This is a genomic window from Inquilinus sp. OTU3971, from assembly GCF_038440215.1.
The window spans coordinates 1-40,591 of record NZ_JASATH010000055.1; the positions used below are offsets into that span (position 1 = coordinate 1).

Here is a 40,591-nt window from a genome sequence, read left to right on the forward strand (position 1 = left end):
GGGCCGGCGCGCCGCCCCCACGCGGCCCCGGGTGAGGGGATTTCGTCGAGGCCGGGACCCGCCCTCACCCGGTCTCGCTGCGCGAGCCCGACCTCTCCCGCGTCCAGCGGGAGAGGCAATGCGAAGATGCTCAGCATCCAGGCCTCGGCGCCCGGCCGTCCCGGCGGCGCATCTGTTCCCAAGGGAACAGCCGGGGGCGCCGGATTTCATCTGTAACGATTTCGACCGGTTCTGAAATCCGCAATTAACGCGGCTGACGACACTTGGCTCCTGCAGCCGGTGGTTCACACCGGCCCGGATCGGGGGCCACCCGGTCCGGCGACATCAGCACGAGCCGACCGGCGGGCCACTGCCGGACAGGCATCACCACGACCCGTCTGTTCCGTCACAGGAGCGCCCGTCCCCACGGGCCTCTCCTGCGAGAGGGGAGAACCATGTCCGAACTCGCTTTCACCCGGAAGACCTCGATGGAGCGGCCGCACCCGGCCCTGATCGTCGGCAGCCGCCAGGCCGCACCGCAACGGCCGATGCCGAACCTCGCCTCGGTCGACCTGAACCTCCTGGTGGCGCTGGAAGCGCTGCTGCAATTCCGCAACGTCACCCATGCCGCCCAGCATGTCGGCCAGAGCCAGCCGGCGATGAGCCGGGCGCTGGCCAGGCTGCGCGGCATGTTCAACGACGAGATCCTGGTCCGCACCTCGACCGGCCTGGCGCCGACGCCGCGCGGCGAGCGCCTCGCCGCAGCGCTGCCGTCGGTGCTGGACTCGATCCGCGAGATGGTGACGACCCGCAGCTTCGCCCCAGGCGAATGGCGGTCGAAGGCGACGATGGCGATGCCCGACCACCAGGCGCTGGTGCTGCTGCCGCGCCTGCTGCCGCGGCTGCGCGAGCGTGCACCCCTGCTCGACGTCGTCACCGATCCGCTCCTGGCCGGCGCGCTGCGGCGGCTGGAGCTGGGCGAGATCGACCTCGCCGTCGGGCAGATCGGCGACACCCCGCCCGGCTATTTCCGGCGCAGCCTGTACTCCGACCGGTTCGCCTGCCTGCTGCGACAGGACCACCCGGCGCTGGCGCAGGAGTGGACGATCGAGCGCTTCTCGACCCTGCGCCATGCCGTGATCGCCTCGGGCTCCGAGGACGGCTTCGGCCAGGTCTATGACGGGCTGGCCAAGCTGGACCTGCCGGACCGCGACCCGATGCTGGTGCCCAACATGCTGACGGCGCCGGCGATGATCGCGGAAACCGACCTGGTGCTGACCGTGCCGCACCGCGTCGCCACCCGCATCGCCGCCATGATGCCGCTGGCAGTGGTCGAGCCGCCGCTGGAGTTGCCGCCCTACGAGGTCGCGCTGATCTGGCACGAGCGGCGCCACCGCGATCCGGACCACAGCTGGCTGCGCGGCGAGATCGCCGCGGCGGCGCTGGCGGCGGTCCAGGGCAGCCACCAGCCCGCCGAGGCATCCTGACTCGCTCTGCAGATCATGCCGGGCCGGGACGACCGGCCCGGCCGCCTCAGACGTGCTCGCTGTCCGCGGGCGCCAGGCACGAGGACAGGCTTTCCGCCAGCAGCCGCGACCGCAGCGGCTTGCGGAGGACCTTGAGGATCCCGGCCGCCTCGATCTCGGCGGCATCGAGGCCGCCGAAATGGCCGGTCATCATCAGGATCGGCAGGCCGGGGCGAAGGCGATGCAGCTCGGCGGCCAGCTCGATCCCGGTCACCTCCGGCATCAGCGCGTCGGTCAGGACCAGGTCGAAGCGGTCGGGATCGGCGCGGAAGGCGGCCAGGGCGGCGGCGCTGCTGTCGAAGCCGACCGGCTCGTAGCGCAGGGCGGCCAGCATCTCCTCCAGCAGCAGCACCAGCGGCGTCTCGTCGTCGACCACGAGGATGGTCTCGCCGCGCCCCCACAAGGCCGAGGCCTCGGCGATCTCCTCCTCATCCACCACCGGCTCCTCGGTCAGGGGCAGGTAGGCCTCGAAGGTGCTGCCGGCGCCGGGCCTGCTCTCGACATTCATGGCGCCGCCCTGCCCGGTGACGATGCCGTACACCGTCGGCAGGCCGAGGCCGGTGCCACTGCCCACCGCCTTGGTGGTGAAGAAGGGCTCGAAGATCCGCTTCATCACGGCCGCGTCGATGCCGTGGCCGGAATCGGTCACGCTGAGGCGCACATAGTCGCCGGCCCCCAGGGGCCCGTGCGACAGCACCGCGTCCGATGGCATGCGGGCCAGGTCGAGGCCGATCTCGATCCGGCCTTGCCCGGCCATGGCGTGCGACGCGTTGGTGCACAGATTCATGACGATCTGCTGCAGCTCGGTGACGTCGCCGAGGATCGCTGCGTCCCCGGCCGAGAACCTTCGATGGAGGGCGATCGACGGCGGCAGGGAGGCGCGCAGCAGCTCCAGCGCCTCGGCGACCACGGGCTCTGGGTGGATGGCGCGATAGCGGCGTTCGCGGCGGCGGCTGAAGGCCAGGATCTGGTCGATCACCGACTGCGCCCGCGTCCCTGCGGTCATGATCTGCTTGACATATTGCTGGGTCGAGCCGGTGCGCGTCAGCGTCGACAAGGCCAGCTCGCCATAGCCGAGGATCGCGCCCAGGATGTTGTTGAACTCATGGGCGATGCCGCCGGCCAGGGCGCCGAGCGATTCGAGCCGCTGCGACTGGGCCAGCTGGGTCTGCAGCGCCTCGCGCTGGACCTCGCTGCGCTCGCGCTCGATCGCGTTGGCGAAGCTTTCGGCAGCGGTGCGCAGCAGGGCGACATCGCCGATGGACCAGCGCTTCTCGGCCGTCACGCCCTCGAACATCAGCACGCCCGAGCGGTGGCCGGCCTTGCCCAGGGGGATGGACAGCCAGGAGCGCAGGCCCAGCAGCGCCAGGCGGTCCTTGATCGGACCGTCCGGCAGCGCGACGACGGACGGGACATGGATCGTCCCGTCATCGGTCCCGGCCGAGATCGGCCAGTCATTCGCCAGGTCGAGCAGCATCCGGCCGGTGTCGGCCGTGTTCGGCACCTGGGCCTGCGACCACGAGTACTCGCGAGGCGCGGTGTCCAAGCCCCAGACGAAGATATGGGCCCGGTCGAACAGCATCTGCTCGGCCAGCCGCGCCAGACCCTGTTCGATGCCGTCGTCGAGGCTGGTCCGGGGCAGGTTGATGAAGTCGGTCGAGATCGTGGCGATCAGGTTTTCCAGGGCGAGGCGCTTCTCCAGCGCCCTCGCATTGGCCCGCAGCCGCAGGAACAGGTAGCAGACATAGGCCCCCAGGCCGACCGCCACGGCATAGAGCAGGAGGCGGAAATACAGGGCCCGCGTCGCGGCCCGGCCATAGGCGGAGAAATAGGCCTGCTTGATCTCCTGAGCCTGCGCCACGATCGGCGCGGCCTGCAGGCGGAGGACGAGACCATCCACGATCGGCAGGGTGGCGAGGATCAGATGCCCATGCGTGACCAGGGCGTCGACACCCGGGGCCGCGGCGGCCGGGACGTCCAGGCTGCGCAGCCGGTCGAGCGCGGCCGACAGCTCGGCCGCCATCTCGCTCCTGGGGTCGGCGGCGAACAGCAGCATGGCGCTGGCCAGGCTGCCGATCTCGGACCCCAGGGCGGTCTGCCGCAGACCCTCCGCCTGATCGAGCTGCCGGGCCGTGTGGTTGAAGAAGCTGAGCGAGTTCTGCAGCATCGCGTTGCTGGATTTGAAGTCGTCGACCAGCCCCTCCTGGCCGTCGACCCCCGCGGTCAGCTGCGCCACGTCCTGGTCGATGGCGGTGCGCGCGTCGCCGTCGGCGATGTCCCCGGCGGTCTTCAGGCTGGTCGCCGCCTGCCGCAGCGCCGCCACGGACTGCACCAGGGGGTCGTAGGTGCGCAGCAGCCCGGTGCGGGACCGCAGCACGTCGCGCTGCAGCGCCGCGTTGTTGAGGTCGATCGAACGCAGCGCGTCCAGCGTGCGTTCATGCTGCGCCGAATCGGGCGTGGCGCCGTGGACCAGCAGATAGGTCAGCGCCAGCAGCAGGGCCAGCAGCGCGGCGCCCAGCGTTCTCATCGGGCCTCGGCGGCGGTGATCTGCGACAGCGGCCTGCCCTCGTATTCGCCGGTCAGCGTGCCCAGGAACTGGATGATCAGGTCGCGGTCCTCCTGCGGCATGGTGCGGCCGAGCTGGGCCTGGGCCATGATCGCCACGGCCGCATCGAGCGTGTCAGCGCTGCCGTCGTGGAAATAGGGCGCCGTCAGCGCGACGTTGCGCAGGCTGGGCACGCGGAACACCCGGCGGTCCGCCTCGCGGCCGGTGATGGCGAAGCGGCCCTGATCCGCGATGTCGTCATCCGACCGGCCCGAAAACGGGTCGGAGAAGATGCCGAATTTCTGGAACAGGTTGCCGCCGACGTTCCGGCCCTGGTGGCAGGCGATGCAGCCATAGGCCTTGAACAGCTCGTAGCCGCGCTTCTCGTCCGCCGTGATCGCCGTGGCGTCGCCGCGCAGGTAGCGGTCGAACCGGGCGTTGGGCGTCGACAGCGACCGCTGGAAGGTGGCGAGCGCATCGAGCACGGAGTCGCGGTTGGGACCGTCGCCATAGGCCGATTCGAAGGCGCTGCGATAGCCGGAATCCTTGTTCAGCTTCGCCAGCACGTCGGGCCAGCGGGCATTCATCAGCCGGGGTTCCAGCAGCACCGCCTCGTTATGCGCCTCCAGCACCCGGTGGTTGCCGCGCCAGTTCAGGCGGAAATCGCCGGAGACGTTGAACACGGTCGGCGTGTTGAACGGCTCCAGCTCCCCGTTGGCGCCCGTGGAATGGGCGAGGCCGTCGGCCCCGCCGCGATTGAATTCGTGACAGGAGGCGCAGGAACGGACATCGCCGCCGGACAGCCGGACGTCCGAGAACAGCGCCTTGCCCAGCGCGACCTTCGCCGGGTCCAGGGTCCGGTCCGGTTCGATCGGCGAGATCGGCTCCTCCCGGGCGGGGTCGACGCCCTGCCCCAACGCCGCGCCGAACACCAGGACCGCGAGCCCGGCGGCCATACCCCAGGCCAACGCCCGCGAGACGGCGCGCATCACAGCGACTCCACGGCGGGGGCGAAGACGTAGCCGATGCCACGCTCGGTCTTGATCAGGGCCGGGTCGCTGGGATTGGCCTCGAGCTTGCGGCGCAGGCGCAGGACCAGCACGTCGACGCTGCGGTCGAACACCTCGGCGTCGTGCACCCGGCTGGTGACCAGCAGCTGCTCCCGGGTCATCACCCGCTGCGGCGACCGGACGAAGGCGGTCAGTAGATTGAACTCGCCGGAGGTGAGGCTGATCTCGGCGCCGGCCGGGGACGTCAGGCGCCGCCGGGCGACATCGAGCTCCCACCCGTCGAAGCGGTAGCGCGCCCGGCTCTCCCGCCGGCGCGCCCGCTCCCCCGCCGATTCCAGGCGCCGGAGGACGGTGCGGACCCGGGCCACCAGCTCGCGCAGGGCCAGCGGCTTGGTCAGATAGTCGTCGGCACCCAGTTCGAGCCCGATGACCCGATCCATCTCCTCCAGCCGATGGCCGGTGATCAGGATCACGGGCGCGTCCGAGCTGGTGCGCAGGCCCCGCATCAGATCCATCCCGTCCTCCTGCCCCAGCTTCAGGTCGAGGATGATCAGGTCGATCTCCTCGGTGGCCAGGATTCGCGTCATCGCCGCGCCGGATGCGGCGGGCCGGACCTCGAAATCATGGCGTTCGAGGTATTCACAGATCACGTCGCGCATCGCCGGATCGTCATCGACCACGAGAATACGTTTCACCGCGTAACCTCGCCCGCGAGTTCGGTCAGATCTGTCTCCACGCGATTGAGCATGACTGTGAGCGGCAAAAGCATTGTAAATACTGCCTCATCCGCCGGAGGTGCCATGCCGCCCGGAGACATACCACCATACCACTTTCGTATGAAGAGATTCCGCCTGGTGGCCGCCTAGGATGAGTCCATGGCGCGCACACAGGCGGAACGGGAGGAACGGTTGCGGAGAGACAGCAAGGCCCCTCCGGCCCGGTAGCCGCATGGTCGAGCATCGATACGACTGGGCGGCGAAAACCGATGCCGGGGCCGTCCGCCGGCACAATGAGGACGCGTTCCTCCTGCGGCCCGAGCAGGGGCTCTGGGCCGTCGCCGACGGCATGGGCGGCCATCTGCGGGGCGACCACGCCAGCCGCACGGTGATGGACGCCCTGGCGCAGGGCCACACCCCGATCGAGGAAATCCGCGCGCGGCTCACCGCGGCCCACCGGGCGCTGCTGGCCGAGGCCGCCAGCCTCGGCGATGGCGCGGTGATCGGCGCGACGGTCGTCGTGCTGGTCGTCCGGGATGGCCGCTACACCTGCCTGTGGGCGGGGGACAGCCGGCTGTACCGGCTGCGCGACGGGATGCTGCGGCAGCTCACCCGCGATCATTCCTATGTCCAGCGCCTGATCGACAGTGGCAGCCTGACGCCCGAGCAGGGCCGCCGCCATCCCGGCGCCAATGTGATCACCCGCGCGGTCGGCGCCTCGGGGCCGCTCGAGCTCGACATGGTGCAGGGCGACAGCCGGCCCGGCGACGTCTATCTGCTGTGCAGCGACGGCCTGAGCAACGTCGTCGGCGACGCCGAGATCGCGGATCGCCTGGCCGCCCTGCCCTGCGCGGAGGCGTCGGCCGCGCTGCTGGAGCTGGCGCTGGCGCGCGGCGCCCCCGACAACGTCACCCTCGTCGTCCTCGCGCATCTCGCGGACGCCTGACAGCGGCTCGTTCGCGATCCGGCTCTCCCCTCCAAAAGAGCCGTCATTGCGAGGAGGCGAAGCCGACGAAGCAATCCAGGGCCACGCCAAACGGCCCTGGGTTGCTTCGCTGCGCTCGCAATGACGATTTTTTCCTGGGCTCGGTGGTACGAAGCATTTTCCGCTGCTTCCCCCGATCGATCCCGGGCCGGCCTCCGGGGCGCGGAGACCGGCCCGGCGAGGGTCTAGGCCGCGGCCGCGACGCTGGACGCCTCGATCCGCTTCAGGCCGTCGCTGACACCGGAGAGCCCTTCCCGCAGGGTCTCGCCGACGGCACCCTGGCCGACGTCGAACGGCGGGTCGTCGAGCAGATCGACGATGTTGTTGCCGTCGAGATAGCCGAGATTCGTCCGCACCGTGTCCGCTACGGCCTCGATCGCCTTCGACCTGGCCTCGCCCTCCTGCCCGATGATGGCGGCGAGTTGGTCGGAGATCTCGCCGTCGATCTGCAGGAAGATGTCGTCGACATGCCGCCAGGTGCCGCCGAGGGCCTCGACCTTGACGATCTGGTTGACCCTGCGCTTCACCTCGTCCTTCTGCTTGATGGCGGCGTTGCGGTGCGCCTCCCACACCTCCTTGATGCTTTCGACCAGGCTGGTGACGAGGTCGTCGCCCTTGGCCGTCTCCGTCTTCTTGAAGCCGAGCAGGCCGATGAGCGAGTCGTCCTTCAGGAACATCTGCTGGATGACGGCAACCAGGCGCTGCACGGCCTTGCGCTTGTCGGCCGCGACATCCTCCGCCTTGCGCTTGCCGGCCGCGTCATCCTCCGCCCTGGGCCAACCCGACACCACCATGCCCGCGATCCGGTCGGGGCTGGCCTGATTCAGCGGATAGGGCAGCTGGCGCTTCATGGCCTCGGCCTTGGCCAGCTTGAACAGGCTCTGCGTCACCTCCTCCTGGGTCAGGTCTTCGGTCGAGACGTTGTCGAGATCGACCCCGTTCACCAGGAGCTTCTCGCGGCCGGGCTTGTCTTGCTCGCCGTCCGCGGCCGCCGGGGTCGCGTCCACATACTGCAGGTTCCGCAGATTCTCGGGGTAGGCCAGCATCAGCAGCAGCCGGCTGGTGAAGTTGTGCAGGGCCATCTCCCGCTCTTCCGGCAGCAGGGCGGCCAGCATGTCCTCGAGCCAGGCCGTGATCTTGTCGGTCAGCGGCCCCAGCTCGGCCTTCTGCCCCGCGCCGATCTGCCGGCTCAGGCTGATGGCGTGGCCGGCGATCGTCGACGACGCGGTGGCGATACCCTGTTTCAACTCGTCCGAGAGGGGCTTGTCGTCCCCTTCCTTATCCTCGCTGTTCGAATCCTCCACGCCCTCCATCGGATCCTCTTCGGGGACGTCGTCATCCCCGGCCTCGCTGGCCGTGGGCGTGAAGACCACCGATTCCGTATCCGAATCCGCCTCGCCCGTTTCGCCGGCCGCCGGCGATTCAGCCGCAGTGGCCTGCTGCCCGGATCCATCCTTCTCCCCGCCAGTAAAGTATTTATCGTTTTTCTCTGCCCTTATCTCGAAAGCATTGATCTCTTCCTCAGTGAGCTCACCAGCATCCTGCTGCAGCTCCATATCGGGAAATGCGCCTCTCTTTCCAATATCTTTGAAATATTCCTTTATTTTCTTTTCGACTGTCGTAAACCCAGCGTTCCCTCCCCGTGCAAGCCTGACGACAAATTTGCCCTGGCCGTTCAGTCGACCCGTGCCTTTCCGCATCAACGAAAAGTTCTTGGCTTCCTGATAATCTTTGTCTTTCTTTTCCTTATAGTCCATAATCTTTAGGCTATTAGGTAGACTACTGATACTTTTATTGGCGAAAAGAACAACAACTCTTTCGCTTTTGCCTGTACCGATGGTGCCGACGGCAAAGCAGATCTCCAGATCAGGCTTTGCTTTTGTTTGATCGATCAGGTTCAGATATTGCTGCGCGGTATTGGAATTGTGCTTCCTAGCCATGGTCTATCTCCATTCGAGATGCTTGATGGTTGAAGTGCATGGAACGGCGCACGAGGGATGGGCGAGTTCGCCAGTCACCCTTCACGGTCCCATTCGTCGTCTTCGGCTGCGCCCCGGGCCGTCGGCCGGACCGACCAGCCGTGCCGCGCCCAGCGGCCGTCGACCAGGGCCGCGAAGCCGTCCGGCGCCACCAGGCCGGCGCTGACCGCCACGCCCGGCGGCAGATGCCGGGCACCGGTGGTCCACCACAGGGCCCCGCGCCCGGCCAGCGCCGCGACCGCGGCCGGCGCCGCCGAGGCGATCGGCAGCTCAACCCAGGTGCCGGCCCCGGCCTCGCGGATCGGGGACCGTGGGACCGAGGCCCCCCGGACGACCGACCAGGGCGGCAGGCCGCGGCCGAACTCGGCGAGGTCGAAGCCCTCGGCCAGGGCGTCGAGCGCCAGGGCCTCGGCGGCAGCGAACCAGGGGCCGCTGCCCGCCATCAGGCCGACCGGGTCGACCGGCCGCTCGATCTCCTGCCCCAGCATCAGCGGGAAGCAGCGGCCGACCGCGTCGACGCTCGGCATCAGCACTCCGATCAGCGTGAACCGGCCACAGGCGCCGGCGGGCAGGATGAAGCGCCACAGCGGCGCGACGAAGAACAGCTCCGCCCAGTCGGCGCCGATCGCGGCCTCGCCGGCGGCGAGCGACTGCTGCAGCCAGGCATCCCAGCGACCGACGGTCTCGGGCCGCAGCCCGGCGCCGACGAAATCGGCGCGGGCCGGCAGCTTGCCGTAGAAGCCGCAGGGCCGCTCGGCCGCGATCCCGGCCGGGAGGCGGGCGCTCACAGATCCTGCGGGCATCGGAACTGCGCCAGCAGCTTGCCGGACAGCGGGTTCATCACGCTGTCGGCCTGGAGCATGAAGGTCGCCCAATGGGTGCCCGCCGCCAGCCGCAGCTGGAGCCGGTCGGAGCCGCCGAGGCGCCGCGTGTCCGCCTGGTCCAGCAGGCGGAACAGGCCCCAGGCGCCGGTCCTGGACAGGGTCGCGTCCCGGTCGCCGGTGAAGGTGACCGAGGCGCCGCCGACGCCGCCGGTCGCCGGCCAGCGGAAATGCATCGCCGAGGACGCGCCCCGCCGGTGCTCCAGCCGCTGGCCGTCGATGTCGACCACCACCGTCTCGGTCGACGGGTCGGTCTCGGCGACGGTGAGCACGAAGCCGACCGAGGGCTGCGCCCCGGCATCCTGGAACATGCTGTCGCGGATCGCCGCCGCGCGCTGGAACTGGGCCAGGGTGCCGCGGTCGAGCCGGAAGTCGACATTCCCGGTCGGCCGCACCTTCCACGACCCTTCCGACACGTCGACGAAGGGGGCCAGGTTCTCGGCGAAGAAGCTGTCGATCGCGCCGTTGCGGCCGAACAGCCGGGCGAAGTCGTTGAGCGGGACGTCCTGGGCGGAGCCGGGGCTGAACGGGTAGCGCCCCTCGGTCGCCCGCTGGCACAGCGCGCCGGGGCCGCTGGACCAGACGCTGGTCAGCTGGCGCTTGGCACCGGTGATCGACAGGTCCGAGCTGGTCCGGCTGACGCCGAGGATCCATTGCCGGATCGGCTCCGGCAGGTTGGACGCCCCGGCCTCGATCTGGCGGATGGCGACGGCCGCCTGGTCGCCCTTCTGCAGCGAGCCCCCGCCGCCCAGCCCCTGCATCTCGCTGAGCGAGCGGTACAGGCCGCCGAGGTCGCGGATGGCGCTGTCGATCGGCGCCTGGGCGTCGGCCTGGCTGTTCGGCGGCACGTCGACCAGCTGATGCAGCGACTGGAAGTGGTCGTTCAGGTAGCGCCGGGCGATCCCCTCGGGCGTGTCCACGGCCGACTGCGACCGGAACAGCGCTTCGAGCTTGCTCGGCGGCACCTTGCCCGGCTGGGCGGCGCCGTCGCCGGCCGGCGCGGCGTCGTCGGGCGCCGGCGGCCGCTCCAGCTTGGTCTCCTGCGCCGCCGCGACCAGCAGCAGGCGGATCGGCGAGGTCGGCGCGGCCAGCGTGTTCAGGGTGCGCAGCGAATCGTCGACCGTCCGCATCGGCCGGATGGCGACGTCGCCGATCATCTGGTCCCAGCGCAGCGCGAATTCCTGGGCATAGAGCGCCGCCGCCTCGCGCTGCAGCTTCAGGCTGGCATCGCTGCCGGCCGGGGCCGCGGCCGCCTGCGGGTCCAGCACCCAGCCATCGGCGGCGACGGCGTCGGCCACCTGCGGCAGCAGCGGCAGGACGGCGTCGTAGAAGCCGGCGCTGGTGTAGATGCCGGGGATGCCGGCGCTGAGCGGCTGGCCGGACCGGCGGGCCAGCACGCCCTCGGCCACCGGCCCGGCATGGTCGACCAGGCGCCAGCTCGGCTCACGCCCCGCCTCGGGGCTGGCCACCACGGCGTCGAGCACCCGGCGGGCGAGCGAGACGCCCTGGAGCTTGGCGCGGGTCTTCTCGATCAGATCGGCGTTCAGCCCGATATTCGACAGCGGGCCTTCCAGCAGGGCGTCGAGATGGCCGGCCAGCGCGCGGCGCAGCCCGGCATCGGCGTCGCCGGGAAACTGCACGCCCCAGTCGAGCGCCATCCAGCTGCGGACGACATCGGGCTGTAGCGGGCCCTGCTGCCCCAGCATCAGATAGACCTTCAGCGCCTCGTAGAGGAACGGCGGGTCGTCCTGCCGCTCCGCCAGCACGGTCTCCAGCCGCAGGATCAGGCGCGGCAGCAGCAGGCTGTTGAGGGCGTGGCGGTAGGCCGCCCGCGTCTGCACCCCGAGCTTGTCGCTCTGGTCGAGGCCGAAGCCGGCGAGGCGGTCGGGCGCCGCGTCGCCTTCGGCATAGCCGGTCGGGATCTCGCGGAGCTTCTGCAGCAGCGGCACAACCGGCCGCAGATCGGCGCTGTCGACCCGGTCGAGCTTCAGGGTGTTGGCCTCCGCGGCGTAGCTGCTGGCGGTCAGCCGGACGTTCTCGATCAGATCGACATTGCGGCCGTAGCTGACCGTCCACAGGATGCCGGCCGCGGCCACCACCGCCGCGATCCCGGCATAGAGGCCGTATTGCAGCCGCCGCCGGCGCCGTTCGGCGCGGGGGTCGGCATTGACCAGCCCGGCTTCGGCGAACACCACCTCGCGCAGCAGCCGGCTGATGAAGTAGCTGCGCTTCTGCCCGCCGAAGCTGGGGCGCGGCGGCCGGGCGACGTCGAAGGTCCGCGACATCGCCTCGACCACGCGGTCCAGCGGCGTGCCGACCTGGGTTCCGCTGACGAAATAGACGCCGCGGAGCATGATCGGCTCCTCGAAGGAGTTCGGGGCGAAGGCCTCCTGCATGAACTGATGGGTCAGGTGCTTCAGGCTGGCCACCTGCTGCGGGAAGCCGAACACCAGGGCGCGGCGCTGGATGTCGCTCTCCTGCTGCATCCGCTCCAAGAGCCGCTCGCCCAGGCGGCCGACCAGCGCGTCGTACTCCGCCTCATAGGCCTCCATCGAGCCGCCCTCGCGCTCCGGCTCATGCGCGAAGGTGAAGCCCCAGACGGCCTCCCGCCCCTCGCGGCCGAGATCGTCGAAGAACTCGACGAAGCCGGCGAGCAGGTCGCTCTTGGTCAGCATCACATAGACCGGCAGCCGCAGGCCGAGCTCGCGGTAGAGCTCGAGCACGCGTTGGCGGATGCGGGCGGCATGGTCTAGGCGCGCCTCCTCGGAGGTCGAGGTCAGCTCGCTGATGCCGATCGCCACCAGCACGCCATTCAAGGGCTGGCGCCGCCGATTGCGCTTGAGCAGCCGGAGGAAGCCCAGCCAGGCCGCCTTGTCCTGCTCAGCGTCGCTGTCCTGGGTCATGTAGCGGCCGGCGGTGTCGATCAGCACCGCGTCGTCGGTGAACCACCAGTCGCAGTTGCGCGTGCCGCCGACCCCGCCGACCGCCTTGCGGCCGAACTTCTCGGCCAGCGGGAAGCTGAGCCCGGAATTGACGATGGCGGTGGTCTTGCCCGAGCCCGGCGGGCCGATCATGACGTACCAGGGCAGCTGGTACAGCCAGCGCCGGCCGCTGGCCCCGGCGAAGCGGCGCCCCTTCAGCGTGCCCAGGGCCTCGCGGAAGCGGCCGGAGATCGTCTCCAGCTCCTTGCCCGCGGCGGCGGAGCCGTCCCGCCCGCCGGTCCGCTGGGAGTCCGCGGCGCCGGCCTCGTCCGTCTGCCCGATCCCCGTCAGCGCATTCGAGACCCGCGATTGGACGAGGCTCTGGAAATGCGACTGGATCATGTAGGTCACGGTGTACCCGACCGGGATCAGCATCGACGCCACGATCTGGCTGCCGATGTTGTCCAGCGGGGCGAAGCCCGCGATCGAGATCAGCGGCCCGAGCGTGAAGATCAGGGCACAGACGATCCCGGTGCCGAGGCCGACATAGAGCCATTTCGACCGGAGCGCACTCTTGATGGACTGCATGGCCGTCCGTCCCCTCAACTATTCGTCGTCTTGCTGATGATGATTTCGGTCCGGCGATTCTGCTGGCGGCCCTCCGGCGTGTCGTTCGACGCCACCGGCTCGGTGCTGCCCCGGCCCTCTTCCCGCACGCGTCCGGGCTCGTTCATCTTCGATTTGATGATCTCGCCGACCGATTTGGCGCGGGCGACCGACAGGTGATAGTTCGACGGAAAGGCCAGCGACCGGATCGGCGCGGAATCCGTGTGCCCGGTCAGCAGCACCGCGCCCGGCTGGTCGTTCAGCGCCTCGCCGATCCGCCGCAGCAGCGGCTCGAACTGGCTCTTCACCGTCGGGCTGGCGGAGTCGAACATGCCGGCGCCGCGGATGGTGACGACGATCTGCGCGGCGTCCTCGGCCACCGTGACCAGCCCTTCGCGGATCTCGGGCTCGAGGAAGCGCCGCAGCCGGTCGCCGCGCATCACGATCACCGGCGGCGGCGCCACCCGCGCCAGGCTGACCGCGCCGGTCGGCGGCAGCGCGGCGAGTTGATCGAAGACCAGATCGGAGCGGCCATTCAGCGCGAACAGCAGCCCGGCATAGAGCAGCAGCAGCATCGCCACGCCGGCGGCGGCGACGACCCAGGCCGGAACGATGCTGCGCAGCAGCTTGCGGGCGGCGGTCACACCCCGCCAGTGGGGGGAGATGTCGCGCTCGAACTCGCCGCGGGCCGCCCGGATCAGGCGGTAGACATCCTCGCGCAGCACGCTGAGCTCGGAGGCGCCGCGGGGCGCGATCCGGAACCGGCCCTCGAAGCCCAGGCTCATGCAGTAGTAGAGCAGCTCCAGCAGGTCGACATTGACGCCCGGGTCCTTCTTCAGCTGCGCCAGCAGGTCGAAGAACCGGTCGCCGCCCCAGGTCTCGCTGAACAGCGACCCGACCATGCTGCGCGTGGTCCAGACGCTGCGGCTGCCCCAGGGCGTGTTCAGGACGATGTCGTCGATCGTGGCGCAGAGCGCGTATTTGCTGGCCTTGATCGCCCGTGGTGCCAGGCCCAGCGGCGTGACCCGGCGCTCGAAGGCGTCGATCTCGCGCAGGACGCGGAGGCGCAGCCCCTCGACATCGGGATGGCTGCTGCTGTTCTTGAGCTGGGCGCAGAGGCCGAGGAGCGCCGCCGCGGCCGCGACCAGCGGGCCGAGCCGGTCGAGCGCCAGCGCCTCCCAGAATCGCTCGGCCGGCGAGGCCTGGGACGGCGGCGGGGGCACCAGGGTCAGCCGCCCGCCCGGATTGGGGCGGGCGGGGCCCCGCGGCAGCAGGACGGTTTCTTCAGTCGACATCGCCATCCTGTCCTTCTCCTTGCGGACGGACGCCGCCGGGTGCGTCCCTGTGCTGCGGTCCCCGCGGGCGGGCGGTTTCGGCGCGATAGGCGCGCGCGAAGTCGGCGCCGAAGATCCGGAGCGCGTCGTTCTCGAGGCCGGAGACCACGTCGTCGAAGATCCGCCGGTACGCGTCCCAGCCCCGGGCCTTCTTGGTGCCGGGCCAGTGCCAGCCGGCCTGCCCGACCGCAGTCTCGACCGAGGCCGGCGACAGGCGGTCGCAGACGCTGTGCAGGGCTTCCTGCAGCGCCGCGAGCATCGCGACCTCATGCGCCCTGATGTCGGAGAAGGCCTGCTCGACCGCGGCATCGCCGCGGATGAAGCCCGGGATCTCGACGCAGAGGAGCGCGTGCATCGCCTCCTTCGCGTCCAGCGTGAACTTGAGCGGATTGTTGCCGGAGCGCTCGATCATCGTGCGCTCGAGGCCGAATTCCTGCTTGGCCAGCTGGCGGGCGGAGAGGATGCCGTGCAGCCCGGCAACGGAATGCAGCAGCATCCGCCCCGCCCGGTCCATCATGGTCGTGAGGTCGACCGCGCCGACATCCGCCGGCGACAGGCCGCAGGCGGCGAGGAAGGCGGCCACGGCGCGATCGCCGTCGCCGCCGGGGCCGGCCGGCTGATCCGCCACCGGCCGGGGCGGCGGATCCTGCCGCGCCTCCGGCTGTGGCGGCGGGGCCTCGAGGATGTCGTCGTCGTCCGGGGGGGTGACGATGTCGACCCGGGTGAAGGCCGGAGCGGGTTTTGCCGCCGGCGCCCCGCCGAGCTCCGCCATGATGTCCCAGTCGTCGGGGATCGCCTCGACGCCGGACCTGGGCTGCACGAAGACGACGGCGTGCCCCGGCACATGGTCGGCATAGGAGGCAGTCGGCTTGCGGACGGCCGACCAGTCATCCGCCGGCGGCTCCCGCGGCGGGCCGAAGCCCGGCGCCGGCAGCAGGTCGCCGTCGATCTCGCCGAGCAGCGGCTCGTCGCGCCGGCTGGTGATGCCGCCGCCGAGCGAGGGGCCCATCTGGACCGTGCCGAGGAAGCTCAGCTCCTCCGCCGGAGGCGCGGTGCGCTCCGGCTCGTCGGTCTCGACCACGGCCGGCGTCGAGCCCGGCGCCGCGATGACGTCGATCCGGTAGCTGCCGATCTGGATGACGTCGCCGGCCTTGAGCGCCACCGGCACCTCGCGCGGCAGCGCCTCCGACTCGTCGTTCAGGAAGGTGCCGTTGCGGCTGCGGTCGATCAGGACGAAGCGGCCCTCCGCCGGCTCGATCGAGCAGTGATGCTTGGAGATGGTCTGCTGCGCGTCGCGCAGGACCAGGCCGTTGTCGTCGGCCCGGCCGATGGTCAGCGCGGAGTCCGCCTCGACCAGGCCGTCGGATCCGACGGTCTCGGGCAGGCTGGACTCCGGGCTGTCTACGCGTAGGACGAGGGCCATGGGGGACACCTGGTCGGTTGCGGGTTGCTACTGGCCACGGATGGCCCAGAGCGCCATTTCGAGGTTCGGGAAGTCCCCGGCGACGTGCAGCGCCAGGCCGCCGGAATGGCGCATGTCTTTCCAGAACGGGCTCTGCTGATCGACCTCGAAATAGGTGACGCCGACATGGAAGGGGATCTGCCGCGGGGCCACCGGCAGCGGGTTGATGATGATCCCCGGCAGCGCGACGTTGACGAGCTCCTTGATCTTCTCGGCCGGGCCGATCTTGATCTGGGTCGGGAACTCGCGGCGCAGCCGGTCGACCTCGACATCGGCGCGGGCCGCCAGGACGAAGGTCGCGGTCGTGAACAGCGAGCGGTCGGCGACCTCGGCGATGTGGACGCCGTATTTGTGCTGCCTGAGCGGCACCGGCACCGCGGTCTGCTCCAACACGGCGCTGAGCGACGCCCGGATCGACTGGATCACCGGCCGGAAGCTGAGCGCGAGATCCTCGTGCTTGTAGCCGCCGAAGGCCGGCGGCCGCTTCTCGGTCCTGGCATAGGTCGCCAGCTCGCCGGCGAGCTGGACCATCAGGCCGTACAGGGCCTCCGGATGCACCACCGCGGCGCCGGAGAGATGGGAGAAGTAGGGCTCGTAGCGGTTGATCGCCTGCAGCAGCAGGAAATCGGCGATCTCGGCCACGCCGCGGGTGCCCGATTGCGACACCCGGGCGGCCAGGGCCTCGCCACGATGATGCAGCAGGCCGGTGATCTCGGTGATGAAGTTGGCGAGAATGCGGGAGCCGGCGCAATCCATGGTCGGCGGGATGTGCGTGTCGTCGAGCACGACCTGCCGGTCGGCCCGGACCTCGACCAGCCGGGCGATCGGCAGGCAGGAGAAGCCGGCCCGGTCCGCGCCGTCCGGCAGCAGCTGGAAGCGCAGCCGCGCCACCTCGATCGAGGCGCCGTCGCGCTCGCCGGCATTGGTGTCGACCAGGTCCTGGTCCGCCACCGCGAAGCGGATCGGCACGTCGGTCGCGGCGCGCCCATCGGTCTCGACCGCGCCGGGCTGGTACAGCGGCACGGCCAGGTGGATCAGCGAATCCCGCAGATGCTCTGGCACCTCATAGGGGGTCGGCTGGTCGGCATCGTCGGGGATGCTGAACGGCGTGCCGTCCTCCATCACGCCGCGGGCCGCCTCGATCGCGATCTTGCCGAGGCTGAGCAGCTCGCGGTTCAGCCGCAGCTCGGTGACGCCCCAGCCATAGCCGCGCAAGGCGGCCGTGCGGCTGCGGACGAGCTTTTCGACATAGCGGTCGCTCTGCTGGAAATGCTGCGGCCGGAGGAACAGCCCTTCCGACCAGACGACCCTGTTGTCCCAAGACATCCTGCGCTCCGCTTCATCCGAGGCCGCCCGGGTACGGGCCGGCGATCAGGGATGCGGACACTCTGACGGCATCCGGCGCGCCCCTCGCATGCGCAGTTGATATCCGGGCATTCGGGATCGGGATGCGGCGCGCCTGTCTCAACATGCCCGCATATCAATCGCGCATACAGTCCGGCGCCGAGGCTTCGCTAGATTTCTGAAATCGAACGACCGCCCCTTCCCCCGGATCTACTTGCCTTTACTGCCGGGGCCCGAAGGTGGCGCGAACCGGAAAGCCGTAGTGACGGACATGGTCATGCTCGACGCAGATCATCTGCTGCAGCCGGTCGACGACAGCGACGCGTGCGGCGAGGCCCTCGACTACGATCTGGGGTTCCTCGAGCTCGAGATGGCGTCGCAGGGCAAGCCGGGCCAGCAGATCGGCGATGCCGTCGTGGCCGACGAGCCGCCCGACTGGCGCGAGGTCTGGCGCCTGGGCCTCGACCTCGCCGGCCGCACCAAGGACCTGCGCATCGGCGTGCTGCTGGCGCGCTCGGCCCTCAACCAATCCGGCTTCTCCGGCCTGCGCGGGGGGCTCGAGCTGCTCGCCGGCTATGTCGAGCAGTTCTGGCCGAACCTGCATCCGCGGCCGGATGCGGAGGATGGCGACGACCAGACAGTGCGCCTCAACACCCTGGCCAATCTCTGCGATCCGGCCGGGCTGATAGCGGAGATCCGCATGGTTCCGCTGACCGCGTCGCGGCAGTTCGGGAACTTCACGCTGCGCGACTGCATCGAGGCGCAGCGGCCCGGCGAGATCGACCCCGCGGCCGTCGAGCGCGCCTTCGGCGACACTGATGCCGGCCAGATCGAGCGGGCCGGCGCCGATCTCGACGCCGCCCTGGCCGCCGCGATCCGCCTGGACGCCGGCATCAAGCAGCGCGTCGACATCACCGAGGCCGTCCGCTTCGATCCGCTGATCGCCCTGCTGCGCCAGGCCAAGGAGCTGGTCGACGCCCATCGGCCCAGCGCCGCGCCGGCGGCCGCGGCCCCTGAGGGGGCAGCGGTCCCCGTGGCCGCCCTGTCCGGCGAGATCCGCGACCGCAGCGACGTCATCGGATCGCTCGACCGGATCTGCCGCTGGTACCGGGCGAACGAGCCGGCCAGCCCGGTTCCGGCCCTGCTGGAACGGGCGAAGCGGCTGGTCTCCATGGACTTCATGGCTCTGCTCCTGGAGCTCGCGCCCGAGGGTGCTGCCCATTACCGCTCGATCGCCGGCCTGGCGGCCGACGAGAGCCCCTGACGACCGGAGCCGCCCCACACAAGGAGAATGAGAGAAATGGCAAAGGCGAGCAGTCAAAAATTCATCGCGCGCAACCGGGCGCCCCGGGTCCAGATCGAATACGACGTCGAGACCTACGGCTCGAACAAGAAGGTCCAGCTGCCCTTCGTCGTCGGCGTCATGTCCGACCTCGCCGGCAACCCGACCGAGCCGCTGCCCCCGGTGGCCGATCGCAAGATGATGGAGATCGACATCGACAATTTCGATGATCGGCTCCGGTCCATCAAGCCGCGGGTGGCGCTGCGGGTGCCGAACCGGCTGACCGGCGAAGGCCAGCTCGCGGTCGACCTGACCTTCGAGAGCATGGACGATTTCTCGCCGGCGGCGGTGGCCCGCAAGGTCGACAGCCTGAACCGGCTGCTCGAGGCGCGGACGCAGCTGTCCAATCTCCTGACCTACATGGACGGCAAGAACGGCGCCGAGGAGCTGGTCGCCCGGCTGCTCGCCGACCCGGCGCTGCTCAGCGCCCTCGGCCACGCGCCCAAGCCCGAAGCCCCCGAGGAGAAGACGGACGCGCTTCCGTCCCCGGCCCCCGAGACGGAGGAGAACTGACCATGTCGTCCGCAGTCACCAGGTCCGCCGAGGCGCAGGCCGCCCCGGCCACCACGGTCGATCCCGGCGATTTCGCCAGCCTGCTGCAGCGCGAGTTCCGCACCCGCTCGGACCAGGCCCGGGAGGCGGTGGAGACCGCCGTCCGGACGCTGGCCGAGCAGGCCCTGCGCGACACCTCGGTGATCAGCGACGACGTCGTCGACACCATCCAGTCGATCATCGCGTCGATCGACCAGAAGCTGTCGGCGCAGATCAACGAGGTCCTGCACCATGAGGACTTCCAGGCGCTGGAATCGGCCTGGCGCGGCCTGCATCACCTGGTCTTCAACACCGAGACCGACGAGACGCTGAAGATCCGCGTCTTCCCGATCTCGAAGAAGGAGCTGTCCCGCACGCTGCGCAAGTACAAGGGCATCGCCTGGGACCAGAGCCCGCTGTTCAAGAAAATCTACGAGGAGGAGTACGGCCAGATCGGCGGCGAGCCCTATGGCTGCCTGATCGGCGACTACTACTTCGACCACACCCCGCCGGATGTCGAGCTGCTGTCGGCGGTGTCGCAGATCGCGGCGGCCAGCCACGCGCCGTTCATCTCCGCCGCCTCGCCGCATCTGCTGCAGATGGACTCGTGGCGCGAGCTGGCCAATCCGCGCGACATCACCAAGATCTTCCTGACGCCGGAGCACGCCGCCTGGCGGTCGTTCCGCGACGGCGAGAACTCGCGCTACGTGGCGCTGACCATGCCGCGCACCCTGGGGCGCCTGCCCTATGGCGCCAAGACCAACCCGGTCGACGAGTTCGCCTTCGAGGAGGAGTCGGACGGCGGCGACAGCAACAAATACCTGTGGACCAACGCCGCCTACGCCATGGGCGTGAACATCACGCGCTCGTTCAAGCTGTATGGCTGGCTGTCGCGAATCCGCGGCGTCGAATCCGGCGGCCTGGTCGAGGACCTGCCGGTCCACACCTTCCCCAGCGACGACGGCGGCGTCGACCTGAAATGCCCGACCGAGATCGCGATCAGCGACCGGCGCGAGGCCGAGCTGTCCAAGAACGGCATGCTGCCGCTGCTGCACCGGAAGAACACCGATCTCGGCGTCTTCATCGGCGCCCAGACCGTCAACAAGCCGATCAAGTACGAGGACCCGGACGCCTCGGCCAATGCCGAGCTGAGCGCCCGGCTGCCCTACATCTTCGCGACCTGCCGCTTCGCCCATTACCTGAAGTGCATGGTCCGCGACAAGATCGGCACCTTCAAGGAGCGGCACGAGGTCGAGGAGTGGCTCAACCAGTGGATCCAGGGCTACGTCCACCCCTCCCCTGAGCTGGGCAGCGAGGAGAGCAAGGCGCAGCAGCCGCTGTCCTCGGCCGAGGTCAAGGTCGAGGAGGTCGCCGACAACCCCGGCTACTACACCGCCCGCTTCTACCTGCGGCCGCACTACCAGCTCGAGGGCCTGACCATCTCGCTGCGGCTGGTGTCGCGCCTGCCGTCGGCCCGCAAGGCCTGACAGACCGTCCGTTCCATCGGCGGAAGGAGGTCGCATGCGGCACAGCTGATCGCCCCCGACAGACTCCAACCCATCCCAAACCATCAGATGAAGGAAGACGAACATGGCGTTCGACGCGGTCATGGTGTTCACAGCGGCGTCCAAGGACGGCATTCAGCCCAAGGGCGAATCCCTGATCCTGAAGGACGGCATCACCCTTGCCGACGAGTGGAGCTTCTCGCTCGAGAACAAGCTCAACATCGGCCCCCACACCAGCGGCGCCGGCTCCGGCAAGGCCGAGTTCGAGGTCTTCACCGTCAAGAAGCAGGTCGATACCGCGTCGCCCCACCTGTACGTGGCCTGCGGCCGCGGCGCCCATTTCAGCAATGTCGACCTGAAGCTGTTCAAGGCGACCGGCTCGGGCACCGGCACGTCCGGCACCAACCTGTTCCTGCACTGGACCTTCAACATGCTGGCCGTGGAGAAGGTCGAGTGGTCCTACGCCGAGGAGGCGCCGGAGGAGACGGTCACCTTCCGGTTCGGCGCCTGCAAGGTCATCTACTACAAGCAGAACGACAAGGGTGCCCTGACGAAGCAGGGCGAGGGCATCTGGAACCAGATCGCCAACAGCACCGACTTCACCAAGCTCGTCGCCTGACGGCGTCGCGACCGACCGGAGCCCCGGCCGGTCGCCCTTTCCCCGATCCTTCCCACCCAGGTGAATCATGGCCAGAACCGTCAAGCGGGACCTGGTCCAGCCGTCGCTTCTCGACCGGCTGACCGATGACCAGCCGCGCAGCGCGACCGAGGGGCAGGACCGGCGCAGCTTCTCGGTGCGCCAGCTGCGGGAGGTGATCCTGCGCGACATCTCGTGGCTGCTGAACACCAACCAGCTGGCCGCCACCGTGGACCTGCAGCCCTATCCCCATGTCGCCGCCAGCACGCTCAATTACGGCATCTGGCCGTTGGGCGGGCACATCCGCGAAGGCGTCGACGCCAGCGCCCTGCGGCAGGAGATCGTCGCCAGCCTGCACCGCTTCGAGCCGCGGCTGCTGCCCGACAGCCTCAGGGTGACAGCGATCGAGGACGGGCAGGACATCGGCTCGCTCCATTTCAAGATCGAGGCCGATCTGTGGGCCCATCCGGTGCCGCTGCGCATGGTGATGCGCACCGAGGTCGACCGTGAGCTCGACGTCGTCCGCGTCGTCGAGATGCGCGCGGAGGCCAGCTGATGGATCCCCGGCTGCTGCGCCTCTACAATGACGAGCTCGCCTATATGCGCGACATGGGCGCCGAGTTCGCGCGCTCCTTCCCCAAGGTCGCCGGCCGGCTCGGCATGGAGACGACCGAGGTCGCCGACCCCTATGTCGAGCGGTTGCTCGAAGGCTTCGCCTTCATGGCAGCGCGGGTGCAGCTGAAGCTGCAGTCGCGCTTCCCCGATTTCACACAGCACCTGCTCGAACTGGTGTATCCGCATTTCCTGCCGCCGGTGCCGTCGATGACGATCGCCCGGTTCGAGCCGGACCCGGAGGCCGGGCGGCTGGAGAACGGCTACCTGGTGCCGCGCGGGACCAAGCTGCTGAGCCAACTCGCCCCCGGCGCCGTCACCCATTGCGAGTTCCGCACCGCCCATGACGTCCAGCTATGGCCGGTCGTGGTCAGCGGGGTCGATTATTATGCGACGCCGGGGCAGCTTTCGGCCCTGCACCTGCCGGGCCGCCAGGCGGTGAAGGCGGCGCTGCGCCTGCGGCTGCGGACCACCAACGGGCTGCCCTTCAACAAGCTGGCGCTGAAGGCGCTGACCCTCCATCTCACCGGGCCCGGCGGCATCGGTGCGATCCTGGCCGAGCAGCTGGTCGCCGACACCCGCGCCATCGTCGCCCGGCCGCTGAGCCGGCCCGTGCCCTGGCAGGAGACGATCCCGCGGCAGGCGCTGCGGCAGGTCGGGCTGGAACCGGGCTCGTCGCTGCTGCCCGAGGTGCCCCGCTCCTTCGACGGCTACCGCTTGCTGCAGGAATACTTCGCCCTGGCGGACCGGACCCTGTTCGTCGAGCTCGGCGGGCTGGCCGACGCGGTGGCGCTGTCGACCACCGAGGAGCTCGAGATCGTGTTCGCGCTCGGCCGCGCCGAGCCGTGGCTGGAGCGCCATCTCGGCCCGCAGAACATCGCCCTGTTCGCGACCCCGGCGGTCAACCTGTTCGAACGCCAAGCCGACCGGATCCATATCAGCGACAAGCATTATGAGCACCATGTGGTGGTCGACCGGATCCGGCCGCTCGACATCGAGCTGCACTCGATCCTGGAGATGAGCGGCGAGGGCGAGAGCGGCGACGCGGCCCCGGTGCCGTTCCTGCCCTTCTACAGCATCCACGAGCATGGTCGGCGGGAGCAGCATTCCAGCTACTACACGGTGCGGCGCGAGCAGCGCCTGCTGTCCGAGCACCAGCGCCTGCACGGCACGCGCACCGGTTATATCGGCAGCGAGACCTTCGTCTCGCTGGTCGACCGCCAGGCCGCCCCCTATTCGGCCGATCTGCGCCAGCTGTCGCTGCGCTGCCTGTGCTCGAACCGGGACCTGCCGCTGCTGCTGCCGATCGGCCGGGGCGAGACCGACTTCACGCTCGAGATCGGCGCCCCCGTGACCAGCGTCCGCTGCCTGTCGCTGCCCAGCCGGCCGCGCCCGTCCTTTGCCAATGGCGACGTCGCCTGGAAGCTGATCAGCCACCTGTCACTGAACTACCTGTCGATCACCAATTCCGACCGGCCCGACCACCAGGGCGCCGAGGCGCTGCGCGAGCTGCTGCGCCTCTATGTCGATCCGGACGACGCCTCCGCCACGCGGCAGATCGACGGCATCCGGGATGTCCGGTCCAAGGCCGTGGTCCGGCGCCTGCCGGGCGGCGGGCAGGCCGCGGTGGCGCGCGGGATCGAGATCGGCGTCACCCTGGACGAGGCGGCCTTCGAAGGCGTCGGGACCTTCCCCCTGGCCTCGGTGCTGAACCTGTTCTTCGCGAAATACGTCTCGATCAACGGCTTCACCGAGATGGTGCTGTCGACCCTGCAGCGCGGGGAGGTGATGCGATGGCCGCCGATGATCGGCCGCCGGGCGGTGGTCTGATGCCGGACGCCCTCGACAGCTTCCTCGGCGCGGTCGCGGCCGAACCGCATGATTTCGACGTCTTCCAGACGCTGCGGCGGATCGATGCCCTCAGCCCGGATCGCCCGCGGCTGGGGGAATCGAGCCGGCCGGGCTCGGACCCGGTGCGGATCGGGCAGCAGCCGGCCCTGGCCTTTCCGACACGGCCGATCGCGGGCCTGACCCGGGCCGAGGAGGACGGCCCCGCCCGGCTGGCCACCTATGTCTTCGGGCTGTTCGGGCCGAACGGCCCGCTGCCGCTGCACCTGACCGAATACGCCCATCTGCGGCAGCACAACGCCGGCGACGAGACGCTGGTCCGCTTCGCCGACATCTTCCATCACCGCATGGCCTCGCTGTTCTTCCGCGCCTGGGCCGAGAGCGAGCCGACGGTGAGCCACGACCGGCCGCAGCAGGACCGCTTCGCCCTGCAGCTCGGCGCCCTCGCCGGCCTCGGCATGGAGTCGCTGCAGGACCGGGACGCCATGCCCGATCTGGCCAAGGTCCATTTCACCGGCCGCCTCGCCTCGCACACCCGCAACGCCGAGGGGCTGGGCGCGATCCTGGCCAGCTTCTTCGCCGCGCCGGTCGAGATCCGCGAATTCGTGCCGAAATGGGTCCAGCTGCCGCGCGACGCGCTGTGCCTCCTGGGCCGCGACCCGGGCACCGGCACGCTGGGCAGCACGGCCACCGCCGGCGCCCGGATCCGGGTCTATCACCACCGGTTCCGCATCGTCATCGGCCCGCTGGAGCTGGCCCAGTACGAGCGGCTGCTGCCCGGCGCCCCCGGCCTCGACAAGATGGCCCAGACCGTCCGCAACTACATCGGCGACGAGCTGGACTGGGAGGTCAACCTGGTCCTGCGCCGCGACGAGGTGCCGGCGGTGCGGCTGGGCCGCAGCGGCCGGCTGGGCTGGACCGGCTGGATGGGCAAGCGCAGATCGCGCCGCCACGCCGACGACCTGACGACGACCCCGCCCCGTCCCGGCCCGACGGAAGCGGCATCCCCCGAAACAGCCTCGTGGAGTCCGTGATGACGGGCATCAGCCGCCGGAACCTGTTCAGCAAGCTGAACGCGCCCTGCTACGCCGCGATCGAGAGCGCCACGGCGTTCTGCAAGCTGCGCGGCAACGCCTATGTCGAGCTGGTCCACTGGCTGCACCAGCTCAACGAGGTCGCCGATTCCGATTTCGGCCGGATCCTGCGCGGCTTCGGCGTCGACCCGGGAATCCTGGCACGCGACCTGACCCGGTCGCTCGACAAGCTGCCGCGGGGCGCCACCGCCGTCTCCGACCTGTCGCAGCATATCGAGGACGCGACCCAGGAAGCCTGGCTGGTCGCGACCCTGGCCTTCGGCGACGACCGCATCCGCTCCGGCCATCTGCTCTATGGCTGCCTGTCGAGCCGCCCCCTCAGCCACGCCCTGCTCACGATCTCGCCCGAATTCGGCAAGCTGGCGCTGGACCGGCTGCGCGACGGGTTCGAGGCGATCACCCGCGGCTCGCCCGAGGCCACGGCCGCGCAGGCGCCGGTGGAAGCGGCGGACGGGGCACCGCCATCGGCGCCGGGCAGTCGCGGCGGCGCCCTGGCGCGCTACACCGTGGACCTGACCGCGAGCGCCAGGGCCGGCAAGCTCGACCCGGTGATCGGCCGCGACCCCGAGATCCGGCAGATCATCGACGTGCTGATGCGGCGGCGGCAGAACAACCCGATCCTGACCGGCGAGGCCGGCGTCGGCAAGACCGCGATCGTCGAGGGCCTGGCCCTGCGCATCGTCGCCGGCGAGGTCCCGGCGCCGCTGCGCGACGTCGCCCTGCACGCGCTCGACCTCGGCCTGCTGCAGGCCGGCGCCGGGGTGAAGGGCGAGTTCGAGCAGCGCCTGCGCGACGTCATCGCCGAGGTGCAGGCGGCGCCCCATCCGGTGATCATGTTCATCGACGAGGCGCACACGCTGATCGGCGCCGGCGGCCAGGAGGGCACCGGGGACGCCGCCAACATGCTGAAGCCGGCCCTGGCCCGCGGCACGCTGCGGACCATCGGCGCCACCACCTGGGCCGAGTACAAGCGGTACATCGAGAAGGACCCGGCGCTGAGCCGGCGCTTCCAGGCCATCCCGGTGGCCGAGCCGGACGAGCCGCAGGCCGTCACCATGATGCGCCGCATGGTGCGGACGCTGGAGGCGCATCACGGCGTCGAGATCCTGGACGAGGCGGTGGAGGCCGCGGTCGCGCTGTCGCGGCGCTACATCCCCGCCCGCCAGCTGCCGGACAAGTCGCTGAGCCTGCTGGACACCGCCTGCGCCCGCGTCGCCGTCAGCCGCCACGCCCGCCCCGACCGGCTGGAGCATGAGCGGCAGCGGATCGACGCCCTGACGCTGGAGCTGGAGATGCTCGGCCGCGAGGAGGCCGATGGCGGCGATGTCGGCGAACGCCGGGCGGAGGTGGAAGAGGCGCTCGAAGAGGCCAGGCAGGAGGCGGCGCGGCTCGACGTCCGCTGGCAGGCCGAGCGCAGCCTGGTCGAGGAGATCCAGCGGGCCCGGGCCACGCTGCGTGCCGACGGCGATGCCGACCCGGCCGAGCTGCGGCGGCTCGACGGCGAATGGCGCGAGATCCAGGAGGAGGCGCCGCTGGTGCTCGACCGGGTCGACCGCAACGCCGTGGCCGCCGTGGTGCAGGACTGGACCGGCATCCCGGTCGGCCGCCTGCTGAAGGACGAGGCCACCACCCTGCTGTCCCTCGCCGAGGCCCTGGGCCGGCGGGTGGTCGGCCAGGACCATGCCATGGAGGCGATCGCCCAGCGGGTGCAGACCAGCCGCGCCGGCCTCGATGACCCCGCCAAGCCGATCGGCGTCTTCCTGCTGTGCGGCCCGTCCGGCGTCGGCAAGACCGAGACGGCGCTGGCGCTGGCCGAGACCCTGCTGGGCGGCGAGAGCAACCTGATCACCATCAACATGAGCGAGTTCCAGGAGGCGCATACGGTCTCGTCGCTCAAGGGCGCCCCGCCCGGCTATGTCGGCTACGGCCAGGGCGGCGTGCTGACCGAGGCGGTGCGCCGGCGGCCGCATGCGGTGATCCTGCTCGACGAGATCGAGAAGGCGCATCCGGACGTCCACGAGATCTTCTTCCAGGTCTTCGACAAGGGCGTGATGGAGGATGGCGAGGGCCGCAAGATCGACTTCCGCAACACGCTGATCCTGCTGACCTCGAATGTCGGCGGCGAGCAGATCGCGAGGCTGTGCGCCGCCGAGGCGCGGCCGGAGCCGGAGGTGCTGGAGAGCGCGCTGCACCGCCCGCTGCGCGAGGAGTTCCCGCCGGCCCTGCTGGGCCGCATGACGCTCGTCCCCTATTACGCGCTGAGCGACGGCATGCTGGACCGCATCGTGCGCCTGCGGCTGGAGCGGATCGCCGACCGGATGATGCAGGCCCACAAGGTGCCGCTGACCTGCGACGATGCCGTGGCCGAGCTGATCGCCCGCCGCGCGAGCCAGGTCGACACCGGCGGCCGGATGGTCGACGCCATCCTGACCAGCACGCTGCTGCCGGCGGTCAGCCGGCACATCCTGGCCGAGCAGCGGGACGGCCGCCCGGTCGGCGCGCTGCACATCGGCGTGCGGGACGACGCCTTCCAGTTCGACGGCGGCCTTCCCGCCGCATCCCTGCAGCCCAGCGACTAGGCGACATCACTATGCCCCTGTCGACGATCGAAAGCCTGCTGAAGGACAACCGCTTCGCGGCGGTGACCTCGGCCGCATTCCAGCTGAACGAGGTCTATCTCCGGCGCCTCCGAGGCACCGAGCGGCTGGGCGAGCCCTTCGTCTACGAGGTGACGCTCGCCAGCCCCGACCCGATCCAGACCTTCGCCAAGGTTCCGGGCCAGAGCCTGACGGTCGGCCTCAAGCTCAAGGGCACGGCGACGCGGTTCTTCCACGGCATCGTCACCCGGTTCCAGTATCTCGGCCTGGACGACACCGAGCGCCTCAACTACGTGGCGGAGGTGCGGCCCTGGCTGTCGCTGCTCGACTATCGTCGCAACAGCCGGATCTTCCAGAACAAGACCAGCCTCGAGATCATCACCACGATCTTCCGGGAGCACAAAGGCAACTTCAAGAACAAGACCACCGGCCGCCTGCCGCGGCGCCCCTTCTGCGTCCAGTACGACGAGACCGACCTGGCCTTCGTCAGCCGGCTGATGGAGCAGGACGGCATCTACTATTACTTCGAGCATGCGGAGAACCGGCACGATCTGGTGCTGGTCGACGACGCCTCGAGCCACAAGCCCTGCACGCCGCAGGTGGTGGAGACCCATCACAACCTCCGGCCGGCCCGGAATCTCCACCAGGAGGATCTGATCCTGCGCTGGGAGGAGGTGGTGTCGATGCAGCCGGACAAGGTCATCCTCAACGACTACGACCACGAGCAGCCGAGGGCGAATCTCGAGGCCGTGGCGCGCGTCCCGTCCGTGAAGGTCGGCGGCATCCCGCCGCACAAGAGGTCGACGGGCGTCTTGAGGCTCCCCGCCGGCGCGCCGGTCATGGCGGCCAAGACGACAACCGCCCGGGGCGGCTCCTCGCCGACGCAGGAGACCTTCATCTATCCGGGCCGCTACATCGAAAAGAAGGACGGCGATTTCTACGCCATGATCCGGGCCGAGGAGCTGGCCTGCAACGCCTATCGGGCGCGGGTCGAGAGCACGGCGCGGCAGATCACGACCGGATCGATCTTCACCGCGGCGAACCCGTTCTACTACGGCGACGTCGATTCCCGCCCCCGGCCCACCGAGCGGTTCCTGGCGGTGGGGAACGAATTCACGGTCGTCGGCGAGGTCGGAGAGGTCGGGGGTAGCGGGGAGAACGCCGTCGACGCGAAGGGCGACCGCTTCCTCTACCGCAGCATGGTCGAGATCATCCCGGCGACCACCCAGTACCGCCCGCTGCGCCGCACCCCGGCGCCGGTGATCCAGGGGCCGCAGACGGCCGTCGTCGTCGGCCCCAAGGCCGAGACCATCACCACCGATAAGCTCGGCCGCATCAAGGTCCAGTTCTTCTGGGACCGCGAGGGCAAGAAGGACGAAAACAGCTCCTGCTGGATCCGGGTCGCCCAGAGCTGGGCCGGCAAGGGCTTCGGCGGCCTGATCATCCCGCGGATCGGCCAGGAAGTGGTGGTCGATTTCATCCACGGCAACCCGGACTGGCCGCTGGTGACCGGGGTCGTCTACAACGCCACCAACGATCCGCCCGAGACCTTGCCGGCGGACAAGACGCGCTCGACCTTCCGGACGCACACCGACCGCGGCGCGGTCAACGCCTATAACGAGCTGCGCTTCGAGGACAAGCGGGGGCAGGAGGAGGTCTATCTCAAGGCGCAGAAGGACCACAATGTCGAGGTCGGCGACGTCTATTCCATCGACGTCAAGACGCAGTACGTCCTGACCTCGTCTCCCACCGCGATGGCGCCGGGGCAGGCCGCGGCAACGCCCGGCACCAGCCGCATCGAGGTCACCCCCGACAAGATCCGCTTCGTGGTGACCGGGGTGACCGGCCCGCAGATCATCGAGATCAGCGCCACGGGCATCGCCATGATCGGCACCACGATCGGCATGATGGCCAGGCCCGCCCGCGCCGGCGCCATCATCTCCATGCCGCCGGCGATCCCGGCCCCGCCGACCCCGGCGCTGCTCCAGGCCCTGACCGCGGCGGGGCTGCCGCCGCCGGCCCCGGAATTGCCGACCCCGCCGCCGTCGCCGAAACTGGCGCCGGTGTGACCGCGGGCCATGGGCACCCATCGCCGCCCGGCCCGCGTCGCGGGCTGCATCCTGGCCGCGGCACTGCTGGGCGGCCTGGCGGCGATCCATGTCTCGAACCATCGCATCGCCGACCAGGCGCGCGCCGCGATCAAGACTGCGCAGGCGGCGACGCCCGCCCCTGACGTGGCGCCGGAGGATCCGGCGGCCGGGCTGCCCGCCCTCGATGCCCTGGCCGCCTCGCCCCTGGCGGATCTCGCCCCACTGCCCTGGTGGCGGCGGCTGAGCCTGAACGCCGCGCCGCTGGACGACCTCGCCGCCGCGACCGCCGGGCTCGACCGCGACCTGTTGCGGGATGCGTTCCTGCGCCGCCTGGCGCAGCGGATCCTGGCCCGCATCGACCGGCCGGACGTCGCCTCGGACCTCGCCTTCGACGGGCTGAAGGCGGCGCTGGCCATCGGCGGCACCGGCCCGCGGCAGGACGGGCTGATCCGGCTCTGGGCGTCGACCGACTGGTCGCTGACCGCAGCGGACCCGTTGCGCCAGGCCCTGCTCGCGCAGCTTGACCGCGCCCTCGCCGCGGAACCGCGCCTCGCCCCGCCGCTGGACCTGGCGGTGGTGGAGCGAATCCGCGCCCGCCTGCGCGACGAGCCGCTGTCAGCCCGGGCCTATGCCGCGATCCGCACTTCGGATGCGGCCCAGAGCCTGCCGCCCTTCCGCGCCGACCTCGTTCTCGGGGCGGACAGCTGGGTGGTGCGGCGCCGGTCGGGCGCCTCGCTGGCCACGCCGATCCCCGGGCTGCTCACCGCCGACGGCTTCCACCGGGTGGTCGTGCCGGCGCTGATGGATCTCTCCACCTCCCTGGGCTCCGACGACTGGGTGCTCGGCGCGGCGCCGTCGGCCGGCGGCGACCTGACGGCGTCGGTCCTGGCGCTCTATCTCGACGATGTGGCCCGCGCCTGGGACAGGCTTCAGGACGAGCTCGAGCTGACACCCGCCGCCGACCCCGAGACAGCGACGCGCCTCCTCGCCACGCTGACCCCATCGCAGGGACCGCTGCTGCGTCTGGCCGTGGCCGCCCGCCGGGCTACGCTGTTCGACCGCGGCCGGGGCGATGACGCGGCCCTCGCGGGCCTGGCCCGGAAGCTCGGCGGCCTGCGGCTGTGGACCGCCATCGACCGCCGCTATGCCTGGCTCGACGGCGCGGAGTTGCAGGGCGCCCCGCTGCTCAACGACGCCATCCGCCGCTTCGTCGATACCGCCGGCAGCATGCCGGCCGATGCCGCGGCGCCCGCCGCGGCCCTCGACTGATGCCGTGGGATCTCGTCGAGGCCGCGCCATCCGGCACCGTCGCCGGCGCCGCCGGTGTCGCGTGCCTCTGCCGGCCCGAGATCGGGCTCTGGGCCGTGGTCGCGGCCGGGGACGCGCGATCCCGCCGTCTGGTCGAGGTTCTCGCCGCGCTCGATGGCGCGGTCGACGAGGCGCAGCTGGCGCGCATCGTGCGGCGGAAGACCGGCGCCTCGGCGGCGGTCGCGCTGCTGCGGCCGCCGCATCTGCTGTGCCTGCGGCTGGGCGGCGGCAGCGCCCATCGCCTGGGCCGCGCCGGCCTCGTCCCCCTTGGCCCGGATGTCGAGCCGATCCGCATCCGGCTCGACGCCGACGATCGCGTCATCCTCGCCGCGCCGGCCATCGCCGATATCGTCGACGGGGCCGCGCTGCTGCTCGAGCGGCTGCCGCCGGACGCCGCCGCCCGGTTGCTGGTGCAGCGCGCCGAGACGGCCGGCCGGCACGGCAGCGGAGCGGTGGTGCTGGCGCTGTCCGACCGGCCGCAAGCACCGGCGAGACCGGTGGAGACCGCCGCGCCGGCCCGTCCCCGGCCGCAATCCGCCATCCGGCCGGTCGCCATCAGCGCCGCGGCCGCCCTCGCTTTGTCCTTCACCGCGGTGCTCGGCATCGCCGTCTTTCGGGATGCCTTCGAACCGACGCCGCAGCACGAGGTCGCGCAGGCGCCGTCCCGGGACGGCAGGCCGGCCGCGGCGGACGAGGGCGACCTGGCCGCGGCCGACCGCCGCTTCGCCCAGACGGCGCGGCTGGCCGTGGCCGTCGCCGCGATCGACCGCACGCTGCAGCAGCTCGACCTGCCGCCGATCGCGGTGGATCACGCCGCCGCGATCCGCCCGTTCTCCCCGGCCACGATCGACGCGCAGGCGCGGGCGCTGGCCGCGCGCCTGCCCGGCTGGCCCCTATCGGTGCCGCTGCGCGTGCCCCTGCGGCTGTCCAGCCCCTTCGGCCTGCGGGTCCATCCGGTGACCGGCGTCCCCACCCTGCATGCCGGGCTGGACCTGGTGGCGCCGGCGGGAACCCCGATCTACGCGACCGGCGACGGCCGCGTGCTGCGGGCCGGGCCGGCCGGCGGCTACGGCAACATGGTGGAGATCCAGCACGCCGACGGCCTGGTCACGCGTTACGGCCACATGCAGTCGATCGCGGTCGAGGCGGGGCAGCCGGTGACGGCGGCCACGGTGATCGGGCAGCTCGGCTCGACCGGCGTGTCGACCGGCCCGCACCTGCATTACGAGATCCGGCGCGCCGAGGATGAGGTCGACCCGATGCCCTTCCTGCAGGCCGGGCAGGCGCTGAAGTCGATGCTGGCCGCCGTCGTCCGGAACTGAAAGGGCGGCCCGAGTCCGGGCCGCCCTCCATCTCTCTCCGGAACCGATCCGTGGCTCAGCTTGCCCCGGCTGCCGTCACCGGACCGGCCGGGGCGGCGGGCGCGGCGACGGGAACGGCCGGCGCCGGCTCGAACACCCCGGTCCCGCCGACATTGGATGGCATCGCTTCACCGGTCTGGGTCGCGGGAACCGGCTGCCCGTCGCCGATGGTGTTGACCAGGCCGGAGACCGAGACGATCAGGCCGCTGAGATCGTTGATCGTCGACGCCTGCTCGGTCCAGCCGGTGGTCTGGTCGCCGGTGGAGATCCGGGCCTGGACCATGCCGCGCCGGACCTGGCGTTCCGCCTGCCGCAGCGCCGCATACTGCGCCGGGGTGCCATTCGGGCCGAGATTGGCCCTGGCCTCGATGACCAGCTTCTTCAGAGTGCTGAGCCGCTGCTGCATCGTATCCATCGCGCGGTCGAGCGTGACCCGCGACGACTGCGCCTTGCGGGCGATGACCTCAAGCGGCAGCGTGGTAACGGCGACGGGCGTCGCCGGCACGGTGCCCGTGGCCTCGGGCCCCTTGCCGAAGCGGGAGAACGGCTTCGGGTCCGGCAGGCGATCGGCGCAGGCGGTGCAGAGCAGGCCCAGACCGAGCACGATCATCGGCGACTTGAACGGAGACATCGGCAGCGCCTTCTCGGAGGTGGGGTCGCAGAAGCCCTGCATCCTGACCCCGGCATGGCCGCGCCAGAGCATGCGGAATTGACATGATCGTATCCGGGCGAAAGGCCGATCAATTCTGGCCCGCCTCCAGATCACGACGCATATTTCTGGAGAACAGCCCCGACCTGGAGGCAATTATGCCAATCGCAAAACACGCCTTTGCGGTTCTTTTCTTCCTGTTATTGACAACATCGGCCGCAATCGCTCAGCAGATTGCGGCCGCTCCGGCGACACCGCCGGATCCGACGGCCCGGCCATACTACCTGGCCGCCACCCTCACGGGAGAGTTCAAGACCGATCCTCTGCCGATCGGCGTCCTGGCCGGCGGGCGCGCTTCGGTCGTGGGCCTGGGCAGCGACTGCGTCGGCAACATCACGCCGGAACGCCCCGACGCGACCATCGATCTCGAAGATGTCCGAGGCCCCGTGAATTTCTATGTGGCGGCGGGCACGGACACGGCGCTGGTGGTCCACACACCGGCGGGGCAGTGGCTGTGCACCGACGACAGCGAGGCCGGGGGCGTCAACCCGGCGATGACGCTGAGCGCCCCGGGGAACGGCCGCTACGCCGTCTGGGTCGCGTCGGTCGAGGCGCCCGACCGCCCGGTGCCGGCCGTCCTGGTCGTCAGCGAGTTTCCGCCGGTCTGGTAGGCGAGGCCATGACCACCGATCCGATCCGTGACGCCGAGGCGCCGTCGGCCGAGGAGACGCGCCTTGTCGCCCCGGCCGCGCCGAATGCCTCGATCGCGCCGAGCGCCTCGGCCGGGCCGGGCGAAGCCGGCCCGTCGCTGGCCCCGGGTACGGTGGTGCTGCACACCTATCGCATCACCCGGCTGATCGGCCGCGGCGGCATGGGCGAGATCTACCAGGCCGAGCATTGCGACCAGCGGACGCTGCACGCGATCAAGATCATCCGGCCCGACCTGGTCGGCGACGAGTCGATCGTCAACCTGTTCCTGCGCGAGGCCGAGGCCCTGCGCAAGATCCGGCACGCCGCGATCGTCAGCTATGACGGGCTGTTCCGCGACGCCACCGGCCGGCTGCACCTGGTGATGGAGTATGTCGACGGCCCGTCGCTACGCGACCGGCTGCGCCAAGGCCCGCTGGCGCCGCATGAGATCGCGCAGCTGCGCGACCGGCTGGCCGCCGGGCTGGCCGAGGCACATGACAAGGGCATCTATCATCGCGACCTGTCGCCCGACAACGTGATCCTCGAGCACGGCCGGCTGGAACAGGCGAAGCTGATCGATTTCGGCATCGCCCGCTTCGCCGACCCCAGCATGCGGACCCTGGTGGGCAGCCGCTTCGCCGGCAAGCTCTCCTGGGCGTCGCCGGAGCAGATCGGCCTGTTCGGCGCCCAGGTCGACGGGCGGTCCGACATCTACAGCCTGGGCCTCGTCCTCGCCGCCGCCGCGCGCGGCCGGCCGCTGGAGATGGGCAAGACCATGATGGCCACGGTCGAGGCCCGCAAGACCACCCCCGACCTGGACGGCGTGCCGCCCGGCCTCGCCACCCAGATCACCCGCATGCTGGCCCCGGACCCGCGCGACCGGCCGCAATCGATGCGCAGCCTGGTCGACGAGGCCGAGCCCGACCGGTCCCGCTGGTCCGCGCTGCTGCGGTCGCGGCCGATCCAGGGCGCTGCCCTGCTGCTGGCCCTGGCGGTCCTCGGAGGCGGATGGTGGTGGTCCGCTTCGAGCCCGCCCCCGGCGGTGCCCGCGCCGGCATCGCTGATGTCGACAGCGCCGAGCCCGGCGGAGCCGGCAGCTGCGGCGCAGGAGCTCGACCGCCGGCAGTTGCCGCGGATCCTGGCGCAGGCGCCGGCCGAGATCTTCGCCGCCGGCCAGCGCTTCCTGACCGAGCAGCGCGACGCCGACACGGCGCTGGTGCTGTGGGAGGAAGCGTCGCGGCGCGGCAGCGGCGACGCGGCCTTCGGCATCGCGCAGTTCTACGACCCGCAGGCCCGTACCACCGGCCCGAACCCGTTCAGCGCCCCCAACCCTGCCAAGGCCCGGGAATTCTACGCCCTGGCCCTGCAGCGCGGCATCGGCATCGCCCGGGCCCGGCTGCAGGCCCTCGACAACGCGGAATCAGCGCGATGACGACACCTGCCTTCCGGCTCCGCCTCGCCGCCCTGCTGAGCTTGGCCTGGCTGGCTTTCACTCTCGGCATGCCGGCCTTCGCCCAGGATCCGGCGCCGCCTTCCGGCGCGCGCAAGCCGCTGCTGATGGAAGGCACGACCAGCCTGTGGCAACGGATCCTGACCCGTCCCGGCGCGCGGCCGTCCCCAGCCCCGGGCGGGCCGCCGGCCGCGACCGAGATCCCGCCCCTAACCATGTTCTTCGTCTATGCCCGGACCGCGGGCGACGGCGGCAACTGGCTCGAGGTCGGGTCCACCACCGGCGGCCAGACGCTCGGCTGGCTTCCCGAGGCGGAGGCGATCGACTGGAAGCAGACCCTGGTGGTGAATTTCACCAACCCGGTCAACCGCGACCGCGCCCTGTTCTTCAAGGATTCCGCGCCCCTGCTGTCGATCATGGAGGCCCCGGATGCCGACGCGCAGGCCGGCACGCTGCGCCAGGCCGCCACGGCCGGAACGCTGCCGTCGGACAGCCCGATCGCGGCGATCGAGCCTTCGACCTGGGTCGATCCGGCCAAGGACTTCTACCTGCTGCCGATCCTGAACTGGACCGACGGCTATTTCGCCAAGGGCTTCCCCGGCCTGGCCCTGCAGGTGGCGGCGACCTCGCTGCAGGAATCGGCCAATCCGCCGGCGCAGGCGACCGACGCCGCCGACACGGCGCAGGTGATGGCCGGCTATCGCGCCGGCGTCGTCTTCGTCGTCGATACAACAGTGTCGATGGACCCCTATGTGGCGCGGACGCGCGAGACCATCCGCACCCTGATCGAGAAGCTGCATGCCGAGGAGGGCGACAGGCTGAGCCTCGGCCTGGTCGGGTTCCGCGACGTGCTCGATGACGGCCGGCCGGACGAATACATCGCCAAGGTGTTCGCCACCCTGTCCGACGGACTCGACCCGAAGGGCTTCCTCGACCGTTTCGACCCGGCCAAGGTCTCGCATGCCGACAACCGCGACTTCCGCGAGGATTCCTTCGCCGGGGTCAAGGCCGCGCTGGACGACATCGACTGGACCGGCGTTGCCGGCCGCCTGATCGTCCTGATCACCGATGCCAGCCCGCGCCGGGCCAACGACCCTTACTCGTCCACCCATCTCGACCCCGACCAGCTGCGGCTGCTGGCCCAGTCGAAGGGCGCCGCGGTGCTGGTGATCCACCTGAAGACCGCGGCCGGCAAGGACGACCACGCCGCCGCCGAGGAGGCCTATCAGCCGCTGTCCGACTATCCCAATGTCGGCAGCCTGTACTTCCCGATCGAACGCGGCGATCTCGGCACCTTCGGGTCGGTGATCGACCGCATCGCCGGGATCATGCTCGGCCAGATGCAGTCGGCCGCGGACGGTCAGGTGGCGGTCGCGACGGATGCGCCTTCCGCCCTCCCTGTCGACACCAAGGCCGGCGATCCGAGCCGGGAGGCGCTGGCCCGCACCGGACTGGTCGGGCGCGCCATGCAGCTCGCCTATCTCGGCCGGAAGGAAGGCGGTCACGTCCCCCGCCTGTTCTCGTCCTGGATCTCGGACCGCGACATCGCCAACCCGGCCCGCAAGGCGCTCGACGTGCGCGTCCTGATCTCCAAGAACCAGCTGTCCGACCTGCAGACCACGCTCGGCGCCATCATCGATGCCGGCGAGGCGACGCGGGTGGCGCCGAACGACTTCTTCCGCCAGCTGCGCAGCGCCGCCGCGACCATGGCCCGACGGCCGGAGGGCGTCGGCCGGGAGGATGCGCGGCACCTGGCGGATCTCGGCCTGATCGGTGAATACCTCGAAGGCCTGCCCTATCGCAGCCGGATCATGGAGCTGACCGAGGATGACTGGCTGTCCTGGAGCTTCGGCCAGCAGCGCCAGTTCCTGGACGACCTGCAGGCCAAGGTGACCCTGTACCAGCAGGTCTACGACAACACCGACCTGTGGATCGCGCTCGACGGGCAGCGCACCGGCGGCGACGCGGTCTATCCGATGCCGCTCGATGCGCTGCCATGATCGGCCCGGCTCCCGTCTACACGCTGCGCAACGTGGTGCTGCGGCGCGGCGGCCGCAAAGCCGGGTTCGAGCTGCATGTCAGCAACCTAGTGGTGCCGCGCAGCGAGATCCTGTTCCTCAATGGCCAGTCCGGCTCCGGCAAGTCGACCCTGCTCGACCTGCTGGCGGGAACGCTGGCGCCCGACCGGGCGGAGGTCTTCGAGATGGCGGCGCTCGGCCGTCCGCCGCTGGATCTCGCGGCGCTGTGGCGCCGGCGGCGGCAGGACGCGTTCGCCGCCGTCCGGGCCAGCAGCATCGGCTATGTGCTGCAGACCGGCGGCCTGCTGCCCTATCTCTCGGTGGTCGAGAACATCGCCCTGACCGCCCGCCTGGCCGGGCGCTACGATCCCGGCCATGTCCGCGAGCTGGCGGACCGGCTGGGCCTCAGCCGGCTGCTCGGCCTCAGGCCGGACCGGCTGTCGGTCGGCGAGCGGCAGCGGGTCGCCATCGCCCGCGCCCTGGCCCATCGCCCGGACGTCCTGCTGGCCGACGAGCCCACCGCCTCGCTCGACCCGCCGACGGCCGACCGGGTCTTCGCCCTGCTGGTCGAGACGGTCGAACGGTTCCGGACCACTGCCGTCATCGCGTCGCATGACTGGTCGCGCACGCAGGCCACCGGGCGGCGGACCATCGGCCATGCCCTGCGCCGCGAGGACGACGTCGTGCGCGCCTATTTCTGGACCTGAGCCGATGATCGGACGCATTGCCATGGCGGCGCGCCTCGCCACCCGGGATTTCGGCCATGATTGGCGCATCGCGCTGTGCCAGGTGCTGGGCCTGGCGGCCGTGCTGGCGCCCCTTCTCGTCCTGTTCGGGCTGCGCTTCGGCCTGATCGACACCCTGGCCCAACGCCTGATCGAGGATCCCCGCAACCGTGAGATCGTCGCCGCCGGCAGCGGCCACTTCGTCGACGCCTTCTTCGCCGAGCTCGCCGACCGGCCGGACGTCGCCTTCGTCACCCCGGCGACCCGGGCAATCGCCGCCGGCGTCACCCGGCTGCGCAGCGAGGCCGGCGGCCGCATCCTGTCGGGCACGCCGCTGCTGCCGACCGGGTCGGGCGACCCGATGCTCGGCGCGGCCGAGCCCCCGGCCGGCGCCGCGGTGGTGCTGACGCGCCGGCTGGCCGAGTCCCTGGGCGTCGCCGAGGGGGGCCGGCTGATCGCCGAGATCACCCGTCAGCGCGACGGCGTGCTGGAGGCGCAGCGCATCCCGCTCACCGTCTCCGGCATCACCGACCAGCCGGTCTCGCCGGGCGAGGCGATGCTGGCGCCGCTCGACCTGCTGGTCGCCACCGAGGACTGGCGGGACGGCTATGCCGTCGACGACCGCGGATGGCCCGGGGCGCCGCGGCCGCAGGCCGAGCGCAGCTTCGCCCGGTTCCGCCTCTACGCCCGCTCGATCTACGACGTGGCCGGGCTGGAGCAGGCGTTCCGGCGCCAGGACATCGCGGTCCGCACCGCCGCGGCCGACATCGCCCAGATGCAGTCGCTCGACCGCAACCTCGGCGTCGCCTTCTGGCTGATCGCCGGCTGCGGCGGCTTCGGCTACCTGATCTCGCTGGCGGCCGGGCTGCGCAGCCATGTCGAGCGCAAGCGGCGCGACCTCGCCCTGCTGCGGCTGATCGGCCTGCCGACCCGCGCTTTGGTCGCCTTCCCGGTCACCCAGGCCGTGCTGATCGCCCTGCTCGGCCTGGTCCTCGGCGGCACGGTGTTCCAGGGGGCCGCCACCGTGCTCAACACCGTATTCGCCACCGGGCTGCTGCCCGGCGAGCGCATCTGCCGGCTGCTGCCCGTCCATCTCGGCGTGGCCGCCGCGGCGACGATGGCGGCGGCGCTGCTGTCGGCCAGCTGGGGCGGCCTGCTGGCAGCCCGGATCGAGACCTCCAAGGAGCTCCGCGATGGCTGAGCGCAGGCCGTCCTCTCTCTGGGGCCTGCTGATCGGCGTGGCGCTGCTGGCCGCCGCTCACCCGGCCATCGCCGACGACGATCCCTGGCCGGCGGAGGCCTACAACCCCGCCCCGGCCGAAGGTGACGTTGTGCTGCCGATGCCCTGCGGCGGCGCCATGGCATTCCGTCGCGTCGCCCTGCCCTCGACCGGGGTGCTCGACGACGTCCGGGTCCAGTTCGGCGACGCCCAGCCCGAGCTCGGCTTCTTCAGCGACCGGCGCTATGACGTGATCGCCGGCGCCTTCGGCGACCCGGCCGTACCCGGCACCCGCTATTTCCTGATCGGCAAATACGAGGTCACGCGCGCCCAATGGGCCGCGCTGTCCGGCGATGCGTGCCCCGATCCGGGGATGCGGCAGCGCGTGCCGCAGACCGAGATCTCCTGGTTCGACGTGGTCAGCTTCGCCAACCGCTATTCGCAGTGGCTGCTGGCCCATGCCCGCGACGCGCTGCCGGCGGAATCGGGCACGCCCGGCTTCCTGCGCCTGCCGACCGAGGACGAGTGGGAGTACGCCGCCCGCGGCGGCATGACCGTGTCCTCCGAGAACTTCCTGGCGGCCCGATTTCCGATGCCGGAGGGCGCCGCCGACTACATCTGGTACCAGGGCACCGGCTCGGCCGAGGGCCGGCTGCACCCGGTCGGGCTGCTCAAGCCCAACCCGCTCGGCCTGTATGACATCCTGGGCAATGCCGCGGAGATGATGCTCGAATCCTTTCGGCTGAACCGCCGCGGCCGCCTGCACGGCCAGGCCGGCGGGTTCATCGCGCGCGGCGGCGACTACAACACGCCGCTGAGCCAGATCCGGACCGGGATGCGGGTCGAAATGCCCTATTACGCCGCCGGCGCCGCCACGGCCACGGAAAGCCGGCAGCTGGGCTTCCGCCTGGTGGTCGCGGCGCCGGTGGTGACCTCGCCCGAGAAGCTGACCGAGATCGAGAAGGCCTGGGAGGCGATGCCGTCCTCCGGCGAGGCGCCGTCGACCGCGCGCCGCGAGGACGCCGCGCTGGGCACCCTCGATCGCCTCGCCGACCACGCGGGCGACGAGACGGTCCGCACCCAGCTGCGCGACGCCGGCCGGTCGATCCGCGAGGCGCTGGTCGACCGCAACGACGCGCGTGACCGGACCATCCGGCTGCTGATCAATGTCGGCGCCCTGCTCGGCAACAAGCTGCGCGTCGACCATCAGCGGCTGCTGGCGGTGCAGCGGGCGATCGAGGGTGTGGCCCGGCCGGCGCTGCGGCAGCTGCAGGCGCGGCGCCAGGATCCGCAGATCCGCAAGGCGATCGCCGACGCCATCGCGCGGATCGGCGAGATGGAGGGCCAGCGCGACGGGCTGGAGGACACCGTCAAGACCTCGCGCGAGACCTACGTCGACACCGTGCTCAGCACCAGCAGCGACTATTCGGACGAGGTCATCACCGCCCAGCTGCCGGCGCTGAAGGCCGAACTGCACGCCCGCGGCTCCGACGCGCTGCTGCCCTATGTCGACATCTTCGTCCAGCACATGCGGCGGATGCGCGACAACAGCGCCGCCGACCCGCAAAGCCTGATCGACGACCTGACCCGGGGGGGGGGGGGGGCCCACGGGCCCCCCGGCCCCGCG

The 40,591-nt window shown here is 70.7% G+C and carries 29 protein-coding genes; 19 read left to right on the forward strand and 10 right to left on the reverse strand.

Annotated elements, in window-relative coordinates:
- Positions 1-434: 434 nt before the first annotated feature.
- Complete coding sequence (locus AAHM41_RS15790) at positions 435-1,466, forward strand: LysR family transcriptional regulator (RefSeq protein ID WP_342237514.1); 1,032 nt, start codon at positions 435-437, stop codon at positions 1,464-1,466.
- A 46-nt stretch (positions 1,467-1,512) separates the two neighbouring features.
- Here the strand turns inward: AAHM41_RS15790 and AAHM41_RS15795 are convergent, their stop codons facing one another.
- From AAHM41_RS15795 to AAHM41_RS15805, 3 genes are read right to left on the reverse strand one after another with little or no spacing between them, the layout of a single operon-like run.
- Positions 1,513-4,032 (reverse strand): two-component system VirA-like sensor kinase, encoded by a 2,520-nt coding sequence (locus AAHM41_RS15795; RefSeq protein ID WP_342237515.1) that lies wholly within the window; start codon positions 4,030-4,032, stop codon positions 1,513-1,515.
- On the reverse strand, positions 4,029-5,039 hold the full coding sequence (locus tag AAHM41_RS15800; protein ID WP_342237516.1) for a cytochrome-c peroxidase: 1,011 nt from the start codon (positions 5,037-5,039) through the stop codon (positions 4,029-4,031). The genes AAHM41_RS15795 and AAHM41_RS15800 overlap by 4 nt, the downstream gene beginning before the upstream one ends.
- Positions 5,039-5,755 carry a response regulator gene (locus AAHM41_RS15805; protein WP_342237517.1) on the reverse strand — a complete coding sequence of 239 codons (717 nt, stop codon included), beginning with the start codon at positions 5,753-5,755 and terminating at the stop codon, positions 5,039-5,041. Before AAHM41_RS15805 ends, AAHM41_RS15800 begins: the two co-directional genes overlap by 1 nt.
- A 253-nt stretch (positions 5,756-6,008) precedes the next feature.
- Here AAHM41_RS15805 and AAHM41_RS15810 point away from each other — a divergent pair, with 253 nt between their 5' ends.
- Complete coding sequence (locus tag AAHM41_RS15810; protein ID WP_342237518.1) at positions 6,009-6,722, forward strand: PP2C family protein-serine/threonine phosphatase; 714 nt, start codon at positions 6,009-6,011, stop codon at positions 6,720-6,722.
- 224 nt (positions 6,723-6,946) lie between these two features.
- On the opposite strand, the gene AAHM41_RS15815 is transcribed toward AAHM41_RS15810, so the two are convergent.
- The 6 genes from AAHM41_RS15815 to tssK all read right to left on the reverse strand — a co-directional run bounded on the left by AAHM41_RS15815 (position 6,947) and on the right by tssK (position 17,270).
- Complete coding sequence (locus AAHM41_RS15815) at positions 6,947-8,701, reverse strand: hypothetical protein (RefSeq protein ID WP_342237519.1); 1,755 nt, start codon at positions 8,699-8,701, stop codon at positions 6,947-6,949.
- Between the two features lie 74 nt (positions 8,702-8,775).
- Positions 8,776-9,528 carry a type VI secretion system-associated protein TagF gene (gene tagF / locus AAHM41_RS15820; RefSeq protein ID WP_342237520.1) on the reverse strand — a complete coding sequence of 251 codons (753 nt, stop codon included), beginning with the start codon at positions 9,526-9,528 and terminating at the stop codon, positions 8,776-8,778.
- Positions 9,525-13,130, reverse strand: coding sequence for a type VI secretion system membrane subunit TssM (tssM, locus tag AAHM41_RS15825; RefSeq protein ID WP_342237521.1), 3,606 nt, complete (start codon positions 13,128-13,130; stop codon positions 9,525-9,527). Before tssM ends, tagF begins: the two co-directional genes overlap by 4 nt.
- A gap of 14 nt (positions 13,131-13,144) precedes the next feature.
- A complete protein-coding gene (icmH, locus tag AAHM41_RS15830) occupies positions 13,145-14,443 on the reverse strand; it encodes a type IVB secretion system protein IcmH/DotU (protein WP_342237522.1) in 1,299 nt (432 codons plus the stop codon).
- Complete coding sequence (tagH, locus tag AAHM41_RS15835) at positions 14,433-15,905, reverse strand: type VI secretion system-associated FHA domain protein TagH (protein WP_342237523.1); 1,473 nt, start codon at positions 15,903-15,905, stop codon at positions 14,433-14,435. The genes icmH and tagH overlap by 11 nt, the downstream gene beginning before the upstream one ends.
- A gap of 27 nt (positions 15,906-15,932) precedes the next feature.
- Positions 15,933-17,270, reverse strand: a complete 1,338-nt coding sequence (gene tssK, locus AAHM41_RS15840; protein ID WP_342237524.1) for a type VI secretion system baseplate subunit TssK — start codon at positions 17,268-17,270, stop codon at positions 15,933-15,935.
- Between the two features lie 295 nt (positions 17,271-17,565).
- On the opposite strand from tssK, the gene tssA reads away from it, so the two are divergent.
- The 11 genes from tssA to AAHM41_RS15895 all read left to right on the forward strand — a co-directional run bounded on the left by tssA (position 17,566) and on the right by AAHM41_RS15895 (position 32,174).
- Positions 17,566-18,552, forward strand: coding sequence for a type VI secretion system protein TssA (gene tssA, locus AAHM41_RS15845; RefSeq protein ID WP_342237525.1), 987 nt, complete (start codon positions 17,566-17,568; stop codon positions 18,550-18,552).
- Between the two features lie 36 nt (positions 18,553-18,588).
- Positions 18,589-19,143 carry a type VI secretion system contractile sheath small subunit gene (gene tssB, locus AAHM41_RS15850; protein WP_342237526.1) on the forward strand — a complete coding sequence of 185 codons (555 nt, stop codon included), beginning with the start codon at positions 18,589-18,591 and terminating at the stop codon, positions 19,141-19,143.
- Between the two features lie 2 nt (positions 19,144-19,145).
- Positions 19,146-20,648 carry a type VI secretion system contractile sheath large subunit gene (gene tssC, locus AAHM41_RS15855; RefSeq protein WP_342237527.1) on the forward strand — a complete coding sequence of 501 codons (1,503 nt, stop codon included), beginning with the start codon at positions 19,146-19,148 and terminating at the stop codon, positions 20,646-20,648.
- Between the two features lie 103 nt (positions 20,649-20,751).
- Positions 20,752-21,285 carry a type VI secretion system tube protein Hcp gene (locus AAHM41_RS15860; RefSeq protein WP_342237528.1) on the forward strand — a complete coding sequence of 178 codons (534 nt, stop codon included), beginning with the start codon at positions 20,752-20,754 and terminating at the stop codon, positions 21,283-21,285.
- Positions 21,286-21,352: 67 nt separating this feature from the next.
- Positions 21,353-21,859 carry a type VI secretion system baseplate subunit TssE gene (gene tssE, locus AAHM41_RS15865; protein ID WP_342237529.1) on the forward strand — a complete coding sequence of 169 codons (507 nt, stop codon included), beginning with the start codon at positions 21,353-21,355 and terminating at the stop codon, positions 21,857-21,859.
- Entirely contained in the window at positions 21,859-23,745 is a 1,887-nt protein-coding gene (gene tssF, locus AAHM41_RS15870; protein ID WP_342237530.1) for a type VI secretion system baseplate subunit TssF, read from the forward strand. The genes tssE and tssF overlap by 1 nt, the downstream gene beginning before the upstream one ends.
- The gene (gene tssG / locus AAHM41_RS15875) at positions 23,709-24,797 is read left to right on the forward strand and encodes a type VI secretion system baseplate subunit TssG (RefSeq protein ID WP_342237531.1); all 1,089 of its coding nucleotides are present in this window, start codon (positions 23,709-23,711) and stop codon (positions 24,795-24,797) included. The genes tssF and tssG overlap by 37 nt, the downstream gene beginning before the upstream one ends.
- Complete coding sequence (gene tssH, locus AAHM41_RS15880; RefSeq protein WP_342237532.1) at positions 24,797-27,436, forward strand: type VI secretion system ATPase TssH; 2,640 nt, start codon at positions 24,797-24,799, stop codon at positions 27,434-27,436. The genes tssG and tssH overlap by 1 nt, the downstream gene beginning before the upstream one ends.
- Positions 27,437-27,447: 11 nt before the next feature.
- Positions 27,448-29,523: a type VI secretion system Vgr family protein gene (locus AAHM41_RS15885; RefSeq protein ID WP_342237533.1), complete on the forward strand. Its 2,076-nt coding sequence runs from the start codon at positions 27,448-27,450 to the stop codon at positions 29,521-29,523.
- A 9-nt stretch (positions 29,524-29,532) separates the two neighbouring features.
- Positions 29,533-30,813, forward strand: coding sequence for an ImcF-related family protein (locus AAHM41_RS15890; protein ID WP_342237534.1), 1,281 nt, complete (start codon positions 29,533-29,535; stop codon positions 30,811-30,813).
- On the forward strand, positions 30,813-32,174 hold the full coding sequence (locus AAHM41_RS15895; RefSeq protein WP_342237535.1) for a M23 family metallopeptidase: 1,362 nt from the start codon (positions 30,813-30,815) through the stop codon (positions 32,172-32,174). The genes AAHM41_RS15890 and AAHM41_RS15895 overlap by 1 nt, the downstream gene beginning before the upstream one ends.
- 55 nt (positions 32,175-32,229) lie before the next feature.
- Here AAHM41_RS15895 and AAHM41_RS15900 read toward each other — a convergent pair whose 3' ends face one another.
- Positions 32,230-32,916, reverse strand: coding sequence for a hypothetical protein (locus AAHM41_RS15900; protein ID WP_342237536.1), 687 nt, complete (start codon positions 32,914-32,916; stop codon positions 32,230-32,232).
- A gap of 11 nt (positions 32,917-32,927) precedes the next feature.
- On the opposite strand from AAHM41_RS15900, the gene AAHM41_RS15905 reads away from it, so the two are divergent.
- From AAHM41_RS15905 to AAHM41_RS15930, 6 genes are all read left to right on the forward strand, one after another.
- Positions 32,928-33,533: a hypothetical protein gene (locus AAHM41_RS15905; RefSeq protein ID WP_342237537.1), complete on the forward strand. Its 606-nt coding sequence runs from the start codon at positions 32,928-32,930 to the stop codon at positions 33,531-33,533.
- Positions 33,534-33,541: 8 nt separating this feature from the next.
- Positions 33,542-34,984: a serine/threonine-protein kinase gene (locus AAHM41_RS15910; protein ID WP_342237538.1), complete on the forward strand. Its 1,443-nt coding sequence runs from the start codon at positions 33,542-33,544 to the stop codon at positions 34,982-34,984.
- Complete coding sequence (locus AAHM41_RS15915; protein WP_342237539.1) at positions 34,981-37,002, forward strand: vWA domain-containing protein; 2,022 nt, start codon at positions 34,981-34,983, stop codon at positions 37,000-37,002. Before AAHM41_RS15910 ends, AAHM41_RS15915 begins: the two co-directional genes overlap by 4 nt.
- Positions 36,999-37,727: an ABC transporter ATP-binding protein gene (locus AAHM41_RS15920; RefSeq protein ID WP_342237540.1), complete on the forward strand. Its 729-nt coding sequence runs from the start codon at positions 36,999-37,001 to the stop codon at positions 37,725-37,727. The genes AAHM41_RS15915 and AAHM41_RS15920 overlap by 4 nt, the downstream gene beginning before the upstream one ends.
- Before the next feature lie 4 nt (positions 37,728-37,731).
- Complete coding sequence (locus tag AAHM41_RS15925) at positions 37,732-38,946, forward strand: FtsX-like permease family protein (RefSeq protein ID WP_342237541.1); 1,215 nt, start codon at positions 37,732-37,734, stop codon at positions 38,944-38,946.
- Positions 38,939-40,591, forward strand: a 1,653-nt coding sequence (locus tag AAHM41_RS15930) for a formylglycine-generating enzyme family protein (RefSeq protein ID WP_342237542.1), incomplete at its 3' end; no start/stop codon positions are given. The genes AAHM41_RS15925 and AAHM41_RS15930, both read left to right, overlap by 8 nt.

What these genes read in the sequence shown, in the direction of transcription:
- AAHM41_RS15790 (WP_342237514.1), top strand. Translation starts at nt 435, where the DNA reads ATGTCCGAACTCGCTTTCACCCGGAAGACCTCGATGGAGCGGCCGCAC.
- AAHM41_RS15795 (WP_342237515.1), bottom strand. Translation starts at nt 4,032, where the DNA reads ATGAGAACGCTGGGCGCCGCGCTGCTGGCCCTGCTGCTGGCGCTGACC.
- AAHM41_RS15800 (WP_342237516.1), bottom strand. Translation starts at nt 5,039, where the DNA reads ATGCGCGCCGTCTCGCGGGCGTTGGCCTGGGGTATGGCCGCCGGGCTC.
- AAHM41_RS15810 (WP_342237518.1), top strand. Translation starts at nt 6,009, where the DNA reads ATGGTCGAGCATCGATACGACTGGGCGGCGAAAACCGATGCCGGGGCC.
- AAHM41_RS15815 (WP_342237519.1), bottom strand. Translation starts at nt 8,701, where the DNA reads ATGGCTAGGAAGCACAATTCCAATACCGCGCAGCAATATCTGAACCTG.
- tssM (WP_342237521.1), bottom strand. Translation starts at nt 13,130, where the DNA reads ATGCAGTCCATCAAGAGTGCGCTCCGGTCGAAATGGCTCTATGTCGGC.
- icmH (WP_342237522.1), bottom strand. Translation starts at nt 14,443, where the DNA reads ATGTCGACTGAAGAAACCGTCCTGCTGCCGCGGGGCCCCGCCCGCCCC.
- tagH (WP_342237523.1), bottom strand. Translation starts at nt 15,905, where the DNA reads ATGGCCCTCGTCCTACGCGTAGACAGCCCGGAGTCCAGCCTGCCCGAG.
- tssK (WP_342237524.1), bottom strand. Translation starts at nt 17,270, where the DNA reads ATGTCTTGGGACAACAGGGTCGTCTGGTCGGAAGGGCTGTTCCTCCGG.
- tssA (WP_342237525.1), top strand. Translation starts at nt 17,566, where the DNA reads ATGCTCGACGCAGATCATCTGCTGCAGCCGGTCGACGACAGCGACGCG.
- tssB (WP_342237526.1), top strand. Translation starts at nt 18,589, where the DNA reads ATGGCAAAGGCGAGCAGTCAAAAATTCATCGCGCGCAACCGGGCGCCC.
- tssC (WP_342237527.1), top strand. Translation starts at nt 19,146, where the DNA reads ATGTCGTCCGCAGTCACCAGGTCCGCCGAGGCGCAGGCCGCCCCGGCC.
- AAHM41_RS15860 (WP_342237528.1), top strand. Translation starts at nt 20,752, where the DNA reads ATGGCGTTCGACGCGGTCATGGTGTTCACAGCGGCGTCCAAGGACGGC.
- tssE (WP_342237529.1), top strand. Translation starts at nt 21,353, where the DNA reads ATGGCCAGAACCGTCAAGCGGGACCTGGTCCAGCCGTCGCTTCTCGAC.
- tssF (WP_342237530.1), top strand. Translation starts at nt 21,859, where the DNA reads ATGGATCCCCGGCTGCTGCGCCTCTACAATGACGAGCTCGCCTATATG.
- tssG (WP_342237531.1), top strand. Translation starts at nt 23,709, where the DNA reads ATGGCCGCCGATGATCGGCCGCCGGGCGGTGGTCTGATGCCGGACGCC.
- tssH (WP_342237532.1), top strand. Translation starts at nt 24,797, where the DNA reads ATGACGGGCATCAGCCGCCGGAACCTGTTCAGCAAGCTGAACGCGCCC.
- AAHM41_RS15885 (WP_342237533.1), top strand. Translation starts at nt 27,448, where the DNA reads ATGCCCCTGTCGACGATCGAAAGCCTGCTGAAGGACAACCGCTTCGCG.
- AAHM41_RS15890 (WP_342237534.1), top strand. Translation starts at nt 29,533, where the DNA reads ATGGGCACCCATCGCCGCCCGGCCCGCGTCGCGGGCTGCATCCTGGCC.
- AAHM41_RS15895 (WP_342237535.1), top strand. Translation starts at nt 30,813, where the DNA reads ATGCCGTGGGATCTCGTCGAGGCCGCGCCATCCGGCACCGTCGCCGGC.
- AAHM41_RS15900 (WP_342237536.1), bottom strand. Translation starts at nt 32,916, where the DNA reads ATGCTCTGGCGCGGCCATGCCGGGGTCAGGATGCAGGGCTTCTGCGAC.
- AAHM41_RS15905 (WP_342237537.1), top strand. Translation starts at nt 32,928, where the DNA reads ATGATCGTATCCGGGCGAAAGGCCGATCAATTCTGGCCCGCCTCCAGA.
- AAHM41_RS15910 (WP_342237538.1), top strand. Translation starts at nt 33,542, where the DNA reads ATGACCACCGATCCGATCCGTGACGCCGAGGCGCCGTCGGCCGAGGAG.
- AAHM41_RS15915 (WP_342237539.1), top strand. Translation starts at nt 34,981, where the DNA reads ATGACGACACCTGCCTTCCGGCTCCGCCTCGCCGCCCTGCTGAGCTTG.
- AAHM41_RS15920 (WP_342237540.1), top strand. Translation starts at nt 36,999, where the DNA reads ATGATCGGCCCGGCTCCCGTCTACACGCTGCGCAACGTGGTGCTGCGG.
- AAHM41_RS15925 (WP_342237541.1), top strand. Translation starts at nt 37,732, where the DNA reads ATGATCGGACGCATTGCCATGGCGGCGCGCCTCGCCACCCGGGATTTC.